The organism is Paenibacillus favisporus, from assembly GCF_040545415.1.
Classification (GTDB): Bacteria; Bacillota; Bacilli; order Paenibacillales; family Paenibacillaceae; genus Paenibacillus_AQ; species Paenibacillus_AQ favisporus.
On sequence record NZ_JBEPLV010000004.1, the window covers coordinates 173,014 to 230,684 of the forward strand.

At 55.7% G+C, this 57,671-nt stretch carries 45 protein-coding genes (2 of these 45 only partly in view); 28 read left to right on the forward strand and 17 right to left on the reverse strand.

Annotation, left to right across the window (positions count from 1 at the left end; all coding sequences use genetic code 11):
• Both ABID47_RS18755 and ABID47_RS18760 read left to right on the forward strand, forming a co-directional pair.
• A protein-coding gene (locus tag ABID47_RS18755) for an ATP-binding protein (RefSeq protein WP_354499017.1) crosses the window boundary here: on the forward strand, positions 1 to 713 show its end. 886 nt of this gene lie to the left of the window's left edge; 713 of the gene's 1,599 nt are visible here — the last part of the coding sequence; its start codon lies beyond the left edge, outside the window; it ends in the stop codon at positions 711 to 713.
• Between the two features lie 48 nt (positions 714 to 761).
• On the forward strand, positions 762 to 1,046 hold the full coding sequence (locus ABID47_RS18760; protein ID WP_354499019.1) for a hypothetical protein: 285 nt from the start codon (positions 762 to 764) through the stop codon (positions 1,044 to 1,046).
• Positions 1,047 to 1,049: 3 nt separating this feature from the next.
• Here the strand turns inward: ABID47_RS18760 and ABID47_RS18765 are convergent, their stop codons facing one another.
• Together ABID47_RS18765 and ABID47_RS18770 are read right to left on the reverse strand one after the other, a co-directional pair.
• Positions 1,050 to 1,601, reverse strand: a complete 552-nt coding sequence (locus tag ABID47_RS18765; protein WP_354499021.1) for a GNAT family N-acetyltransferase — start codon at positions 1,599 to 1,601, stop codon at positions 1,050 to 1,052.
• Positions 1,602 to 1,754: 153 nt separating this feature from the next.
• Positions 1,755 to 2,189 (reverse strand): Lrp/AsnC family transcriptional regulator, encoded by a 435-nt coding sequence (locus ABID47_RS18770; RefSeq protein ID WP_354499023.1) that lies wholly within the window; start codon positions 2,187 to 2,189, stop codon positions 1,755 to 1,757.
• Positions 2,190 to 2,352: 163 nt separating this feature from the next.
• On the opposite strand from ABID47_RS18770, the gene ABID47_RS18775 reads away from it, so the two are divergent.
• The 8 genes from ABID47_RS18775 to ABID47_RS18810 all read left to right on the forward strand — a co-directional run bounded on the left by ABID47_RS18775 (position 2,353) and on the right by ABID47_RS18810 (position 11,605).
• A complete protein-coding gene (locus ABID47_RS18775; protein ID WP_354499025.1) occupies positions 2,353 to 2,805 on the forward strand; it encodes a VOC family protein in 453 nt (150 codons plus the stop codon).
• 175 nt (positions 2,806 to 2,980) lie between these two features.
• Complete coding sequence (locus tag ABID47_RS18780; RefSeq protein ID WP_354499026.1) at positions 2,981 to 5,311, forward strand: helix-turn-helix domain-containing protein; 2,331 nt, start codon at positions 2,981 to 2,983, stop codon at positions 5,309 to 5,311.
• A gap of 229 nt (positions 5,312 to 5,540) precedes the next feature.
• Entirely contained in the window at positions 5,541 to 6,497 is a 957-nt protein-coding gene (locus ABID47_RS18785; protein ID WP_105445261.1) for an ABC transporter permease, read from the forward strand.
• Positions 6,498 to 6,509: 12 nt separating this feature from the next.
• Positions 6,510 to 7,409 carry a carbohydrate ABC transporter permease gene (locus ABID47_RS18790; protein ID WP_089549307.1) on the forward strand — a complete coding sequence of 300 codons (900 nt, stop codon included), beginning with the start codon at positions 6,510 to 6,512 and terminating at the stop codon, positions 7,407 to 7,409.
• Between the two features lie 13 nt (positions 7,410 to 7,422).
• Positions 7,423 to 9,096: an ABC transporter substrate-binding protein gene (locus tag ABID47_RS18795; RefSeq protein WP_354499028.1), complete on the forward strand. Its 1,674-nt coding sequence runs from the start codon at positions 7,423 to 7,425 to the stop codon at positions 9,094 to 9,096.
• A 16-nt stretch (positions 9,097 to 9,112) separates the two neighbouring features.
• Positions 9,113 to 10,486, forward strand: a complete 1,374-nt coding sequence (locus ABID47_RS18800; protein ID WP_354499030.1) for an alpha-L-fucosidase — start codon at positions 9,113 to 9,115, stop codon at positions 10,484 to 10,486.
• A 206-nt stretch (positions 10,487 to 10,692) separates the two neighbouring features.
• Complete coding sequence (locus ABID47_RS18805; protein ID WP_089549304.1) at positions 10,693 to 11,007, forward strand: ArsR/SmtB family transcription factor; 315 nt, start codon at positions 10,693 to 10,695, stop codon at positions 11,005 to 11,007.
• A 103-nt stretch (positions 11,008 to 11,110) separates the two neighbouring features.
• Entirely contained in the window at positions 11,111 to 11,605 is a 495-nt protein-coding gene (locus ABID47_RS18810) for an SRPBCC family protein (RefSeq protein ID WP_354499033.1), read from the forward strand.
• Positions 11,606 to 11,705: 100 nt separating this feature from the next.
• Here ABID47_RS18810 and ABID47_RS18815 read toward each other — a convergent pair whose 3' ends face one another.
• Positions 11,706 to 12,551 carry an AraC family transcriptional regulator gene (locus tag ABID47_RS18815; protein ID WP_354499034.1) on the reverse strand — a complete coding sequence of 282 codons (846 nt, stop codon included), beginning with the start codon at positions 12,549 to 12,551 and terminating at the stop codon, positions 11,706 to 11,708.
• 485 nt (positions 12,552 to 13,036) lie between these two features.
• Between ABID47_RS18815 and melA the strand changes: the two genes are divergently transcribed.
• Entirely contained in the window at positions 13,037 to 14,335 is a 1,299-nt protein-coding gene (gene melA, locus ABID47_RS18820) for an alpha-glucosidase/alpha-galactosidase (protein WP_076173052.1), read from the forward strand.
• 144 nt (positions 14,336 to 14,479) lie between these two features.
• On the opposite strand, the gene ABID47_RS18825 is transcribed toward melA, so the two are convergent.
• Positions 14,480 to 14,647 carry a hypothetical protein gene (locus ABID47_RS18825; protein WP_181909166.1) on the reverse strand — a complete coding sequence of 56 codons (168 nt, stop codon included), beginning with the start codon at positions 14,645 to 14,647 and terminating at the stop codon, positions 14,480 to 14,482.
• A gap of 368 nt (positions 14,648 to 15,015) precedes the next feature.
• Between ABID47_RS18825 and ABID47_RS18830 the strand changes: the two genes are divergently transcribed.
• The gene (locus ABID47_RS18830) at positions 15,016 to 15,867 is read left to right on the forward strand and encodes an SGNH/GDSL hydrolase family protein (RefSeq protein ID WP_354499036.1); all 852 of its coding nucleotides are present in this window, start codon (positions 15,016 to 15,018) and stop codon (positions 15,865 to 15,867) included.
• Positions 15,868 to 16,401: 534 nt separating this feature from the next.
• The gene (locus tag ABID47_RS18835) at positions 16,402 to 20,247 is read left to right on the forward strand and encodes a discoidin domain-containing protein (protein WP_354499038.1); all 3,846 of its coding nucleotides are present in this window, start codon (positions 16,402 to 16,404) and stop codon (positions 20,245 to 20,247) included.
• Positions 20,248 to 20,523: 276 nt separating this feature from the next.
• On the opposite strand, the gene ABID47_RS18840 is transcribed toward ABID47_RS18835, so the two are convergent.
• Positions 20,524 to 21,774 carry an MFS transporter gene (locus tag ABID47_RS18840; RefSeq protein ID WP_354499039.1) on the reverse strand — a complete coding sequence of 417 codons (1,251 nt, stop codon included), beginning with the start codon at positions 21,772 to 21,774 and terminating at the stop codon, positions 20,524 to 20,526.
• Between the two features lie 117 nt (positions 21,775 to 21,891).
• Between ABID47_RS18840 and ABID47_RS18845 the strand changes: the two genes are divergently transcribed.
• The 5 genes from ABID47_RS18845 (at position 21,892) to ABID47_RS18865 (ending at position 26,977) form a co-directional block, all read left to right on the forward strand.
• Entirely contained in the window at positions 21,892 to 22,701 is an 810-nt protein-coding gene (locus ABID47_RS18845; RefSeq protein ID WP_354499041.1) for an AraC family transcriptional regulator, read from the forward strand.
• A 166-nt stretch (positions 22,702 to 22,867) separates the two neighbouring features.
• Positions 22,868 to 23,650 carry a TrmB family transcriptional regulator gene (locus ABID47_RS18850; RefSeq protein ID WP_354499043.1) on the forward strand — a complete coding sequence of 261 codons (783 nt, stop codon included), beginning with the start codon at positions 22,868 to 22,870 and terminating at the stop codon, positions 23,648 to 23,650.
• Between the two features lie 92 nt (positions 23,651 to 23,742).
• Entirely contained in the window at positions 23,743 to 24,543 is an 801-nt protein-coding gene (locus ABID47_RS18855) for an inositol monophosphatase family protein (RefSeq protein WP_354499045.1), read from the forward strand.
• A 93-nt stretch (positions 24,544 to 24,636) separates the two neighbouring features.
• Complete coding sequence (locus ABID47_RS18860) at positions 24,637 to 25,545, forward strand: phosphotransferase family protein (protein ID WP_354499047.1); 909 nt, start codon at positions 24,637 to 24,639, stop codon at positions 25,543 to 25,545.
• A gap of 202 nt (positions 25,546 to 25,747) precedes the next feature.
• Entirely contained in the window at positions 25,748 to 26,977 is a 1,230-nt protein-coding gene (locus ABID47_RS18865) for a glycosyl hydrolase family 8 (RefSeq protein ID WP_192716101.1), read from the forward strand.
• Between the two features lie 107 nt (positions 26,978 to 27,084).
• Here the strand turns inward: ABID47_RS18865 and ABID47_RS18870 are convergent, their stop codons facing one another.
• Entirely contained in the window at positions 27,085 to 27,477 is a 393-nt protein-coding gene (locus tag ABID47_RS18870; RefSeq protein WP_354499049.1) for a MerR family transcriptional regulator, read from the reverse strand.
• Positions 27,478 to 27,574: 97 nt separating this feature from the next.
• Here ABID47_RS18870 and ABID47_RS18875 point away from each other — a divergent pair, with 97 nt between their 5' ends.
• The gene (locus tag ABID47_RS18875) at positions 27,575 to 28,576 is read left to right on the forward strand and encodes an NADP-dependent oxidoreductase (protein ID WP_354499051.1); all 1,002 of its coding nucleotides are present in this window, start codon (positions 27,575 to 27,577) and stop codon (positions 28,574 to 28,576) included.
• A 152-nt stretch (positions 28,577 to 28,728) separates the two neighbouring features.
• On the opposite strand, the gene ABID47_RS18880 is transcribed toward ABID47_RS18875, so the two are convergent.
• The gene (locus ABID47_RS18880; protein WP_354499053.1) at positions 28,729 to 30,534 is read right to left on the reverse strand and encodes an ABC transporter ATP-binding protein; all 1,806 of its coding nucleotides are present in this window, start codon (positions 30,532 to 30,534) and stop codon (positions 28,729 to 28,731) included.
• Positions 30,531 to 32,276: an ABC transporter ATP-binding protein gene (locus ABID47_RS18885; protein ID WP_354499055.1), complete on the reverse strand. Its 1,746-nt coding sequence runs from the start codon at positions 32,274 to 32,276 to the stop codon at positions 30,531 to 30,533. The genes ABID47_RS18880 and ABID47_RS18885 overlap by 4 nt, the downstream gene beginning before the upstream one ends.
• Before the next feature lie 507 nt (positions 32,277 to 32,783).
• On the opposite strand from ABID47_RS18885, the gene ABID47_RS18890 reads away from it, so the two are divergent.
• The 4 genes from ABID47_RS18890 to ABID47_RS18905 all read left to right on the forward strand — a co-directional run bounded on the left by ABID47_RS18890 (position 32,784) and on the right by ABID47_RS18905 (position 36,681).
• Entirely contained in the window at positions 32,784 to 33,752 is a 969-nt protein-coding gene (locus ABID47_RS18890) for an ABC transporter ATP-binding protein (protein WP_145161773.1), read from the forward strand.
• On the forward strand, positions 33,753 to 34,550 hold the full coding sequence (locus ABID47_RS18895) for an ABC transporter permease (RefSeq protein ID WP_354499057.1): 798 nt from the start codon (positions 33,753 to 33,755) through the stop codon (positions 34,548 to 34,550).
• Positions 34,551 to 34,660: 110 nt separating this feature from the next.
• The gene (locus tag ABID47_RS18900; protein ID WP_076173037.1) at positions 34,661 to 35,335 is read left to right on the forward strand and encodes a response regulator transcription factor; all 675 of its coding nucleotides are present in this window, start codon (positions 34,661 to 34,663) and stop codon (positions 35,333 to 35,335) included.
• Positions 35,332 to 36,681 carry a sensor histidine kinase gene (locus ABID47_RS18905; protein ID WP_354499059.1) on the forward strand — a complete coding sequence of 450 codons (1,350 nt, stop codon included), beginning with the start codon at positions 35,332 to 35,334 and terminating at the stop codon, positions 36,679 to 36,681. The genes ABID47_RS18900 and ABID47_RS18905 overlap by 4 nt, the downstream gene beginning before the upstream one ends.
• Here ABID47_RS18905 and ABID47_RS18910 read toward each other — a convergent pair.
• The 4 genes from ABID47_RS18910 to ABID47_RS18925 form a co-directional block, all read right to left on the reverse strand.
• A complete protein-coding gene (locus ABID47_RS18910) occupies positions 36,650 to 39,289 on the reverse strand; it encodes a LuxR C-terminal-related transcriptional regulator (RefSeq protein WP_354499061.1) in 2,640 nt (879 codons plus the stop codon). The genes ABID47_RS18905 and ABID47_RS18910 overlap by 32 nt on opposite strands.
• Positions 39,290 to 39,634: 345 nt before the next feature.
• The gene (locus ABID47_RS18915) at positions 39,635 to 40,297 is read right to left on the reverse strand and encodes a DUF2642 domain-containing protein (protein WP_354499063.1); all 663 of its coding nucleotides are present in this window, start codon (positions 40,295 to 40,297) and stop codon (positions 39,635 to 39,637) included.
• A gap of 13 nt (positions 40,298 to 40,310) precedes the next feature.
• A complete protein-coding gene (locus ABID47_RS18920) occupies positions 40,311 to 41,654 on the reverse strand; it encodes an arsenic transporter (protein ID WP_145027179.1) in 1,344 nt (447 codons plus the stop codon).
• A gap of 205 nt (positions 41,655 to 41,859) precedes the next feature.
• Complete coding sequence (locus ABID47_RS18925; protein WP_354499065.1) at positions 41,860 to 42,627, reverse strand: hypothetical protein; 768 nt, start codon at positions 42,625 to 42,627, stop codon at positions 41,860 to 41,862.
• Between the two features lie 348 nt (positions 42,628 to 42,975).
• On the opposite strand from ABID47_RS18925, the gene ABID47_RS18930 reads away from it, so the two are divergent.
• On the forward strand, positions 42,976 to 44,025 hold the full coding sequence (locus ABID47_RS18930; RefSeq protein ID WP_354499067.1) for a CotH kinase family protein: 1,050 nt from the start codon (positions 42,976 to 42,978) through the stop codon (positions 44,023 to 44,025).
• A gap of 86 nt (positions 44,026 to 44,111) precedes the next feature.
• Here ABID47_RS18930 and ABID47_RS18935 read toward each other — a convergent pair whose 3' ends face one another.
• From ABID47_RS18935 to ABID47_RS18955, 5 genes are all read right to left on the reverse strand, one after another.
• A complete protein-coding gene (locus ABID47_RS18935; protein WP_354499069.1) occupies positions 44,112 to 46,046 on the reverse strand; it encodes an ABC transporter permease in 1,935 nt (644 codons plus the stop codon).
• Entirely contained in the window at positions 46,021 to 46,794 is a 774-nt protein-coding gene (locus ABID47_RS18940; protein WP_076173030.1) for an ABC transporter ATP-binding protein, read from the reverse strand. The genes ABID47_RS18935 and ABID47_RS18940 overlap by 26 nt, the downstream gene beginning before the upstream one ends.
• Before the next feature lie 268 nt (positions 46,795 to 47,062).
• Positions 47,063 to 48,067 carry a sensor histidine kinase gene (locus ABID47_RS18945; RefSeq protein ID WP_181909182.1) on the reverse strand — a complete coding sequence of 335 codons (1,005 nt, stop codon included), beginning with the start codon at positions 48,065 to 48,067 and terminating at the stop codon, positions 47,063 to 47,065.
• A 2-nt stretch (positions 48,068 to 48,069) separates the two neighbouring features.
• Positions 48,070 to 48,765: a response regulator transcription factor gene (locus tag ABID47_RS18950; protein WP_105445220.1), complete on the reverse strand. Its 696-nt coding sequence runs from the start codon at positions 48,763 to 48,765 to the stop codon at positions 48,070 to 48,072.
• A gap of 184 nt (positions 48,766 to 48,949) precedes the next feature.
• Positions 48,950 to 50,059, reverse strand: a complete 1,110-nt coding sequence (locus ABID47_RS18955; RefSeq protein WP_354499071.1) for a tetratricopeptide repeat-containing glycosyltransferase family 2 protein — start codon at positions 50,057 to 50,059, stop codon at positions 48,950 to 48,952.
• Positions 50,060 to 50,287: 228 nt separating this feature from the next.
• Between ABID47_RS18955 and ABID47_RS18960 the strand changes: the two genes are divergently transcribed.
• The 4 genes from ABID47_RS18960 to ABID47_RS18975 form a co-directional block, all read left to right on the forward strand.
• Positions 50,288 to 53,908, forward strand: a complete 3,621-nt coding sequence (locus tag ABID47_RS18960) for a collagen-like repeat preface domain-containing protein (protein ID WP_354499073.1) — start codon at positions 50,288 to 50,290, stop codon at positions 53,906 to 53,908.
• A 58-nt stretch (positions 53,909 to 53,966) separates the two neighbouring features.
• Entirely contained in the window at positions 53,967 to 54,665 is a 699-nt protein-coding gene (locus ABID47_RS18965; protein WP_354499075.1) for a class I SAM-dependent methyltransferase, read from the forward strand.
• 42 nt (positions 54,666 to 54,707) lie between these two features.
• Positions 54,708 to 55,613, forward strand: a complete 906-nt coding sequence (locus ABID47_RS18970) for a glycosyltransferase family 2 protein (RefSeq protein WP_354499077.1) — start codon at positions 54,708 to 54,710, stop codon at positions 55,611 to 55,613.
• A 77-nt stretch (positions 55,614 to 55,690) separates the two neighbouring features.
• Positions 55,691 to 57,671, forward strand: the 5' portion of a protein-coding gene (locus ABID47_RS18975; protein WP_354499079.1) for a copper amine oxidase N-terminal domain-containing protein. Its footprint extends 1,628 nt past the window's final position; 1,981 of the gene's 3,609 nt are visible here — the first part of the coding sequence; its start codon is at positions 55,691 to 55,693; its stop codon lies beyond the right edge, outside the window.

A 57,671-nucleotide genomic window follows, 5' to 3' on the forward strand; every position in this document is an offset into this window, starting at 1 on the left:
GCCTCTGCCGCATTATCGGCACCCTGCGGGATATTACGGAAATGAAGAGGACCGAGGAGGTGCTGCGGAATACGGAGAAGCTGGTATTCGCCGGCCAGCTTGCGGTCGGCATTGCGCACGAAATCCGCAATCCCCTGACCACCGTCAAGGGCCTTATTCAGCTGGCGGGACCGACCTCTGGACTGCGGCATTATGACCTGATTATGTCGGAGCTGGACCGGATGAACCTGATCGTCGGCGAGTTCCTCATTTTAGGCAAACCGCAGGAAATCCGCTTCCGGGAAGATTGGTGCATGACGATACTGCAGGAGGTGCTGAGCCTGATCGAAATCGAGGCGGCGAAGAACAACGTCCGCATCCGGTGCACCTGCATCCGGGAGGAGAAAATTTCCTGCGACCGTAATCAGATCAAGCAGGTGTTTCTGAACATCTTGAAAAATGCCATTCAAGCGCTGCCCGGCGGGGGCCGGATCGACATCGTGCTCGAGGCAGACGGCGGTTACCAGCGGATCCGGTTTATGGACAACGGAATCGGCATGCCCGAAGAGGTGCTGGAGCGGATCGGGGAGCCTTTCCATACGACCAAGCTGGAAGGCTACGGTCTGGGCATGATGATCGTGAAGAAAATTATCGCTTCCCACCGCGGCATCCTGAACATTACAAGCGAGCCCGGCAAGGGAACGACGGTGGAAATGGGACTGCCGATCGGTTGATCGACAGTCCCCGGTGGATGAAAATGGGATTAAGCGAGGTGTCGCGGGATGAAGATCATCTGGAGTTTTGTGGAAATCGTCAGAAATGTCGTGTATTTATTCCTTGGTTTATGCGTGTGCGGGTTTGCAGAAAAAAACCTGACGGCGAGAATAGACGGCAGAATGGATCTGATCCTGCTGGTGCTGCTTGCAGATCTGATGCTGCTGTTCGTCTTCCACCGTCAGGTCATCGGCCCGAAAGCCAATAAACTTCCCGTTAGAACGAGGAATTATTTAATCATGGCTGCGGTGCTGCTTCTCACCGCCGTCTCGATGCTGGCTGAAGCCAAGTGATGGTTAGAACGGCAGGTACCAGAAAACGGCCGTTTCCTGCGCATGCTCTTTAAAGCCCCGGTATAGGTAAGAATCAAAGCCTCCGATCACAAATCCGCAGCTTTCATAAAATTGGCACGCCCGCACGTTGTTGCTCTGCGTCTCCAGCATGAGGCCGGGCGTGTGGCCGGCCTTGGCCCAGAGCACCGCCTGCTCGATCAATTTCCGGCCGATGCCGTGTCCCCGGGCGTTCCGATCCACCCGAAGATCCTCGATATAAGCGTACCGATTCCAATTTTTCGCCAGCATGATCCGGCCGACGGCCCGATCTCCCGCTAAGGCCAGGTAGACCGCACGGTCCGGACGGCCGATGTACTCCGACAAATTTCCGCTGTCGCCCTGGTCCGCCTCGTCGGGGTAGCTTTTTTGATAACTGGGCACGACGGGTTTAACCGTATAACCGATCCCTTGGTCCGTAACGGACAAAACGAGCTCGGAATCTACCGTAAAGCTGCCGTCGATCTGAATGTGCTCCGGGTGGTCCCGGTCTGTCATTTCCCTGATCTGAATATCCATTTATCGTATCCTCCTGATTCGCGGTTGGATTTTGAACATGGTTCAAAATGCTACCTTGCAATCCGGAGGCGGGGCTCTGACTTAACGAAATACAAGCTTTGCCGTCATTACGGTTCTCCTCCTATTGGGCAGAATAAGGACACACCGGCTCTATCACAGCAAAATCCGGTGATCCAATATATTTTTCAGGCTGATATGTGATTTCGACGGGCCGAACCTTGCCAGGGCGTCCTGGAAGTCGGCTACCTCGTCGACGGACCCCGTCTGGACGTGAATGAGATAGTTGTACTCCCCGCTAATGCGGAACAAGCCCGTCACTTGCTTGGACTGCGTGCAAAACTCCACCAGCTCGCTGCAGTGCTCGGTCTTCATCAGAATAAAAGAGGTTGTTCCCCGCTGCAGCTCCCGCAAATTCAGATCCGTGCTGTACCCCGAGATGACGCCTCTTTCCTCGAGCTTGACGATGCGCTCCTTCACGGAAGGCTGGGACATGACGATCCGCTTGCTGATCTGGGCGATCGGCATTCGCGCCTCATGCTGCAAAAGCTTCAATATTTTCAGGTCAATATCGTCAACTGCCGTGCTCAATTCATCATCTCTCCTGTATTCGCTATAAAGATAAGGTAATCATACGAAAATAACTTATTTTATGCAAGGCGGAAGGGTTCGATTCCTTATTCCATGCATGTCGATTGCGGAAATGAACCTATACAATGAAAACGATACGAGAAGCGCAAAGGGAGAGATGGGAATGAGCGTGAAAGGACTGGCCCATGCGGCCATTCAGGCGGAGGATTATGAAGGAACGCTGGATTTTTATACCCGGGTTCTCGGGTTTACGGTCGGCCACTCATGGAGTCTGCCTGCGTTTAAAATCAAGACGGCCTCAATGCTGGTATCGCCTGACGGACGAACCTGCGTCGAGGTGTTCGACCGCGGCGCCGAGGTTCCGGCCGAGGGGGATAAGGCGTCCTCGCGCGAGGAAGTGAAGCATGGCGCTCTGCTGCATCTGGCATTCTACGTGGACAATGTGGACGAGATGGTGGACAAGGCACTGGCCCATGGGGCGCGAATCTATGTGGAGCCGGGGAATCTGGAGCTGGGTGAGCCGCCGCTTAGGGTCCGCAATGCGGTCCTGAACAGCCCGAACGGCGAAATTATCGAATTGATCGAGGAAGTGGATTTTAACGTGGGAACCCGCTGAGGTTCTGTGTAAGATGGAGGCAGCCGAAGGTTTCGGCTGCTTTTTTGTATGTCATATAACCTTACAAACTCGTTGATAAAAAATATGGAAGCACTTACAATATTGTTATTTAGACATGTTTCGCGTTGTGTTTTGTCGAATCGGCATCCCAGAATGAAGAGAGGAGAAGTGATCCATGCGATGGGCCAATGGATGGAAAATCCAGTACATTTTCGTTCGATTCATGATCCCTTATTTCTTGTTCATGCTGTTTACCCTGCTTGCAGGGGCCTTGTTTTACAGGCAAACCTATGACGTGGTGAAAAAGGAAGTCACGCACAGCAACCTGCAGATGCTGGATCAGGTGAAAGAAACGGTCGACAGCCGCTTCAACGAGATTAACCGGATCTCCCTGCAGCTGCAAAGTGATGCGGCCGTTCAAAGCTTTCAGCAGGTGAAGGAACCGTTCCGGGACACAACGGCGTACAAGGTGTACCGGACGCAAAAAAGCCTCTACAGCTACAATGCAGCCAATGGTTTTATTCTTAACTACTATCTGATCTTCAAAAATAGCGATTTGGCGCTATCCCCCGATTCCACTTATGAACTTCCCTCGTTCTATCGTTACATGTTCTCTGACCCCAGCAAGGATTTCGCAACCTGGAGGAGCGATCTTCTCGGCCATTTCCGTAACCGGGAAATCATGTCGTCTGGATCCACGGTGTATCAAGGCAAAACGACGGATCTGCTGACCTACGTCCAGTCTCTCGGATACCCCGGCCATATTCAGGGGGCGCTGATGATTCTGGTGGACAACCAGCGCCTGCAGTCGCTTCTTCGTGGAATCGACATATCCGACGGGGGCTGGGTATCCATCGTGGATGAGAAGGGACGCCTGGTTACATCGCTGTCAAGCGGCGGCATAGTGACCCGGCAGAGCCTGCCGCCGGGAACGAAGTCCGGAGTGATCGAAGCTTCAGCGGCTACCGGCGGCATGATGATGACCTATACCACCTCGTCCTATAACGGATGGTCCTATGTCGTCGCCCAGCCGCCCCATGTCGTCCTGAGCAAAGTGCTGGCCATCAAGCATACAACCGTAACCATTCTTCTGGCGTTCCTGATTTTTGGTCTCATCCTTGCCTATCTGTTCGCTACCCGGAGCGGCAGGCCGATCGTGAACATCACGACTGCCCTGACATCCCGGCTGAACGGCGGGGAGTTGAAGCGGCCAAAGGATATGTACGGCTATATCCAGCACTCGCTCGCGCGCCTGATCGACAACAACGACGAACTGCAGCAGGAAATCGAGCGGCAGGCTCCGCTGTTGCGGGAGTCGTTCTTCGGGCGGCTTCTTCAGGGCGAATACCTGATGGCCGAACACGTCGAATCCCTGCTGAAGCATCAGAACGCCGATATTCAGGGCAGCGGCTGCGCCGTCGGAATCGTTCAGTTTCACCGCGGCGGGCACCGGTTTCAGGAGGAGGAGCTGCGCGAGCTCGATATCGAGCGCGTGCTCATCCAGGATATGCTGGGCCGGACGCTGAAGGGCTGCCCTTTCACCTACCCGGTCGCCGAGGATAAGATTGCCGTCCTGTTCGTCAACGGGCAGGGAGATCCTGGCGCCTTCCGCAAGATGGTGGAACGGGAGCTGCAGCAGCTGACGCTGGAAATCAGCCGCCACGGGCTTCAGGCGGGATTTGCGGTGGGAGGCTACCGAACCTCGCTCCTTGAAGTGCCGGAGTCCTTTGAAGAAGCGAGGCAGGCGCTCTCCCGGCTGTATGAAGCCGGGACCAGCCAGTCCGTCTGGTTCGAGGATCTGGCCCATGATCACCGCGGTTTTTATTTTCCGGCGGAATCGGAAAACCGCCTTATGAATTACATCAAAGCTGGCGAGACGGAGGAGGTCCGGAAGCTGCTCGCCTCCCTGTACCGGGAAAATTTCGAGGAGCGGCACCTTCCCTTGGCGATGCAGCAGCTGTTCGTTCTTGACCTGGTGGGCTGCCTGGTCAAAGTGCAGGATCAGCTGATGGTGAAGGAGCAGGCGGACATGAGGCATCTGCTGCAGCAGCTCGGCACGGCCAATCATCCGAAGCAGGCGTTTGATAACGCTACGGAGAGATTTGCGGAAATTTCGGACGACATCGATCGGCGCAAGAAGAGCCGCAACGTCCAATTGATCCGCGATACGGTGGACTACATTCATCAGCAGTACGGACAGGCTGATCTCAGCCTGGATGCCGCGGCGGATCATCTGAATATATCCAAGGGGTATCTGTCGCAATTTTTTAAAGAGCAGACAGGGGTCAATTTTTCCGAATACGTTGAGAACCTCCGGATGGACAAAGCCAAGCAGCTGCTGTCCGAGACCAGGCTGCCGATCCGGGATATTGCGCAGCAGGTCGGGTACCACGCGTCCAGCACCTTCTGCCGGGCCTTCAAGCGCGGCAGCGGCATCAGCGCAACGGCGTACCGTGATATCGCACATAAGAAACCGGCTTCCCCTCTTCACCGTCAGGATGCATAAGTGTTTTTGGGCCAGGGATTTCCTGGCCTTTTCGCTTTAACGGGAATACCCCGCCAGCGGCCGGCTGCCTAAGGCAAATAAGCCCGAATCTAAAGAAATGTATACAAGGCGGACAAAGGTCAACGGCCTTTCTGAACGAGGGTAAACCCGCCGGGGAACAGGCAATTTACACCTTGGGCGGTCCCGGTCTATGCTGGGTCCAATCAAGGGGGGTGAAAGTGAATTGAGCATGTCGGTGACCGAGCGAAAGACAAGGGCAGCGCGCAGGACAGGAAGGAGACCCGCCGTAAAGAAGCTGATCCACAGCTGGCAGTTATACGTGCTGATGGCGCTGCCGCTCCTGTATTTGATCATTTTCAAGTACGTACCTATGTATGGCGCACAAATCGCTTTCAAGAACTTTATTGTGACCAAAGGCATTTGGGGAAGCGAGTGGGTCGGGCTGAAGCATTTTGAGCGCTTTGTTCACTCATACGACTTCTGGAGGATTTTGAAAAACACCCTGATCCTCAGTTTTTACAACCTGGCTGCGAGCTTTCCGTTTCCCATTCTGCTGGCGCTCGGCCTCAACTATTTGCGGGGGCGGGTATTCAAGCGGGCGGTGCAGATGGTCACGTATGCCCCGCATTTCATCTCGATTGTCGTCATCGTCGGGATTATCCGGGAGCTGCTCGACCCGAGAACGGGCATCGTCAACAAGCTGCTCGGCTTTATCGGTGTGGGACCGGTCAATTTTATGGGCGAGATTTCGATGTTCTCTTCCATTTATGTCTGGTCGGATGTCTGGCAGCATGCGGGCTTTAACTGCATCATTTTCATTGCGGCGCTTGCCGCGATCGACCCTGCCCTGCATGAAGCGGCCGTGGTCGACGGGGCCAGCAAGCTGCGCCGGATGTGGCATATCGACCTGCCCGGCATCATGCCCATGGCGATCATCCTTCTGATCCTGAGCACCGGGCATGTGCTCGACGTTGGCTTTGAGAAGGTGCTCCTTCTCCAGAACCCCATAAACCTGAAGGCATCCGAAATTATCGACACGTACGTGTACAAGGTCGGTCTGACCTCGCAGGTGGCAAATTACTCGTACTCAACTGCCATCGGCTTGTTCAAGTCGGTCATTAACCTGGTGCTGCTCATCGTAGTCAACAAGATCGCTCAGCAGTCGAAGCAGGCAAGTCTGTGGTAAGGAGGGAAGCCCATGAACGGCACTTTGCGCAATGACTCCCGGGGGGACAAGGTGTTCTCGCTCGTGAACGGCGCCATCGTCACCCTGTTTTTTATCAGCGTGCTCTATCCGATCGTGTACATCGTCAGCGCGTCTTTCAGCGACTCTAATGCCGTCGTGTCCGGCAAGGTATGGTTGTGGCCGGTTCGTCCGACGCTGGAAGGTTACGCCGCCGTATTCGACTACAAGATGGTATGGACCGGATTTAAAAACTCCGTCGTCTACACCGTGACAGGCACCGCCCTCAACGTCTTCTTGACGGTGCTGGCCGCTTATCCGCTGTCCCGTAAAGACCTGTACGGCAAAAACGTATTCATGATTCTGTTCATGTTCACGACGATGTTTACGGGGGGACTGATCCCCAGCTATCTGCTGGTGCGGGAGCTCGGTATGCTCGATACGATCTGGTCCATGATCATTCCGGGAGCGCTGACCGTATGGAATGTCATCATCGCCCGGACGTATTTTCAGATGTCCATACCGGACGAGCTGCTCGAGGCGGCACGGCTGGACGGATGCAATGACTTCCAGTTTTTGTGGAAGGTGGTCATCCGGCTGTCGGGACCCATTCTCGCCGTGATTACGCTGTATTATGCGTCGGCCAACTGGAACCAGTATTTTAACGCGATGATTTATTTGAAATCCCAGGACCACTACCCGCTGCAGCTCGTGCTTCGCGATATTCTGATCCAGAACGATGTCGACACGGCGATGCTGGCGGCCGATCCGCAGGATGCGGCCCGCAGGGAGGCACTCAAAATTTTACTGAAGTATTCCTTGATTGTGATTTCCATCTTTCCGCTTCTGGTCGTGTATCCTTTCGTTCAGAAATTTCTGGTAAAAGGCGTCATGATCGGCTCATTAAAGGGATAAGGAGATGATCGGTGTGAAAAGAAAGTTCCTGTCTTTGCTACTCATATCCGCGGTCATGATCGGCCTGCTCGGCGCATGCGGCAGCGGGGATTCGGGGGGCGCGCCGGCGGCGGAGCCAAGTGCCGGTGAAGCGGTGAGCGATGCGGGCGTGTTCCCGATCGTGAACGACAAACTGACGCTCAAGGTCATGATCGGCGCCAATCCGGCCGTCGAAGATTTCAACACGAACGAATTCACCAAATACTTCGAGGAGAAAACGAATATTCATGTGGAGTGGGAAATCGCCACTGCCGAGAAGCTCAACCTGGCGCTGGCGAGCGGCGACCTGCCGGACGTCATCATGAGCATGAACGTCACGCCGGAGCAGCAGGCGCTGTACGGAGAACAGGGGGTCATTCTTCCTCTGAACGATTACATTGAGAAATACGGCCTGAATACGAAAAAAATGTTTGAGGAAAGTCCGCTGGTCAAACCGACGATCACCTCGGCCGACGGGAACATTTACGCACTGCCGGCTCCGAACGAATGCTACCACTGCTCCATGCGACAGAAGCTGTGGATCTACGAGCCGTGGCTGAAGGCGCTCAATCTGGAGATGCCGACCACGATCGATGAATTTTATAAGGTGCTGAAGGCGTTCAAGACCCAAGACCCGAATAAAAACGGGAAGGCCGACGAAATCCCGTTCTCGGGAGCGCCGCAAACGACACAAAATTCGACCCTGACGACGAGCGTGGAAAACTTCCTGATGAACTCTTTCACGTATGCACCTTATACTCGGATGTATGTGAATGATGAGGGCAAAGTCGACGTTCCGTTCGTCAAGGACGGTTGGAAGGAAGGGCTGGCCTTCCTGCACAAGCTGTACGACGAAGGCTTGATGGATCCGCAATCGCTGACCCGGGATCCCGCGCAGCTCGTTCAGCTGGGGGAAAATCCGGACGTGCCGATTCTGGGCGCCGCCTCCGGCCCCAATATGAGTGTGCTCACCCAACTGAGCGGTGCTAGCGGCCGGTGGAAGGATTATGTCGCCGTACCTCCGCTGAAAGGCCCGGAAGGGCTTCAGGTGACGCAGTACGATCCTTATCAGGTGGCTCCGGGGCAGTTCGTGATCACGAACAAGGCGAAAAATCCGGCGGCGGCCTTCCGCTTCGCGGACGCCCTGTACGACCGGGAAATGACGCTGCGCTCAACGATCGGAGAGCCGGATAAGGACTGGAGATGGGCCAAAGACGGCGAAATCGGATTAAACGGCAAGCAGGCGGTCTATAAAGACATGTCCCAATTCGGGGTGACGCAGAACAAGCACTGGGCCCAGACCGGCATCGCCTACCGTCCGAATTCGCTGCGCCTCGGCGCGGTGGAGGACAAGGAGAACCCGCTGGAATCGATCCTGTACAACGAGACGAAGACCAAATACGAGCCTTATCGTGTCAAGGTGGAGACGGTGCTGCCGCCGCTCAATTTTACGGTGGATCAATCGCAGGAGCTGGCTGACCTGTCCAAGACGATTTTCGATTACACGAACGAAATGATGGCGCGGTTCATTATCGGCGACGCCGACCTCAACGCCCAGTGGAACGAGTACCAGTCGACGCTGAAGAGCATGGGGCTGGACCGATACCTGGAGATCTACCAGGAAGCGTACGATGCGCGCAAATCCGTGACATCCGAGACCCAATCGTAAGGAGGAAACTTCGATCATGACCGCTATTCAATCGCACGCCTTTACCGTTCCGGACAAGTGGAAGTGGTTTACCGAGAGCCGTTACGGGATGTTTATCCATTGGGGGCCTTACGCGCAGTACGGGCGCGGGGAACAGGTGCTGTTCCGTGAGCATTTGGACCACAAGGAGTATGCGGAGCAGGCCTGCGCATGGAACCCGAAGCATTACGATCCCGAATTGTGGGCCTATACGGCGAGAAAAGCCGGGTTTAAATATGCCTGCTTTACGACCCGGCACCACGACGGCTACTGCATGTGGGACAGCGCTTATACGGACTACTCCAGCGCCAAGCAGGCTCCGCAAAGGGATTTTGTCCGTGAATACACTGAGGCCTTCCGCAAAGAGGGGCTGCGGATCGGACTGTACTATTCGTGGATCGATTGGCGGCTGCCGGCGTATTTCCACGGCCCGGCCAAGGATCCGGAGGGGTGGGAGAAGGTCCGCGCCTATCTTCACGCCCAAGTCAAAGAGCTGCTGACGAACTACGGAAAGATCGACCACTTCTTCTTCGACGGAGTATGGCCGCGGAATGCGGATGATCTGCAGAGCGTGAAGCTGGTGGAGGAGATGCGGGCGCTGCAGCCGGATATTCTTATCAACAACCGGCTCGGTTATTCCGCCGCTCATGACGGGTATCGGGCCGACGGGGGCGTGGGTGCCGGCGATTCCGATACGCTCGGCGACTTCGGTACCCCGGAGCATGTGATCCATGCCGAGCAGAAACGGCTGTGGGAGTCGTGCCAGGTGACGACATGGCGGCTCTGGAGCCATGTAATCGGCGAGCGGTGGCGTCCGGCGGATGTGCTGCTTGATATGCTCTGCGAAAGCGCCGAGAAAGGCGGCGCCCACGGGGGCAACCTGCTGCTCAACGTCGGCCCGACGGCGGACGGTCAGCTCCCGCCTGAATTCGTGGAGCGTGGGCTGGAGATCGGGCGCTGGCTGGAGGTGCACGGCGAGGCGGTGTACGGCACGGACGGAGGCTCCGTCACCGAGTTTATCACCCGCGGACGGCAGACGACCCGCGGCAATAACTTGTATTTGATCATCCGGTTCTGGGACGGCCGCCCGGACATGAGGCTGGCCGACTTGAACACCCGGGTGAAGGGCGTCACGCTCCTGACCACAGGGCAGGAGCTCGCATTCGAACAGAACGGCGATGAGCTGTGGATTCACGGGCTGCCGCGGGAGGCGCCGACGCGGCTCTTCCCGGTGATCCGCGTGGAATGCGAAGGCAAGCCCGAGGCGAATCAGTGGGGGAGGGAGCGGCTGTGGGAAGGCGATCCCGCCCGGGTAGCTGACTGGGCGCGCCTGCGGGGCACATCGGTATTCGCCGATGGTGCCGAGCGGTAACTCAGCCGGATTTAACTAAAATGCAAACCCTGACCCTGTAACCTTAGGGCCATCTCATACTAGGCAGCCGTATGCTTTTTCCTTGGAGCCTTTCTTCCGAGGAAGCATGCGCTGAGCCTTGGAGGGATGGCCCTTTTGTTGTGAAGAACGATTCGGCGTTATTATATTCCTTTACATTTATATAACCAAAAGGTAATATAATTGTCATGAACACAGACAAACTGTTTGAAGCGTTATCCGAACCGAACCGGCGGAGCATTCTGGAATATTTGCGAGTGCGGGACCGTTCTGTGGGCGAGCTTGTGGAGCTGTCGTCCCTAAGCCAGCCGGGGGTGTCCAAGCATTTGCGGATCCTGCGGGAAGCGGGGCTTGTGACCGTCCGCAGCGATGCCCAGAAGCGGATGTACAGCCTGAACGCGAAGCCGCTGGAGCAGCTTGACGATTGGCTTGGGCCCTACCGCAGGTTTTGGTCCGGCAAGCTGGACGACCTGGAGCGCTTCCTCGATGAAGAAGAGCCTTGAGCAGGAAATACCTGCTTGCAGGGATTTGGCAGAATTTAAGTTGGATTGGGTATCCTGACGGAATGACAAACTTTAAGGAGCATGCGAAAAAGGAGGATCAACCGTGAATTCCAATGAATTGGCCGTGGTTGAGCAGGACGAGCAGGGAACCCGTGTGCGGTTCGTGCGGCATTTGAAGCACCCGGTGGAAAAGGTATGGGCGGCGCTGACCGAGAATGACCAGCTGAAGCAGTGGTTTGCGGAGCTTCGCGTCGAAGATTTGCGTGAAGGCGGAGTCATCTCATTCGATATGCAGGACGGTACTTATGAAAAGTTCGAAATTTTGGAGCTGAAGCCCCTGTCGGTACTTGAGTATACCTGGGCGGAGGACCGCGTCCGGTTTGAGCTGTATCCGGTGCCGCAGGGCTGCCGCCTCGTCCTGATCGAGACGATCGTCCGAGTCACCGATCATACGCCTAAGGACGTTGCCGGATGGGATGTCTGCCTGGACGTTATCGAGGCGCTGCTCGACGGCCGGACCATTGCTTCCCGGAAGGACATCTGGGAAGGGAAATACGAGCAATACCGCCATCGGTTTGCGGAGCTGCGTCAGGGATAAGCCATGAGCGGCCGGCAGCCGAGATGTACAGCCAAGGAGCCCCCAGTCTAATAGGACTGGAGGGCTTTTTTTGGCGTGGCGTTGGCGTTGGGAACGATCTTCAGCTGCCAGAAGAAATCTGCTGCTCCCGGTAGGATCGGGGTGAGCAGCCAATCGTTTTTTTGAACATTTTGGAGAACAGGAACGGGTCTGTGTAGCCGACCGAGCGGGACACGTCGCTTACCGACAGCTCCAGGTTGTGCAGCAGCACAGCGGCGCGCTTCATCCGGTACTCCAGCAGGAACGCCTGCAGCGACACGCCGAACTGGTCCTTGAACAGGCCGGACAGATATGTCCGGTCCAGCCCGACGGAACGGGCGATGTCCTGGATGCTGATCTTCTGGCTGTAGCTGCTCTCGATATAGCCGACGGCCTTGCGGACGTAGGCTTCTTTCGAGGTGGTTGGCCGCGGGGCTTCGCCGTTGTCACGGCAGTCCCGAATCAGCTCGCCCAGCAGCCCGTACAGGATGCCCTGGCTGAGCACGTCGCCGCCGGGTCCTTCCATCGCGGCGCGCAGCTGTTCGTAAAACCGCGGAAAACCGCCGTCCGGACCTGCCTCGTAGACTGGATGGGACGCATTCAGGTGGGCGCGCTGCAGGAGCGTTTTGGCCAGCACACCTTGAAAGCCGAACCATGTATACGTCCACGGATCCGACTCGTCGGCCGTGTATTGCACCAGCATATCCGGCACGATCAGGAATCCCTGTCCCGCGCCGAGCCGGTAGGTGGTGCCGCCGGTGGTGAAAGTCCCCGTGCCGCTGTGCACATAGTGCAGGATGTAGGCATCCCGCAGTCCGGGTCCCCACGAATGGTTCGGCAGGCATTCCTCCATGCCGAAAAAGTGCAGGCGGAGATCCGTTTGGCCCTGCAGGGCGGGCATATAGTAGTCAACATTGATCCGGGTCATTTGAGCTATGAGTCCCTCCTGTCTGTCTCGCAAGAAAAACTTCCGCTAAACGCGGTCTGTCTTCTATGAAGGTACATCGATAGACGTTTTTTTTATAATATCAGAAAGTATAAACTCCAGAGCCATGGCTTCCTGATATTGCAAGAAAAACTTCCGCTAAACGCGGTCTGTCTTCTGTGAAGGTACGTCGATAGATGTTTTTTTATAATATCAGAAAGTATAAACTCCAGAGCCATGGCTTCCTGATATTGCAAGAAAAATTACCTTTAAACGCGGTCTGTCTTCTGTGAAGGTACATCGATAGACGTTTTTTTACATTATAACAGGTAAAACGGCTGTAAAACGAGATGAAAGCGAATTCTAAAATGGGATTATGACAGGTATTGCAGGGGTTGCTCCATGTTATTTACAGGGCCGGGCCTATATATTTAGGTCATGCGACGGGCTTGAAGAAAGCCAACATTTACGGGAGGGATTGAATCAATATGGCCAAAATTACGTTTATCGGTGCAGGCAGTACGGTATTTGTAAAAAACGTGCTTGGAGACGTCATGTCAACTCCGGCGCTGCAGGGGTTTGAGCTGGCCCTTTTCGATATCGACATGGAGCGGCTGAACGATTCGGAACGGCTCCTGAACAGCATCAAGGAGACGCTGGGCAGCACGTGCCAGATCAAGGCGTACACGGACCGCAAAGAGGCGCTGCGCGGCGCCAAATACGTCATTAACGCGATCCAGGTGGGCGGGTACGATCCTTGTACGATCACCGATTTTGAGGTGCCGAAGAAATACGGCCTGCGCCAGACGATTGCCGACTCGCTGGGCATCGGCGGGATCTTCCGCAACCTGCGCACGATTCCGGTCATGCTGGACTTTGCGAAGGACATTCAGGAAGTCTGTCCGGACGCCTGGTTCCTCAATTACACGAATCCGATGGCAGTGCTGACCAACGTCATGAACACCGTGGGCGGTGTGAAAACGGTCGGTCTGTGCCACAGCGTGCAGCACTGCGTATCCGACCTGTTCAGAACGCTCGAAATGGATCCGACCGGCGTGGAATCCAAAATCGCGGGCATCAACCATATGGCCTGGCTGCTTGAGGTCAAGAAAGACGGGGTGGACCTGTACCCCGAAATCAAGCGCCGTGCCGCCGAAAAGCAGAAGGAGAAGCATCATGACATGGTGCGCTTCGAGCTGATGCTGCGTTTCGGCTACTATGTCACGGAATCGTCCGAGCATAATGCCGAATACCATCCGTATTTCATCAAACGCAATTATCCCGAACTCATTGAAAGATACAACATTCCGCTCGACGAATACCTGCGTCGCTGCGTTAACCAGATCAACGGATGGAAGGAAATGCGAGAGAAGCTGTTTGCGAGCGAAAGCATCGGGCACAGCCGTTCCAAGGAGTATGCATCCTACATCATGGAGGCGATGGAGACGAACCAGCCGTTCAAAATCGGCGGCAACGTTATGAACACCGGCCTGATCACGAACCTGCCGAAGGAAGCCTGCGTCGAAGTGCCATGCCTGGTGGATGCCTCCGGCGTGACTCCGACGTACGTGGGCGATCTGCCGCCGCAGCTGGCCGCGCTGAACCGCACGAACATCAATACGCAGCTGCTTACCGTGGAAGCGGCCGTCACCGGGAAAAAGGAGCACATCTACCATGCGGCCATGCTCGATCCGCACACATCTGCCGAGCTGTCCATCGACGATATCGTGGCGCTGTGCGACGATCTCATCGAGGCGCACGGCAGCTGGCTGCCTGAATTCAAATAAAGGCGTCGCTGTGATGTAAAAAATGAACGGGCTTACCTCTCTCTGCTGCTTCGAGGCAGAGACGGGGTAAGCCCGTTTTTACATTCCTTCCGGTAGTCCGGTTGGCGGACAGGTCCGGCGTTTTCCACCGATTAGTTCTGTACATCAAAACAGCCATACCAGCAGGATGATCACGGCCACAATGGCTAGACCTATCAGCAGATTGACCAGGTTCCAGAGAAATCCGCGGCCGGCACCTTGATTTACCTTTTCATCGTGGCGCTTCTTGTGAATGTCGGGGTCATACTGTCCGGGAGGGTTGCGAAAATCCATAGCCATTCTCCTTTCGGTTGAAATGATCCGGCCCTTGTTAGTGCCTGGCTCAGGCGACGGGAGGGGATATCCGGCACTTTTTCAATCGGTTGTTATTTATTATAACGTTTCCGGATACCTTTTTGTTGGAAGATTTTCTAGCGCTTGGAAATATCACATTCTGCTTCTTGCCTACGTTGCCCTCTGGCTATTACTGATTGAGTCCGGCAAGTTACAGGATCTGCAAGGAGCTTTTCTATTATTGCTATTTCATATGAATAATTAGTGGCTTATCTATCATAAAGTATCCTACTTCGAAAGTTTTGGGCTGCCTTCGATGTTCCTATCAATATATCGAAGAAGTACCGTTTCATAGAGGAGGATTCAGATTGAAAAGAAACCGATTGTTTTTTGCTGAAAAAGGAACTACTCACTCCATCGTACTAAGCGCTCTCATTCCCGTGATTTTGATCATGGCCGCTTGCGGTTACTACGCCTTGAACAAGACTGAGCCAACCGCACAAGTCGTCGTCGAAGCGGAAAGAACAACGACTCAACCGGTGCAGCGTACATATGAGCCCGACGAAGAAAAGACGAATGTGAAAATGAATGAAAAGGTGAAAGAAAAGAAGGATGACAAGACCGACAGCGAGGCGATCGCACCGAACAACAGAGCGGACAAGCCGGTTCAGGCCACGGAAGCAAAAGAGCCAAACGGGCGGCCGGCTGCAGCCGCAGCCAAGACCACTGATCCGCTGCCGCGTTCCGGCAAAGGCATCACCGCCATCGGCGATTCCGTCATGCTGGACGCCGCGCCTTTCCTGGAAAAGATGCTTCCCGGCATCGTCGTGGACGGCAAGGTCGGCCGGCAAATGCGTCAGGCAGGGGAGGCGGTCGACCGGTTGAAAGCCCAGGGCCGGCTCGGCGACCGGATTATCATCGAGCTCGGCACCAACGGGCCTTTTAACAAAAGGCAATTAAAATCTCTGCTGCAGTCGCTGGGCGGGGACAAGCGGGTCCTGCTGGTGAATACGCGTGTTCCGAGGCAATGGGAGGCTGCCGTTAACAGGGATATCGCAGAAGTTGCCAATGAATTCAGCAATGCTGCGGTAGTGGACTGGTATTCGGCCAGCAAAGGCAAAAACGGCTTCTTTTCCCGGGATGGCGTGCATTTGAACCGCAGTGGTTCGGAATTTTACGCTACCCTGCTTGTAAAGACTCTTATGGCATTCAACGAATAATTTATGTGCTCTCTGTGGTTTATCATTCCGACCGAGGTGATTTCAGACGCTTGGGTAAGCCGAAAGTATATCAAGTCATGCGAAGACCGGTAAGGGGGACACCTTTTGCCGGTCTTTATGTTTTCCGTATGGTTGAATTCACCAAAATCATAGGAACAGACACAAAATGCTTACAAACACGCATCGTCATACGTAAGATTTTTCCAGTATAGTGAATGCGTAACTTGACATCTCCTTCCCAGAAACACAAATCCGGCACCAAGGCCCGGCCACAGACCCAACCATTTGTAGTGGTGGACTCTGCAGCAAACCAAAACCCCTTCGCATTCCAACAATTCGTCCAGCCTGTCTGCCCATACCATCCCATCCCGAGAAGGGCGTCCGAACAAACGCCAATATCCGTCCACGCTGCTAAGGAGGTGAGCTCCAGAAATTACCGGGTTCCCAGAAAAATGAAAGCGGTTTATTTTTAAAGACGGGGCAGTTCCTGTCGCAGGTAGTCCAGGTCCAAGTATCTCATTCAGGAGGATGATTATGACGGCTCACCATTTTCAGGCTTTACGGAAAACGGCGGCTCTGTATGCGCTGATCTTCGTACTTCTCATTTCGCAGTTTTTTTATTCCCCGTCTTGGAGTTATGCAGAACCCGCGGGGGCTGTACCTGCCTCCGGGAGCCAGCAGCCAGGCGGCAATGACACTCCGGATCCGGCCGGCGGTAAGGCCCCGGCTGATTCTCCGGGCGAGGCTGCAGGCTCCGCAGACGCGGGCAACCCGGCCAATGGAGCTGCGGATACGGCGGCTGAAAGCTCCGCCAGCGGGCTGAATTCCGCTGAGCCGGCAGCAACGGCAGAGGACGCCGCTGCGGCCGCCGAGCCGGGCAATTTGGCGGCGGGCAAGAACATGAGCGCGAGCTCATATACCCAGACCTACGCGCCGGCGAATGCAGGCGACTCCAATCAGGCTACATACTGGGAGAGTGATAATAACGCTTTTCTGCAGTGGCTTCAGGTTGACCTTGGCGGGTCCTACAATGTTAACAAAGTGGTCCTGAAGCTTCCTGTCAGCGGCTGGGAGAAAAGAGCTCAGACGCTGTCGGTCCAGGGCAGCGCGGACGGGGCAACCTTTACGAATTTGGCCGCCTCGCAGAGCTACACCTTCGATCCGGCCGGTAACAATACGGTGACGGTCAGCTTTACCGCGGCTGCTGCCCGATACGTCAAGCTGGTCTTTACGGCCAACACGGGCTGGCCTGCTGGGCAGATTTCCGAGTTTGAGGTGTACGGCTCCGCCGCTGGCGGCGACACGCAGGCCCCTTCCGCCCCGGGAAACCTGGCCTTTACCGAGCCGGCTTCCGGACAGATCAAGCTGACGTGGACCGCTTCCACGGACAATGTGGGCGTAACCGGATATGATATCTACGCGAATAACGCCTTGCGTGCGAGCGTTGCCGGCAGTGCTCTGACGTATACCGACAACCTGCCGGCATCGGCCACCGTCTCCTATTACGTCAAAGCCAAGGATGCTGCGGGCAACGTATCCGCGGCCAGCAATACCGTGACCCGAACCGGCACGGGTGGGGGCACTGGTACGAATCTGGCGCTGAACAAGCCGATCACCGCTTCCTCGAATGAATATATCTACGTGCCAGCCAATGCCAATGACGGCAGCCTGACCACCTATTGGGAAGGGGCCGCGAATGCATACCCGAACACGCTGACGCTCAGCCTGGGCGCGAATGCGAATATTTCGTCCATCGTGCTGAAGCTGAATCCGGACAGCGCTTGGGGACCACGCACCCAAACGATTCAGGTGCTGGGCCATGACCAGAATTCGACCAGCTTCACGAATTTGGTCTCCTCTGCGCAGTACAGCTTCAGCCCGGCGTCCGGCAACACCGTGACGATTCCGGTGACGGCTACAGCCAGCGACATCCAGCTGAAATTCACCGCCAACTCGGGTTCGACCGGCGGCCAAGTGGCGGAGCTGCAGGTCATCGGAACGCCTGCTCCGAATCCGGACCTGACGATCACGGGCATGTCCTGGACGCCGGCATCTCCGGTAGAGACCGATGCGGTCACGCTGACGTCCACGGTCAAAAACGTGGGGACGGCTTCCTCCGGAGCAACGACGGTGAACTTTTACCTCGGCACAACCAAAGTCGGTTCCGCACCGGTGGGCGCTTTGGCGGCAGGAGCTTCCACGAACGTAACCCTGTCCATTGGCGCCAAAGACGCCGGGAGCTACCAATTGACCTCCAAGGTGGATGAAGAAAAGTCAGTCATCGAGCAAAACGAAGACAATAACGCCTTCACCAATCCATCCCCACTGGTGATTGCACCGGTATCGAGCTCCGATCTGGTAGCTTCTTCGGTGACCTGGACGCCGGGCAACCCTTCGGCCGGCAACACGGTGAACTTTACGGTGACAGTCAAAAATCAAGGAACGGCCGCCTCAGCGGGAGGCGCTCATCATATCAAGCTGACGTTAACCGATGCGACGACCGGTGCGGTGATCAAGACCTTGACCGGCTCGGTCAGCGGTGTCATCGCCAGCGGGGCTTCGGCTGCACCAGTCAGCTTAGGCAGCTGGACAGCGGCGAACGGCAAGTATAACGTCAAGACGGAAATCGCCGTTGACGGCAACGAACTGCCGGTGAAGCAGGGCAATAACGTCACAACGCAGTCCTTCTTCGTCGGCCGCGGAGCGAACATGCCGTACGATATGTACGAGGCAGAAGATGGCATCGTTGGAGGCGGCGCGGCAATCGTCGGTCCGAACCGGAACATCGGCGACCTCGCCGGCGAGGCTTCGGGACGTAAAGCCGTGACGTTAAACAGCACGGGCAGCTACGTGGAGTTCACGACCAAAGCCAATACGAACACGCTGGTGACCCGGTTCTCCATCCCGGATGCACCCGGGGGCGGCGGTATCGATGCGACGCTGAATGTGTACGTTAACGGCACTTTCGCCAAGACGATCAATCTGACGTCGCGCTACGCCTGGCTGTATGGCGACGAAGCGAACCCGAGCAACAGCCCAGGAGCCGGTGCGCCAAGACATATTTATGACGAGGCCAATATCATGTTCGACAGCACCATCCCGAAAGGCAGCACGATCCGGCTCCAAAAGGATGCGGCCAATACGACGAACTACGCGATCGATTTCATCAGCCTGGAGCAGGTTGCGCCGATTCCGAATCCGGATCCGGCCAAATACGCGGTGCCGGCCGGCTTCACGCATCAGGACGTGCAGAATGCGCTGGATAAAGTGCGAATGGATACGACAGGCAATCTGGTCGGAGTATATCTGCCGCCGGGAACGTATCAGACCTCGAACAAATTCCAGGTCTACGGCAAGCCAATTAAAATCGTCGGCGCCGGCCCATGGTACACCCGCTTCGTGGCCCCGGCGAACCAATCCAACACGGATGTCGGATTTACGGCCAACTCCACGGCCAATGGCTCCACGTTCGCGAACTTTGCCTACTTCGGCAACTATACCTCCCGCATCGACGGTCCGGGCAAGGTGTTCGACTTCTCGAACGTGGCGAACATGACGATCGACAACATCTGGACCGAGCATCAGGTGTGCATGTACTGGGGAGCCAACACCGATTACATGACGATTACCAATTCGCGCATCCGCAACACGTTTGCCGACGGCATCAACATGACCAACGGCAGCACAAACAATCTGGTGCGCAACGTCGAAGCGCGGGCTACCGGCGACGACAGCTTCGCACTGTTCTCGGCGATCGATGCAGGCGGGGCGGACGAAAAGGACAACGTTTATGAAAACCTGACGTCGCTCTTGACCTGGCGTGCCGCCGGTCTCGCCGTCTACGGCGGATACGGCAACACTTTCCGCAACATTTACATTGCCGATACGCTGTGCTACTCGGGCGTGACGATCAGCTCGCTGGACTTCGGCTACCCGATGAACGGATTCGGCGCATCACCAACGACCAATTTCGAGAATATATCGATCGTCCGGGCCGGCGGGCACTTCTGGGGCCAGCAGACCTTCCCGGCGATGTGGCTGTTCTCGGCATCGAAAGTGTTCCAGGGTATTCGGGTAAGCGACTTGGATATCGTGGACCCGACCTATCACGGCATTATGTTCCAGACCGGCTATTTTAACGGACAGCCGCAAAACCCGATCAAGGACACCATTTTCACGAACGTTACGATTTCCGGCGCACAAAAGAGCGGCGACGCATTTGACGCCAAGTCGGGCTTTGGGATCTGGGCCAACGAAATGCCTGAGCCCAATCAGGGGCCGGCGGTCGGATCGGTGACCTTCAACAATCTGAAAATTGTGAACACGGCCACGCCGATCAAAAACAATACGTCGACCTTTACCATTAACGTGAATCCTTGATATCAACGCTATATAAGTTGAAAAGTTGAATTGGATGATGGGGCAAGTACGTAAAATGTCCCTATGATCATTCTTGTTTTCGGATTTCCTTATATAGCCAGTAAAAAGGACGTACGGCCCCATACCGTTTCTTAGGGTATGGGGCCGTACGTCCTTTGCTGATTTTGTTAAGTAATAAAGAGCATGTCAGTATCAGTGACTTTGCTTCCTTATATCGCAAGAACTTCCGCTAAGTGCGGTCTGTCTTATTGGAATTTGCTTCGATAAAAGTTTTTGTTATAGCGCTTCAGCCGAAGATGAGCTGCTGCCAGCCTTACCGGCTGCGCCCATAATCACGGAGTCTTTAGGCAGTAGCAGCGCGAACAGGCCGAGCAGCGGGAGAAAAGCGCATACCTGCGTCATCAGCGCAACCCCGTGAGAGTCCATCAGCCAGCCCATGATGACCGAACCCAGGCCGCCCATGCCGAAGGCCAGTCCGAAGAACAACCCGGCAACGGTTCCCACGTGTCCCGGCAGCATCTCCTGTGCGTACACGATAATGACCGAGAAGCCGGACATCAGGATCAGGCCGATGGCCGCACAGAGGATCACCGACCCGACCGGCCCTGCATAGGGCAGCAGGAGGGAGAACGGGGACGTGCCGAGGATGGAGAACCAGATAATCTTTTGACGCCCGAACCGGTCCGCCAGCGGACCGCCCAGGAACGTACCGGCCATGCCGGCGAACTGCAGGGCAAAAATACTCAGCTGCGCGCTGGTTAGCGGAAGGTGGTATTGATCCATGTAATAGAAGGCGTAATAACCGGTCATGCTGGCGAGATATACGAACTTGGAAAACAGCATGAGGATCAAGATCGCGAGCACATACACAATAAACCGCTTGCTGAACCTGCTGGGCTCCTGGTGATGGGTATGGTTTGCGGTCAGAGCGGGACGGGTCTGCCGGCTGTACCAGCGGCTGACGCCGAGCTGCAGCGCGATGCCGAGTCCGGCCAGCACGATAAACCATAGAAAACCGAGCTGACCCTGCGGGCTGATGATGAACGCGGCCATCAGCGGAGCAAACGCCTGGCCGGTGTTGCCCCCGACCTGGAATACGGACTGCGCCAGTCCTTTCCGCCGGTTCATGGCCAGATGGGCGACCCGGGACGACTCGGGATGGAGCACCGAGGAACCGATTCCGATCAGGGCCGCCGACAGCAGCAGGTACCAAAACGATGGTGCCAGGGCTAAACCTGCCATACCGAGCAGGGTGAACAACATGCCAAGCGGAAGGAGCAGCGGCAGCGGGCGGCGGTCGGTATAGTACCCAATGGCCGGCTGCAGAATGGAAGCCGTAATATTGAGCGTGAAGGCAACCCAGCCGATCTCGGTATAGCTCAAGTGCATTTGCTGTTGAAAGAGCGGAAACACCGCGGGAACAACCGACTGCATCGCATCGTTCAGCAGGTGGGCGCAGCTGACGCCGAGCAGAACGGCCAAAGCCGTATTTTTTGCCGTATCCACAGTCATTTCAGATTGTGACATTTCTCCACATCCTCTTTTTTTTCTACCCATCATAGCGGATCGAACACGCAGCTGTCGCAGCGAAAATTGCCTTTTGGACAGAGCACGATATGCTATACTGGAGCGGGGTGAGGGTACATGAGAATGCAGATCGTAATGCCGCAGCTGGAGGTTCACCGTTTCTCCAGCCCGTTCGAAAATACACCGCATACGCACGACGATCAATACCAGATCACGATTCCGCTTCAGGGGACCTGCCATTTTACGCATGAGCATAAACAGCTGGCGCTCCCTCCCGGCGAAGGAATCGTGCTGCAGCCCAGTGACCGGCATTCGTTCTACATTGGCGACGGCACGGGCGTGGTGGTGATCCGGATCCGGCCCGAGAGCCTGTACCCGGGTGATTCCTCGGTTTACAGTGAACCCCGGCACAGAAAGCAGTTTGACGTGGGCCGGGTATCGAGGGTGTTTCGGCAATGGACAGCGGATATGATGGCTCTCGACATGGCTGATCCGCTCGTGGAGGAGGAACTGGAAGCCCGGATGATCTGCGATCTGCGGGAGCTGGTTTGGGAGGGGACCGTTCCGGCCAGTCCCAAGATGGCCCATGCTGCCGCCGACCGGCATCTGGCACAGGTGCTCGAATACGTGCATGCGCATTTCACGGAACAGCTGAGCGTCAGCAGCCTCGCAGCGATGGCGATGCAGAGCCGGTACCATTTTATCCGGTCGTTCAAGTCCATGACGGGCGTGCCCCCGTATCAGTATGTGCTGCAGCTCCGGGTGAGGGAAGCGATGGAACAGCTGAAGAAGTCCGCGGACACTGTCACCGATATCAGCTTCAACCTCGGGTTCTCGAGCACGAGCCAATTTTTCCGGGCCTTTGCCAAAATGACCGGCATGACGCCGGAGCAGTACCGGAAATCGGAAGGACGCCGCTTGATCTAAAAACTTAAATTGGAGCTGTGAAATCGAACCGTATCCGGGAGGGATGCGGTTTTTTGACCTTATCATCGAGACAGATTCTCCGTAACATGTGGATACACGCTTGACAAGATATCTAAGTAGTATTATAAAATAACACTACAAACTTTAACGAAAGTAGGAGCTAAAAATGATCGAACAACTGCGAAGCCTCGGTCTGTCGGATCTGGAAGCGCGCATCTACCTCGTGCTGCACGAAGAGCCGCATTTGTCCGGTTATGAAGTGGCGAAAAGGGTATCGGTATCGCGGACCAACGTCTATGCGGCGCTTCGGGTGCTGACCGACAAGGGCTTCTGCCGCTCCATCGAAGCGGATCCGGTGCTGTACGATGCCGTCCCGATCGGGCAGCTCATCCGCATGCTCAAGTCGCAGTTTGAGCAGACGGCGAAGGCGCTTGTGGAGGAGCTGGATGCTCCGCCGAAGACGGCACCTGCCTTTTATACCTGGAAAGGGGAACAAGCGCTGCAGACCGCCATCCGCCGGCTGATTGCCAATGCGGACAGGAGCATTGTCGTTGACATTTGGTCGGAGGATGTCCACTGGGTGGAGGAAGCACTGATGGAAGCCCAGCAGCGCGGGATTAACGTCATTCTGATCACGATCGGCGAGGCGGGCACCGGGCTTTCGAACGTCATCGTGCATCAGCGGAGCGAGGAATGGGCGCAGGTGATCTCGCGCAAATTTTCCGTTCTGTGCGACGGCCGGGCAGCCCTGATCGGCAGCTTCGGCAAATCACTGAAGCTGTCTGCGCTGGAGACGGACCACCCGTCGGTGATCGAGCTGCTGAACAATGCGTTCTTCCACGATGTCATTGCCGACCGGATTGAGGAGGACTTCGGCCGGGAGCTGGAAGAGAAATATGGACGTCACTACGAGCGGATTATCGATCCGTATCGCGGGATGCTGGAATAGGAGGCGTCCCCCCCTTTTTTTGCAGGCTCATTAGTAGTATTATGCAATACCATTAAAGAGTGATTCACATATCAAAAGGAGATGGATGAAAGATGAAAACGAATCTGAATGTTGAAGAAATTCGCACTGTTCTTGAAGGGACCGGCGGACAGCTGCTGGTCAAATACGGCCAGGGGCCCGCTCCGGCGGACCGGGAGGCGATGATCGCCCGGTTTGTGGAGGCGAACTCGTGGGCAGAGAAGAACATCAGGAGCATACTCGAATCCCGTTACCCGGATATTCCATGGTCGGAGGCCGAATTGGATGCGGATCAGCAGCGTGAGCCGGAATTTGGCGGGACTTATTGGGTGCTAGATCCGGTGGATGGCGCGGTGCACCTGCATCAGGGTTTTGCCTTCTGGTCTACCTCGCTGTGCCTGATCGAGGAGGGGCAGCCGGTTTTTGCGGCAGTGTATGATGCGAACCGGCGTGAATTTTTTTATGCGATTCGGGGACAGGGTGCTTATCTGAACGGGGAACGGATTGCCGTGGCACGGAAAACCCAACTTGCCGACGCCCTGCTGGTCACTGCGCCGCCGAACAAGGTTGAGAAGGAGCCCGAGAACGTGCGGCTGACCGCCTGGAGTACCGGGAAGCTCCTGCCGGAGACGACTGCCATCCGTATGCTCGGTTCGGTTGCGCTCCAGATGGCTTATGTGGCCTGCGGGCGGATGGATGCTTACTGGGAGCACGGGCAGGAAGTTTACGACTGGATGGCCGGGGCTCTTCTGATTGAGGAGGCAGGCGGAATCGCAACCGATATGGACGGCGGGCCGTTTACATGGGGGGCATCCGGCGTTATTGCGGGGAGCCGGGAACTATGCAGTGGCATTACGGGGGTGCTGGGCTATTGATGCTATGAGGCTATGCATACCTATTTAGTACTTGAAGCGGGGGAACATGGCTGGTAGACTGCTTGTAATCTGGTAATTAGAGGAGGAAGCCTCATGACTATTGATCTTCTTGGTGCAGTCCGGTTTCTAAACAGCCGTTTCGGCAGCCGGGCAAAGGATATTGCTCCGGTGGGTGCCGGAGACTGGTCAACAGCTTATGGATTCACGCTGGACGGCCAGGAAATGGTGATCCGTTTTGGCGCTCATGTGGAAGATTTTCAAAAAGATCAGGTCATGGGTTCACTCGCCCCGCCAATGGTACCCGTTCCTGAGGTTACCTTGATCGGAGAGACATCCGAAGGTTTCTATGCCGTATCGAGGCGGGTCCGTGGCGGACATCTGGATGAGCTTGAGGCTGGGGAAATGCGGCTGATCCTTCCGGTGCTGATTGATGCGCTCTCGGGACTTCAGCAGGTAAATACAGGAAGTATAAGCCATGGTGGAGAGTGGCGTCTTGGGGGCCGTCGCGCAAGCTGGAGTGAGGAGCTGCTGTCCGTGACCGGACCGAGGGACCGGCTTCCCGGCTGGCGGGAGCGGCTGGATTTATTCCCCGCGGAGTCCAAAATATTTGATAGCGGCGTCTCGGCTTTGCAGCGTCTCGCCCCCCGTCTTCCAGAGTACAGAGGTATCGCTCACTGCGACCTTTTGAACCGGAATGTATTGGTGGACCGCGGCGGGTTGACCGGCATCATCGATTGGGGAAATGCCATTTACGGCGATCCCTTGTATGACATGGCCTGGCTTTTATACTGGTGGCCTTGGTATCCGCAGTGGCAGGAGATCGATCTGCAGCAGGTTCTGAATGAGGTTTGGGAACGGCAGGGAGGCTTTCCTTCGCAGATGGAGGAGCGTCTCCGCTGCTGTTTGCTCCACATTGGCTTGGACCATATCGCCTACTGCGCTTTTAGGCAGCGGACGGAGGATATGCGGCGTAATGCCGTGCAGCTGTTGGATTACATATAAAAATATATTTTACAAATAATTGGAAATCAGGTAGACTAATAGAGAAACAAATATTAAAGCGCTTTAACTTTCGGAGGGGGTGGGACTGCGTTAATTCTGTGATCTGCTGCCCGCGCTGACGGCGTCCCGGGCGGTTACAGCTGAGATGAACCGAGGCATAACCTGTTTCCTAATCTATGAAATTAAAGGAGCGTAATGGGTGATGAAAAGAAATAAGAGATTTTCATTAAGCGGCAAAGCCGTTCTGATCTGTTGTCTCGCTTTTCTGATGGTTCCCGCCGGATTTGCGCTGGCGGCGCCGAACAAGCCTTTTCCTCAGCATACGACTTACACCAGCGGCTCGATCAAGCCGAGTCATGTAACCCAGACCACGATGGACGATGCAGTCAAATCCAAATGGGACAGCTGGAAATCAGCTTACCTGAAGCCGGCCGGGACCGGCAAATATTATGTGAAGTACGATGCAAGCGGCGCGACGGTGTCCGAAGCGCATGGCTACGGCATGCTGCTGACCGTGCTGATGGCCGGATACGACAGCAGCGCGCAGACCTATTTTAACGGACTGTATAAGTACTACACCGAGCATCCCAGCGACAATAATCCGTACTTGATGGCATGGAAACAGAACAGCAGCTTTCAGAATGTTGAAGGGGCCGATTCCGCCACCGACGGCGATATGGACATCGCTTATTCGCTCCTGTTGGCGGACAAGCAGTGGGGCAGCAGCGGCACAGTGAACTACTTGCAGGCAGCCAAAAATATCATCAACGCCATTATGCAAAACGACGTGAACCAGACGCAATGGACCCTCCGGCTTGGCGATTGGGCTACCGACGGTTCCTACGCTACGGCGACCCGTCCTTCAGACTTCATGCTGAACCATCTGAAGGCGTTCCAGCAGGCTACCGGTGATACCCGGTGGACCAAGGTCATTGATAAAACCTACTCCATTATCAATTCGATTTATACAAATTACAGTGCATCGACGGGATTGCTACCCGACTTTGTCGTCTACTCGGGAGGCGCGTACAAGCCGGCGCCGGCCGACTTCCTGGAAGATACGACCGACGGCTCCTACGCCTATAATTCCTGCCGTACGCCTTGGCGGATTACGACCGATTACCTGATGACCGGCGACAACCGGGCCCTGAATCAGCTGAACCAGATGAACAGCTGGATCAAAGGCAAGGTGAACAGCAACCCGGGCGCCGTCAAGGACGGATACAAGCTGAACGGAAGCGTCATCGGTTCGTATAACAGCGGCGCCTTTTTCGCCCCGTTCGGTGTCAGCGCCATGACTTCCTCGTCGAACCAAACCTGGCTGAATTCCGTGTGGACGTATACGGCCGGAAGCTCAAGCGAAGGATACTACGAAGACAGCATCAAGCTGTTCTCGCTCCTCGTGATGTCCGGCAATTGGTGGACGTATTGATTGTTGGGGGTATTCAAATTTTGTAGTGGTAAAATAATCGCAACCAACTCCCTGTGCCCATTCGAGGCACACCGGTACGACAAAATGGCCTTTTCTAGATTTTGTCGTCAAACATTGTTTCCGTTCTTAAGTTGTTTCATCAATGAAATTTTGGCTTCCAACATGTCATTAAGAGTTCTGTGAATCTGCTCAAATTCGATCTGTTTCTGCTCGATCTCACGTATCTTTTCACGAAAGAGGTCAATGAGTTCAATTCCTTTTGATATCGTAAGCTTATCCACAGTATATTCTTGAAAGAGTTCTGTCATTTCGTCTAGAGAAAAGCCAACGCTCTGCAGCCTCTTAATGATCTTCAAATGTTCGATTGTCTTCTCTGAATAGTCACGATAGTTATTTTTCCCCCTAAGAACATAACGACTGTCTAACAAACCTACCTTCTCATAAAATCGAATGGTAGGGGCTGTCAAGCCTGTTTTTATTGCTAACTCATGGATTTTCAATGTAAATCCCCTCTAAATGATTTGCCTTCAAGTTAACTTCATAGTTTATGATTCCATTGTAACACAGACTACCAAGACAAAATGGAGGGAAATCGAAATGAAGAGTTTTGATTCGTCGAGTAGTGATATGAACAATTCAACATCAACCCCTGCAACAATGCGCGCGGTCCGTTTACATCAATACGGTGAACCGGCAGAAGTACTGAGCTTGGAACAGGCTGCGATCCCTAGCCCCGGTCTCGGGCGTATTCGTGTGAAAGTGCACGCTTGCGGGCTAAATCCAGCCGACTGGGGAATATGCAAAGGCCTGTTTCCCGGTGATCTGCCTCGCGGCATTGGTCTGGATGTGTCTGGGATTGTGGATGCGGTCGGTGAGGGTGTCCATGATGTCGCGATCGGCGACGCCGTCCTAGGCATCGCCGACTACGCCGGTGCCTTGAGCGGCGGCGCGGCTGAACAAGCAATTCTGGACCATTGGGCACGTATCCCAGAAGGACTCGACTTCGTGCGGGCTGCGGCACTGCCGCTCGCAGTCGCAACATCCTATCGACACATTGAAGTGCTAGGGGTGAAGTCGGATCATACCCTCCTTGTGCACGGAGCCGGAACCATGCTAGGCATTGCCGCCGTCCAAGTCGCCCTGATGCGAGGTGCCCGAGTGATCGCTACCGCCGGTGATAGCTACGCCGATCAGCTCCGCGCGATGGGAGCGGAGGTGACCTCGTACGGCGACGGAATGGTTGAGCGCGTAGCCGAGTTGGCCGGACAGCCGGTGGATATGGTTCTGGATACAGCACCGCCGAGTGGAGCACTGCCTGCTCTTATCCAAATCGTTGAAGGTGATCCTCGTCGTGTCTTAACCATTAGCGACTTCACCGCAGCCGCCGAGCTCGGTGTCCGCACCACCTTCACAGAGCTCTCAATGGATGAGGCTCAGAACTACGATGTTCTCGGCGAGTTCGCCCAGTACACAGCGGACGGCAAGTTCACTGTCCCTGTTGCTCGGACTTTCGCGCTCGACGAATGGCGCACAGCACTCGACATCAGCCTGAGTGGGCGCGCCCGCGGCAAGCTGGTCCTGCTGCCTACCGGTAACTAATGTAGTTCGAAATCCGATATGGAAAATTATTCAATCCGCCACAAAATCCGAATAGTCTTCTTGGGGGAAACCCGTCTATGGGTAAATAACATGAACAGCCCCGGCCGCAATTTGGCCGGGGCTGTTTGGCTATCCCCAAGTGATGAAGTGGTTCAGACCTTCACCGTCTCGTTTTTGCTGTCAGTTTGTTCGCCCGCCTCCGGTGAATCCGTCAGTTCCCCCTGCCACAGCAGCTGCATTTCCGTGCTGGACTCCAGCAGTTCGGCAAGGCTGCCTTCCGCTTCGATGCGGCCTTCCTTCATCACGATGATATGGTCGGCCTGCGCCAACGCTGCCCGGCGATGGGATACGGCGATGCAGGTGACGTCGCGTTCCTGAAACAGGCGCTCCCACAGCTTCTTCTCCGTTTCGACGTCGAGCGAGCTCGACAGATCGTCGAAGATAAACAGTTCCGACTCGGTCATCATCATGCGCGCTGTGGCGGCGCGCTGGATCTGGCCGCCGGACAGCATGACGCCTCTCGGGCCGACGAAGGTATCGAGACCTTTCTCCAGGTCCTCGATATCTTTCTCCATGACGGCCAGCCGGATCGCCCGGGCGAGCGCATCCGCCTCGGGCGGGCTGCCCTGGACGATGTTCTCCTGCAGCGTATCGCTGAACAGCCGCGGAACCTGCGGCGTATAAGCGGAGCGCGGCGGAACCAGGAACGCCGCCGGATCGATGTCGCGGCCGTTCCAGCGCACATCACCGCCCGATTTGGGCAGCAGGCCGAGCAGCGTGCGGACGAGGGTCGATTTGCCGGAACCGATCCGTCCGGTAATTACGACGAACTGACCTCTTGTCACCGCAAAGTTCACATCAGTAATCCCGTTCTCCGAGCCCGGATAGGTGTAGGAAAGGTTCCGGATTTCCAGCGTTTGCAGCCGGTCATCCGAGCTGCGCTCGACCACCGGCAGCTCTGGCGGCTCGCCGTAAAGGTACGTTTCGCTGAAATCCATGATCCGCTCCTGCTCCCCTGGCCGGAAGAGAACACTCATACGGTCGAGGGACACCTTAAGTCTTTTATGCTGAAAAACCATATATCCGAACAGGGAAATACTGAACGCAATATTGGTCATGTATGAGGTAAACAGGGCGAAATCGCCGACGGTAAACTGCCCGGCCTTCATCGCCGAGGCGCACATGAGCAAGATAATGCCGGTACAAATACTGAGCACATGCTGATTGAGCGAGCGCATCCACTGCTTGAACAGGTTATCCTTCAGCGCCGCCTGCCGCCGCGATTCATTCAGCTCCACAAAGCGCCGGTGGACATGATCCTCGGCCTGACCCAGCTTCAGCGCCTGCACCGCGCCGAAAGACTCGGCAATGAAACTCGTAATGCGCCCGGTGGCTTCACGGTTCTGCTGGCCGTAGCGTCTCGCCCGGTTGCCGGACAGATTGTTCAGCAGCGTTACCGCAACCAGCGGCAGGATCGCGACCAGGGTGATCTGCCAGTTGATGCGGGCCATGATGACCAAGGAGATGATCGTAAACGCAAACCGTCCCCAGAAGTCGACCCAGGACTCCACATATTCGACCACTTCGTCCACGTCTTCGCGGAACCGGCTCACGGCTTCGCCCGGCGATGCAGGGAGGTTGCGTCCGGGCCAGCGCATGATGCCTTTCAGCATATTCGTGCGGAGAATGGCCTGGATGTCGTAAATATAGGTGACCCATTTAAAAAAGGCCCAGAAGAAGACGCCGGTCCGGGAAATGCGGACGATCGCGATAAAGATGAGCGGGGCGACAAGCCACAAATAGTTATGCGACTGGCCGGTCGCTCTGTCGAAAAACCACTGCATGCCAAGGCCCAGCAGCAGCGGCATGGAATGGAACAGCCCCCACAAGAGGCCGTTCACAATAAACAGCGAGATGTTATACGTAAACAGGCGCTGGATAAACCGGGTTACGGTCATGCCAAGTCCTCCTCTCGTCCGGTAATCAGCAGCTGGGCGTAGTGTGAGGTTGGGTCTTTCGCCAATACCTCCCGTTCCCCGAATTCAAGAATCCGGCCGTCGCCCAGCACCATAATGTGGTCGACCTGCTCCAGCGTGGAGAGCCGGTGTGCGATCACGATGCCCGTGCAGTTCTGCATGAGCTGATCCACGGCAGACTGCAGCATCGCTTCGGTAGCGGCATCCAGCCGGGACGACGGCTCATCCAGAATCACCAGGCTCGGCTGGGTCAGAAAGACCCGTGTCAGGGCGAAAAGCTGCGCTTCCCCGGCGGACAGCGAGGCTCCGCCGGCCTTCAGGTGCGTATCCAGACCTTCCGGCTGCGAGTCGATCCATTGCTTGAGTCCGAGCCTTTCGGTCGTGCCCAGAATATAGTCGTCCGATATGCTGCCGTCAAACAGCGTCAGATTGTCCCGGAGCGTGCCGTCAAACAGCTGCACGTCCTGCGTGACCATGCCGACCCGGCGGTACAGCGCCTCGAGCTTCAGGTCGCGGATGTCTACGCCCCCCACCCGGACGGTGCCGCTGTTGATATTGTACAGGCGCAGCAGGACCCGGCTGAGGCTCGACTTGCCGCTTCCGGTACGTCCGATGATGCCCAGACGCTCGCCGGGCCGGATGGTGAACGTAATATCGTGGAGTACCGGCTTATCCGGGTTATAGCTGAAATGGACATGGTCGAATTCCAGACCAAGCGCTCCGTCAGGCAGCGCCGTTTGCGTTCCTTCCATGATTTCGGTGCGGCTCGCCAGCAGCTCTTGGGAGCGCAGCATGCCGGATTTGGCCTTTTGGAATTCCTGAACCTGATCCCCGAGCTGCTCGATCGGATCGTTCAGCATTTGGGTGTATTGATAGATCAGGAATAGCGTTCCGAGCGATATTTGGTCGGTCAGAAAATAATGAACACCGAGCATCAGCACCGCCGTCACGGCGATAGCAAACAGCACGACCGTCGTATTCCAGGGAATGACGCGCAGCATCCAGGCTTTGCGACCTTTGAGGAACACATTTCGCATGGAACGGTAGAAGCGGTTCATGACGTACGGCACGTTGCCGTTTGCCTGAACGTCCTCGATGCCGGCGATCCGTTCCTCGATCAGGCCGAACAGTGCCGCGCTGGCACCGCGTTCATCTTTGGAGGAGGTGACGCCCAGATTGCGGATGAACACCATGGCCCCAATAGATGCCAAAGTGAACAGGGTCATGACCGAAGCAATCGGCCAATTGATCGTAAACATATAGCCGAGAATGCCGGCAAGAAGCACGAAGCTGCCGATGACTTTAATGATAAACATGGCGAAAAAGTTCGACATGTTGGTGACGTCCCCGTCGATCCGCTCAATCATTTCGCCTGGCGTTTTCAAGTTGTGAAACCGCATGTCGAGCCGCAGGCAGTGCTTCAGCAGGTCGCCGCGCAGCTGGTTGGTGGCGCGCCAGGACACGTCGTTGCCGAGATAGCTGATCGCCACGGTCAGGACCTGGTTCAGCACGGCAAAAACCAGGTAAATCCCCGCCAGCACGAGCAGGCTGGAGACGATGCCGTTCGCGGCGGCCGTGTCGATAAAACGCTGCACGATCTGCGGATTGACCAGCTGCGCCCCGGTCGAGGCGAGCAGCAGAATAAGCAGCAGGAGCAGCCGCCCCCGGACCGGCTTCAAATACTTCAGCAGCCAGGACATTGACGGCTTTGCGGATTGTTGCATGGTAAAACCCCCCAATTCTAAACGAAACCTTATGTATGGTGACTTGCTTTCGCCCGGCTTTCATAATTGACCGGATGCAAATAATATCCATCATACAATAATTTGGAAGTGTTTCAAGATAAAGTTTGACTAAATCCAAACTTTATCGGTCCAGTCCGCAGCCTAATCGTCACTGCGCATGCGGATCATGCTTCCGATCCCTGTTATTCCCGGATTTCCATGGAACGGGTAGAAGGTTGAAATCCGGGAATAAAGGGGACCACTTCGTTTCTCCAGCACGATTCCGCCTGCTCCGTTGAAGCCATTCCACAAACCAGACGAGGGAATAAAAGCTGGCTTAATCAAAAGAGGCGAGGGTAAGGGGATATTTCGGGGCATGATCCGCATGCGGAGCCCTCCAGTTCATATTGAGTTCACATTACAGGTTTAATCTTAGTACCGTTCACAAGCTCGGCACTGCTTGATGCAGGCTCCGGCTGGTGACCCAGAATCAAGGGAGGTATGAAGATGGAACCCATCATTCGCGTAGAACAATTGCGAAAACAATATAAAAGCAGCAAACGTCCGGCCGTGGACGGGATCAGTTTCGAGGTGGGGCGGGGCGAATTTTTCGCCTTCCTGGGCCCGAACGGGGCGGGGAAAACGACCACGATTTCGATCCTGACCACCACGCTGTCCAAAACCGAAGGCACGGTCATGATCGCCGGCTATGACGTGGAGAAGGAAGCGGCGAAGGTGCGCCGGAATGTCGGCATTATTTTTCAGAACCCGAGCCTGGACCTGGATTTGACGGCGGAAGAGAACATCCGCCTCCATGTCAGCATCTATGGCGTTTATGCCTACCGGCCGTTCTACAGCATGATGCCGAAGGAATACAAGCAGCGGATCGAGGAGCTGGCCGCCATCGTCGGCATTCACGACAATCTGTTCAAGAAGGTCAAAGGCTTCTCCGGCGGGATGAAACGCAAGCTGGAAATCATGCGCAGCTTGATGCACAAGCCGCAAATTTTATTTTTGGATGAGCCGACGCAGGGGCTGGACGCCTCTGCCCGCCAATCGCTGTGGGCTTATCTGCAGAAGATCCGCAAGGAGGAGAACATTACGATTTTCCTGACGACACACTATTTGGAAGAGGCGGAGGAAGCCGACCGGGTATGCATGATCACGCACGGCAAAGTGGCAGTGCTCGGAACGCCGGAAGAGATCAAGCACAAGCTGCTAGGTGACAAAAGCATGCTGATCGATGCAGGCGACCGGAAGGCGCTGCGGGCGGAGCTGGAGGAGCTTCAGGTTTCCTTTACCGAAGAGGAGCAGTGCTTCCGGGTCCGTTTTCAGGATAAAACGCCGCAGTCCCTCGTAGCCCGTCTGCAAACGCCATTAAGCCGGATGGAAGTGCACCAGCAGACGCTGGAGGAAGCCTATCTGAGCCTAGTGCAGCAGAGTCAGAACGACGAATCGAGAAAGGGGGCGGTCTAAATGCTCATGACCAAAGCGCAAAAGGAAAGCAATGCGGTTGTGGCGATCGCCGCACGGGAAATTACGAAAGGGATCAAAAATCCGGTGCTGATGATCGTGAGCATCGTCTTTCCGATCATTTTCATCGGCATCTTCGGTGGAAGCCTGTCGCAGAACATGGCCGGCAATCTCGGCTACAATTATTTGCAGTTCATGATGATCGGCATGATCGTGAACAGCGTGTTCACGGGCCTCATCACGGGGATGAGCTCCCTGATCGAGGAAAGGAACCAGAATTTGACGCAGGAGCTGTATGTGTCTCCGATCTCCAGGTATTCCATTATCCTCGGTAAAATGATCGGTTCCAGCTTCACCAGCATCGTGGGACTGATTGGCATTTTGATCGTCGCGCTCCTGATGCAAATTCCATTAGGCGGCATGCATATTGTATGGCTGTTTCTCATTACGCCGCTGTTCTGCCTGATCGGCGGATCGCTGGGTATTTTCTTCATCGGGTTTGTCCAAGACAGTAAGACAGCGGATATCGGTTCGATGCTGCTCGTCATGCCGCAGATGTTCCTGTCGGGAGCGATGATTCCGATCCAGCATTCCACCGGCATTCTCGGCTTTCTAGCCCATATTATGCCGATGACGTACTGCATTGATTTGGCCCGGGTAGTATTTTATTCCGGGACGCCGGTTTACTCGCAGGTCGTGTTGTACAATCCGGTGACGGATCTGCTCGTGATGGCCGGATTCTTCCTAGTCTTCACAATCGTCGGCACATTGATGTTTACGAGATCGGAACGGAATCGGTAAAATGCAGGTAGGACGAAAATGGCCCCTCGGTTGGGGCATGGATGCACGGAACGCATAAACGCGAACGTTCGCGTTCATTTCATATTTATTATAGAAAGGAGTGGGGCGACTTGGCTCATATACTGGTTGTCGACGACGATCCTCATATCCGGGAGCTCGTCAGCCATCTGCTGAAGAATGAGGGCTATACGATAGCGGAGGCGGCGAACGGAAATGAAGCCTTGGAGGCAATGGAGTCGTTCAAGGCCGATCTGGTCATCCTCGATATTATGATGCCGGGCATGGACGGCTGGGAGCTGTGCCGTGAGCTGGATGCGGCCTATGACATTCCGCTGCTGATGCTGACGGCCAAAGGTGAGACTTCGCAAAAGGTCAAAGGGTTTGAGCTAGGGACCGACGACTATCTCGTCAAACCGTTTGACCCGCTTGAGCTGACTGTCCGGGTGAAGGCGCTGCTCAAACGTTATAAAATATCGGCCTCGCAGGAAATCCAGTTTGGCGACGTGCGTCTGAACCGCAAGACGTACGAATGCTACGCAGGATCGGCTGCGCTGACGCTCCCGCTGAAGGAATTTGAGCTGCTGTTTTTGCTCGGAAGCTACCCGGGCAAGACGTTTTCCCGGGATCAAATCATTGAACATATTTGGGGCTATGACTATGAAGGTGACGAACGGACCGTCGATGTGCATATCAAGCGGCTGCGGGAACGGTTTGCCGACCAGCAGGACCGCTTTCAGATCCGCACGATCCGCGGCCTCGGCTACCGGCTCGAGGTGCTGTCATGAAGGATCGGGAACAGGGGCCGGGTGATGCGTTCCAGGGTAATGGTACCGAAGCCCGTTCCAGGAACCTGGAGCGAAGCGGGCCGGATCGTTTCAGCACGCAGCGGGAACGGATTCAGCGCCGCCGTCTGGATCGGGAGCAGAACGAAACGTGGCAGCGCATGAATCACGCGAGGGGAACGAAGCCGGAGGATCGGCAGGAAGCTCGCCAGCTCAAGAAGGAAGAGCGGAGAAGAAAGCGGGAGGAAATTGCCAAGCGCAGAGAGGATGAGATTCGGGGCATGGACGGCGAGCCGCCGAACTTTTGGCTGCGCGTCCGGATCATCTTTTTCATGATCCTTGTGCTGTCAGCGCTCATCGTTTGCTGGACCGCCGCGTTCTATTTAACTCACGGCCTTCGCTGGCACATCTCCCCCCTCGTGAGGCAGCTGCTGAATTCCGTGCTTGGATTCGTCATTTTCGGTGTTTCCATCTCGATTATTTCGCGTTTTGCGAAGCGGAGACAGTCGGAGTTTTACCAATTGGTCATCGATGCGCTGAAGCGAATCTCCAAAGGTGATTTCAAGGTGGAAATTCCGGTGTTCGGTGAAAACGGCCACTGGGGCGGGATTGTGAAGGGGATCAACAACATGGCCGCCGACCTGAACAACCTGGAGCATATGCGCCAGGAGTTTATATCGAACGTGTCCCACGAGATTCAATCCCCGCTGACTTCGATCAGCGGCTTTGCCCGTGTCCTGCGCGAGGAGAACCTGAGCGCCGGCCAACGGGACCATTACTTGAACATTATTGAGGAGGAGAGCGTACGGCTCTCCCGGCTGTCGGAGAACATGCTGCGCCTGGCGTCGCTGGATTCCGACAAACATCCGTTTCACGCTGAACCCGTCCGGCTGGACAAACAGCTCCAGATGCTCGTTCTCGCCTGTGAGCCCCAGTGGCAGGGCAAGGACCTGGACATGTCCGTAGAGTTTGAGCCCGTGACGATCGAGGCGGATCGGGATTTGCTCAGCCAGGTCTGGGTGAATCTGCTCCACAATGCGATTAAGTTTACACCGGAGGGCGGAACGGTCCAGGTTTTTCTCGAGGAAAGCGGGCACGAGGCCGTCGTTCGCGTCAGGGACTCGGGCATTGGCATTTCAGCCGAAGACCTCGAGCATATTTTTGAAAGATTCTTTAAAGCGGATAAATCAAGAACCCGCTCCGGCGGGGGGAGCGGGCTGGGACTGTCGATTATTCAGAAAATCGTGCAGATGCACGGCGGCAGCGTCTCGGTCCAAAGCGCTCCGGGAGAAGGCACGGAGATGACGGTCCGGCTGCCTAAGACAGCAGACCGAGCTGCCGGGCCGTAACGAGCGCCTGGGTTCTCGAGGATACGCCAAGCTTTTCATACAGGCGGGATAAGTAGACTTTAATGGTCCCTTCCGACAACGCCAGCTCGGCGGCCATCTCCTTATTGCTCGCCCCTTGGCCGATCAGCCGGAGCAGCTCGGATTCGCTACGGCTCAGCGGCTCGGCCGAAGCCGCCGGAGCGGCAGCCGCAGCTGCCGTCTCCTGCATGGCCATGGGGAATAGCCTCAGAAGCGTGAGGACATAATCTCCGGATACTTCCCCCGGGAGCCCGGCCCCAAAGTCCTCATGGCTTCCAACGGACTCTCCGCGAATGACGACCGCCTCATACCGGCCAAGCAGCGACATCATCGGCTTGCCCTCATCCACGAAACTCCGGATATACCCGTTCTGTTCTCCCAGGAACAGGGCGGTATGGAGGTGGCGGAGGGCGGCCGTTTTTTGCCCCAGCTGTTCCTTCAGCAGCGCCTGCAGGATATGGTTCTCCACGATGCCGGAAACGAGCTGCTCGCGCTCCGATTGGGGCAGCAGATGCTCCAGAATCCGCAGCGCCTCGTTCTCCTTCCGCTGCTTGCCAAGCAGGCGCACAAGCGTCATCATTTCATACTCCCGCTGAAATGTCGGCTTGTCCTTGGCGGACAGCCCCAGCCGGGCCATCAGCTTCTTGGCGGCCGGCATCTGCCCGTCCGAAAGATGCATGCGGATTTTGAAAGCCGTCAGCAGATGGACCCAGGGCGCACCCCAGCCGGCAGAAGAGGAGAGCGGAGCATCCAGCACTTCGTCGATGACGTCATGCGCCAGAGCGGTCCGCCCGTCCGCAATGAGCAGGCGGGCCTTCATGAGCAGCATGGGGACGAGCAGTCCCGGTACGTTTAATTTTTCGGTCAGAACTGTCATCTCCTGGAGCATTTGGCGGCAATCGCCGAGACGGTTCCATTCATAATATCCTTCAACGAGCGACTGCTTCACATAGAGATGAATGAGCGACCCCTGCCAGCCATGGGCGGCGAGCACACCCATAAACAGCGTGCCGATTTTTTCCGTGTCCGCCGACAGAACTCCTTTTAACCCCAGTGCGGTCCGTCTCACAAGAGGCTCCGTTTTGTTGTAGTTAAACATATAATAAGTCGGGTTAGCCGGGAGGATATCGTCCAGCATGGTACCGATGAAGGCAAACCAATTCGTGAAGTCTCCGCTGGCGAACATCAGATTGGAACGGACGAACAGGATGCCGCTCTGCAGCTGCTTCAGCCGCTCCGATTCCTTCAGCATCCGGGTCGACGCCTCCAGTGATCCGAGTCTGGTTTCCGCCTGGTCGAAGTGCCCGGTGAGCACCAATACGAACGCGTACAAGAGTGACAGCTCCATAGACAGCTCATAGGCTGGCGGGAACCCCTCGAACCAGCGCAGCAGGACGGAAACTTCCCCGCGCTCCAGCACGGCTGGAATATGCTGCTCGAGCAGGCGGCCCACCTCGGCGTAATCTCCGGCAGCCATGGCGTGGTCTACGGCTTCGTCCAGCAATCCGCGGGACGCAAAGCCCCGGCTTGCCAGCCGGTTCAGCTGCAACCATTCATCGGGCTGATGCCGCTTGAGGTGTTCCCGGACAAATCCGGCGAATAAATGGTGGTAGCGGAACCATTCATGCTTCAGGTCCAGCGGGATGAGAAATAAATTGAACCGGCGGGCCGCGTCAAGCTTGTCCCTACTGGCAGGGTCACCCGTGAGCAGGCTGCATATGTCTGCATCCATCCGGTCGAGAACGGCCGTCGTCAGCACGAACGATCTCAAGTCGGCAGGAAGCTGCGCAAGTACCTCCTGAAAAAGGTAATCGGCCACATCCCGGTGGTCCCCATAGAACCCTTCGATCCATCGGTCCACGTCTTCCGCCGCTCTTAAAGAGAGCGAGGCCAGCTGCAGACCGGCCGCCCATCCCTCGGTCCGTTCCGCAATCCGGTCGATCTGCCGCGGGGTCAGCCGCATGATGCCGGACTTGTGGTAAAACTGCTCGGACTCGTCCCGGGTAAACTGGAGCCTGTCGGCGTCAATGACGATGCATTCCCGCTTGGAGAGCCATTTGGATGCAGGAAAAGGTACTTCCTTGCGGCTCGCGATCGTCACATGGAGGGTGGGAGGCATATAGTCGATCAGGTAAGACAAGCTGTTATGGATGCGGTCATCCTCTATCCAATGATAATCGTCCAATACGAGCTTTACAGGCTCGGACAGTCCATAAAGCTCATTCATTAACGCATCCAGGAAGGCGTCTGCCGACAGGGAAGGCAGGGCATTGGCCAGTTCCAGCATTCGCAGGGCTGCCGGGACCGGCAGGATTTCCGCCAATGCAAACGCCGCATAGCGCCAGAACCGGACCGGATCGTTGTCACGGCCGTCCAGCGCCAGCCAGGCGCAGTTGACTCCTCCGCTTCGGGCCCACTGCGTCAACAGGGTGGTTTTGCCTGAGCCGGCAGGGGCGTAAATCAAGGTGAGTCTGCCATGAACTCCACCCGACAGAGATTGAAGCAGGCGTTCCCTCTCGACCAGGCCATCCTTCGGAAAGGGCAGGGTGATTTTTGTTTTTAAGATGATTGCATCGGTCCGCGTGATCATTGTATCCTCCAAGTTTCCGACAAAATGGATGCCTTTTCCGTACTTTTTCTCTCATTATATAAAAAAACGGCCGATCCGTTAACTTTCGTTAATCGCCAAAGGCCTGTTCTTCGGTTAAAATATGCGCAGATCGGAAAGTAAGACGATGAGCCGGTCACCCCAGTTAACCAAACAACGCCATTCTCCCCACGCAGGGTCCCTGCTCCTGGGTCCTAGTTCCCCCTCCCCCACAACTCTGCCGCGAAGCTCCCCGGAAACCGGAAATGGCCCCCCTGCCAGATCCCGGCGTTATGCATAAATGCAAAAACAGCCAATCAGAGCATGCTCTGCATTGGCTGTTTTTGGTTAGGGAAGATGAATGGATTTGATATGATCCGTGTGAAGAAGGACGGTTTGGCCTCCCGCCTCGATCAGTTCTATAATATGACTGTCTACTTTTTTGAGGAGCCCGGCTTTGAGGGGAGATTCACCCAAATCGAACACGACCAGACCATTCTGGAATTTTTCAAGCTGCTGTTCCAAGTTCCGCGATAGGGCCGGTGTTCCCGGCTGCACGGGAAAATGCGAATCGCTCAAATCATAGGGGGTCATATTCGGAGGGTACGGGGACAAATATTTCACGTGGTGCAGCGGGATATAGACGGTATGGTGAACAGGGGAGTAGAAAAGGAAATAATCATTCATAATGCTGGTTACATACCCATGAATCGAGCTGGCACCGCCAAGATGGATTTCCGTAAATATGCCTCTTGCATTCATCAGCATCTTGCGAAAAGAAATATGGGTATGGTCAAGAACGGGCTCTTTGTTGGCTTGAGACGAATCCTCGGCCTCCTCCATGACCTTCATGTGCTGAAGATGGTGTACCGGAGTGTAAATATATTTGCTTTCCGAGTAGAGGACCAAAATATCACTGCCGACATCAATGAGTTCACCGATGATCGGGATTTTATAGCCCGAGATCTTTAATTCTATTGTTTTTCCAAGTAGAGAACGGATGGACTCCATAGCTTGCCTCCTTTCATATGACATATTGGGTCCAGAGATAAAGGCTGGCGAGGCTGACGATTAGACCGACAGGTATCACAATGAACGTAACGCGCATATACTGCTTCCATGTGATATGAATTTTGCTGCTTCTTAACATGAACATCCATATCAAGGTAGCGAGGGTTCCGACGGGCGTCAACAATGAACCGATGTCGCTTCCGATAATCGTTGCCATATAAGCGAGATGGACATGCTGCGGATCAAGTCCCATGCCGAGCACCGCTAAGGTTCCGATCATGACGGACGGCAGGTTATTCACGATATTGGACAACAGGGTCAGCAAAAGTCCGAATGCGGCGATCAGACTGGCTTCACCCATGCCGGCAAAAGGTTGTAATCCGTTGATTAAAGCGGCGGTTAACCCGGCGTTATCCAGGCTTTTGACGATAATATAGATGCTGAAGGCGAACAGCAGGATATGCCAAGGCGTCTTCGTGACGATGTCCTTGATCCCTGTTTTGGTCCGAAACCAGCGGACGAAGACGATGAGGGCAGCCCCGGTGATTGCGACATACTCGAGCGGTATACCCAAGCTTGCTGCTAGAAAAAAACCTGCCCGGAAGAGGACTACGATGCAGATGCTGACACGAAACAGCCACCAGTCGATTTGGGTTCTGGATTCGGTTGGCTGTTGAAGCGGGTGTATGTTAACCAATGAATAATCACGGGCGGGGTAACGGGAGATGGTAACGGGAATCTGTTTGCGGAAATAAAGGTAGAGCAGCATGGCGATCGTTGCGATCCCGATCATGGAGGGGACGAACATTATTAGGGTATAGCTGTTCAGGTCCAGGCCTACGATATTAAGCGCAATGAGATTCGCGAGGTTGCTCACGCCGATCGGTGCGCTGGATGCCGTTGCGATGAGTGCGCCGGAAAGGAGATACGGTATTTTTTGATGCGGCTTTAATTTCAGCATCGAGCAGATTTGAATAATGATAGGCGTTGTGATCAGGATACTGCCATCGTTATTAAAGAAAATCGTCATTAGGAAGCAGAGCAGGATCACGTACCAGAACAGTTTTCGGCCGGAACCGTTTACCCGTTCAATCAGGTTGAGAGCAACCCAGCGAAAAACACCGACGCTGTCCAGCACCAGGGACATCACGATCGTAGACAGAATCGTCACAGCGGCTCCGGAAACGATGTTGAAAATAGTGATCAGGTCCGTTAAAGGGACGACCCCGGCGGCGAGCAGAATAAATGCTCCGGCGGTGGTTGAAATGGATTCGTTGATTCCGCGGGGGCGCCACATTAAGAAAATGACGGTGATGGCAAATACGCCGACTGTTAACCACATTTGGTAGTCAGACATTTACTTTGACTCACCTCCCAGGGGGAGAACACTGGATACTGGCTGAATGACTGGATCTGCGGTCCGTGTAGCTTTTCCTGGACGAATCATCCAGTATAACGGGATTCCGGCAATTAAAACTGCAATAAATACATACATGGTTTATTCCCCCCTTTGTGGATTGGATTCAACGCGAAGGGTCTATTTTGTTGAATGCAGTCATGGCTTATTTACCGATTTTGCGCTTGCGTACCGTACGTTTAATCGTTTTGGTCTTTCTCCAGGATCTGTTAGCCCATTCCATGGCCCCTCTTGTCAGATTACCTTTGGTATGGTTGCCGCGGGTTTGGTTACCTCTGGTTTTGTTGCCTCTGGTTTGGTTGCCGCGGGTTTGGTTGCCTTTGGTTTGGTTGCCGCGAGTTTTGTTACCTCTAGTTTGATTACCTCGAGTTTGATTGCCACGAGTTTGATTACCCCGGGTTTGGTTACCTTTGGTTTGGTTACCTTTGCTTTGGTTGCCTTTGCTTTGGTTGCCTCCAGACTGATTGCCTTTAGATTGGTTTTTATTACCGCCGCTTTTGTTCTTGTTTCCTCCACTGGTGTTCGAGCCGATTACCATAACGGATTTCACATGGAATATCGGAATACTGATGACTTCATCTTTTTTGGCTACCACCGTCAATGTGGATTGGTTCACATCCGCAACCACACCTTCGACTTTTTCGGGTCCGCCGCGGTTAATCTGTACGCGTTGGTAGCGGAGCGCGTGCAGCAATCCAGCGAAGTTTCCTGCCATAATCGGGTCCACCGTCATGGCTTTTGCCCCTCCGGATTTGCCTGTGCTGCTGATGCTTTTGATATGGGTGCTGTTGACATAGACGATGCCTTCTTTCGTCGCAACGGCCAAGTAACCGTTTTGTATCCCCACCAGAACACCTACGATCGAGTCCGGCCCGCCGCGATTGATTTTCACCTCGCTCCCGATGGAGTTCATTGTGTTAAGACCTGCTAACGACATACCAATTACCCCTTCCAAGATAGTTTGGATAGTCTCATGAAGGGCTTTATTTGTCCTTCGAGTCTATCTGTAATCTATTTATATGTGTCTTGGAAAAAAGGGGACTAGCCGAAAATACTAGATTATCCAAAATCAAACCGGAGTCTATCTTTCTATGTCTGCCGAATAGATTTTACACTAGAAAGGCGTCAGCCCTTGCGTGAACTGCCGGCGCCGCATAGGTTGAACAAAGCCTAAATAGGGCAAATGATCACGCCGTGTTCAGCCCCAGTGGGCCGGGCAGGCCGTAGATCAGGCGATTCAATCTAGAAGGGCGGTTACGGCATGGGTCTGCCTGTATACCGGATCGAGTTAAAGGATTCGGCGATGAAAAAGCTGGAGGGCAACATATGGTCCGACTCGTTTGTCAGTGGAACGATGAGTATGAATGGCCGGAGGACTCCGATTCGCATTCGTTACCGCGGGGGCCATACCCGTGAATATCCGAAAAAATCTTATGAGATTCGGACGGCCAAGGCGACGTACCACTTTAACGCGGAACACGATGATCCGTCCCTCATGAGAAACGCCCTTTCATTTCATTACTTTAATGTGCTTGGCGTCCCCAGCCCCTCGACGAAACACTGCGTGCTTTATATGAATGGAAATAAGGAAGGGGTGTATTTAAGAATCGAGGCGGTGAAGTCTGCGTTTTTCCGCAAAAGGGGGCTCCATGCACGAAGCATCATCTATGCGGTCAATGATAATGCCGACTTTGCAATGCCGGAAAAAAATGCGAAGTCGAGCAAATTGCTGTCAGGATACGCTTTTATTAAAGGCAACGAAACGGACAGGAACCGCCTCAGTGACTTCATCCGCAGCATTAACCGGAAAAAAGGGACTGAGCTAAGCGATTATCTTCGGCAGCGACTGGATATGGACAATTACTTGCGCTGGTTATGCGGGGCTGTGCTGACCGGAAATTACGACGGGTTCCTCCAGAACTATACGATATTCGAATATGGCAAACGCAGTAAGTATGGAATGATCCCTTGGGATTATGAGGGCACATGGGGCAGAAACTGCTATGGTAAAGCTGTAAAATCCGACCTGGTCAGGATTAAGGGATACAATGTGCTGACTGGAAAAGTGCTGGCTTACAAGGCGAACAGACAGAAGTATAAGCGAATCCTTGAGCGGGCACTGGAATCTACCTTTACCGTATCCCGCCTGATGCCTGTGGTCAGGAAAATGCACAGCGCCATTGCTCAGGATATCTATGATGACCCTAAATATAAGTGGGATGTCGGTATCTTTGATACGGAACCGGATGTCATCAGGGAATATATTGAAGACCGGCGCCGGGATATCAAGAATGAAATGGAGCAGCTTTGAGCGAGCCGTGGCTCCCCCGGCTACATAACACAAGCCCTGGCACGCTTGCACGTACCAGGGCTTGCTTCCTAGGGATTGACCCCGCTTCAGATCATTTTCTGATGTAAATGATTTAAATAGCGCCAGCGCGTGATCCAATAATAAACGACCTGGATCGCCAGGAACGTGGCGAAGATGGCCAGCGTATGCGAAGCGACGGAGAAGTCGACCAGCTGCTGCAGGGCCAGAAAGGCGACGCTGCTGTGGATGACCGCCACCAGCATCGGCAGGAAGAACATCAGCAGCAGCTGTCTCGAGACGGTTCGCCCCAATTCCCTCCGGCTTAATCCCACCTTGGAGATCATCCGGTACTGCTCTTCGTCCCGGGCCAGGTCGGCATAGAGCCGGAAGTAGATGAAGCTCGCAGCAAAGGTGAAGAACACGATCCCGACGAGCCCGCTGACGATCAGCAGCAGGCCGTTTAACTGCCGGGACTCGACCCAGTCGATGACGAGCGCCTGGAAGTTGTAATTCATATTTCCCGACTCATCGACATCATTATTAATGGTGTCGCGAAGCTCCTGTGCGATGCGCAGCGTGTGGTGCCAGTCCGGGACGACAAACTGCACAGAGACGATTTTGAGCAGATTGCCGGCGTTCACCTTCGCATAGTCTGCATCGGACACGACATACACGTTGGTGGTATTGGGTACGACGATATGCGGCAGCGCTTTGAGCAGATGCAGGGTCATTTCCGAGCCTTCCTTTGTCAGGGTCAGACTGTCCTGGGTTAATCCGTCCAGCTTGAACTCGCCGGTTTGCGTGACCGTCGAGGGCGTTGCGAGTGCTTCCCCTTCACGAAGCGTCTCCTGCTCGTAACCGAGGGCCGCAGCCAGATGGTTATAATCGTCCAGCTTGATCAGCATGAACCCGTTATCCGAATAAGTCGGGATATAAGATACTTTGCGGTAGTCAAAACCCTCTCTCCGCAGCGTGTCTTCAATGAGGCGGACATGCTTCTGCTCCAACGAATTTTTATGGTCCGAATCATTGTATGAATCGTACGTGAACGCATACGGATTCTTCATCGCGGCGAGCCCGGGGTCGCCAATGGCCAGCGCGGTTCCGATCCCGGTAAAAGCGGTAGCGGAAATGACCGCAACCATGAAGAACATGACCGCATTGTCCCGCAACCGGTAGATCAGCTCGGAAATCGTCAGCAGGTTCGTCCGCTTGAGGAAGATACGGGGACGCTTCTTCATCGCTCTCATTACGTACACGCTGAGCTGGGTGAACAGAAAGTACGTGCCGACGATGACCAGGGCCACGCCGCCAAGCAGCAGAGGGAATGAGAACATCCGGCGCAGCGCGAACAGAAACACGCAGGCGTAGCCGATCAGAATGAGCAGGGCGGATAGGACGGACAGCAGGACCGATGCCTTCGGTTCGGGCTTGGGTTTATCCTCCGCTTTGATCAGCTCGATGAGCGTGCCTTTCCGGGTCATCACCGAGGTGAAGGAAGCGACCAGCAGAAACAGAATCAAGTAAGCCCCGGCAGTCAGCAGGATCGCTTTTCCCGGCAGGTAAAAGGGCAGCCCGTCGACGATCGCCAGCATTGAAGCGGAGATGAGCAGGATCAGCTTCGAGAACACGGCACCGACGATGATCCCAGCGATAATGGCGGCGGCGCCGATCGCGATATTTTCAATAAAAAGCATCCGGTTCAGCTGTTTGCGGGACATGCCGAGCAGGAGCAGAATGCCGAATTCCTTTTTGCGCAGCTTGATAAACGAAGACGCTGAGTACAGCAGGAAAAAGAACGAGAAAATGAACACGATACATTGAGACACCCGCAGCCCCATCGTGCCGAGCATGCTCAGCGTTCCGCTGGAGGACACGATGTTTCCCTTCAGGTCGGGATGAAAGAGCAGCAGGGCATAAATGAAGAAAATCATGACCGAAAAGGCGCTGCTCAGAAAATGGGCGACGTACGCCCGCTTGTTCCGGAAGACGTTATTAAAGGCGAACTGGCGAAAATTCATGTCCGTTCCCTCCCAGCAGCGACAGCACGTTGATGATCTTTTGGTAGAACGCTGCACGGTTATCCCCGTCATGGATTTCGTTGTACAGCTGGCCGTCTTTGATAAAAATGACGCGGTGACAGTAGCTCGCCGCCACCGGATCGTGGGTGACGAGCAGCATCGTGGCCCCGTCCTCCTGATTGCGCTTCTCCAAAATTTCCATCACGTCGCGCGCCGCCTTGGAGTCCAGGTTGCCTGTCGGCTCGTCGGCCAGCAGCAGCTTGGGCCGGTGGATCAGCGCCCGCGCGATCGCGGTTCGCTGCGCCTGCCCTCCGGATATCTCGTAGGTTCGCTTATCCAGGATCGGGGTAATGCCAAGTTTCTCAGCCAGAGCGGCAACCCGTTCGTTCATTTCCTGCACGCCGACGCCATCCAGCGTTAACGGCAGTATAATGTTCTCCTTCACCGTCAGCGTATGAAGCAGATTGAACGACTGAAAGACGAAGCCCAGCTCCCGGCGGCGGAACAGTGCCAGCTGATCCTGGGACAGGCGGTACGGGTCTTCCCCGCCGATGCGGATTTCGCCCGAGGTCGGGCGGTCGATGGTCGACACGATGTTCAGCAGGGTCGTTTTTCCGCTGCCGGACGGCCCCATGATGCCGACAAACTCGCCTTCCTGAATCGTTAAATCGATATTGGACAGAGCCTCGTAGGAAACCATGCCTTTATAAATTTTGCCTATGTTTTTGGCGGATAAAATGTCCGTCATCCGAAGCACTCCTTCTCTTCAACCCGGACACCTGCCCGCGCGCGGGAGAGCGGCGGAACCGGCGGTCCGTTCAATTTTAGGGCCCCACAAGATCAGTGATGGCGCATCGATGTAAAGAGATGCTTTGCGGGGTTCATCTAGGTCCAGTGTAAGCGATGGAGCCCAAATCTCCTATGGATGGACCTTTCAGCAATCTTACACGGATGTAAGCTTGCGTCACCGCCTGCAGGCTTGTCTTGTCCGGACGCGCGGCAAAAAGGCGCCGAAATCAACGATTCCGCACCTGTACCTGCGAGCGCTCAAAATGGAGACGGACCGCCGTCCCTTCCCCGGGCACCGATTCAATGCGAATGCCGTGGCCCAGCTTGTCCGCGACCTCTTTTACGAGATACAGCCCCATACCCGTCGATTCCTTGAACCTGCGGCCGTTCTCGCCCGTGTAGAAGGGACGGAAGACTCGTCCGAGGTCCGCCTTCGGGATGCCGACGCCCCGGTCCCGGATTTCTAGGGTCAACGAACGGTCGTCTTCAGTCCTGGCGGAAACCGTAATTTTGCTGCCAGTGCCGGCGGCATATTTGATGGCGTTGGACAGCAGCTGCTCGAGCATGAACCGCATCCATTTGGCATCGGTTTGCACCATAACCCCGTCGTCCACCTGAACTTCCGGATACACATGACTGCGGATAAAATACCGCTTGAGCTCGTGCACCGTCTCGTTTACGGCCTGCCGGAGCCCGACGGGCTCCACGCTGAAGTCCTGCTCGAAGGTTTCGAGACGGGACACGTACAGCACCATCTCCAGACCGCGCCGGATGCGGTCGGTTTCTTCCGATATGCTGAGCAGACGCTCATCGTCTTCACCCTGCGTAATCATTTCGATGACGGATACCGGCGTCTTCATCTGATGCACCCACTGGTTCATAAAGGTCAGGTGCTCCTGCTGCTTGCGTTCCCAGGTCTGAAGCAGGTTCTGGTAATGCCGATACTGCGTCTCCAGCAGGTGGTTGAAGGCTTGGGACACCGGTGCGGTACCGCCTGCGGCGATCGACTCGTTTAAGGCTTCAAATGGACGGGATAAGCGCATGTACAGCAGCCGCTGGCTGAAGAAACGAAAGATGAGATATCCGGCCAAAATAAATAGGCCGAGAAAAATGCCATAGAGCGCCGTGAGCGGATGGTCGTATCCGTCAAACCAGAACACAGCCACAACGGCCAGCAGTTCCAGCATCGTGAAGATCAGCAGCGGAATATGATCGCGAATGAAGAGCTTCAACGTCATGCCTCATCCTTCCATGCCATATTGAGACGGTAGCCCGAGCCGCGCACCGTTTCCAGCGCCTCCCCGATGCCCAGCTCCGCCAGCCTTTTGCGGACACGGGTAATATTCACGCTCAAGGTGTTGTCGTCCACGAACGTGTCGTCCCACAGCTTCTCGAGGATCGTCTCCCGGGAGACCAGCCGCGGGCTGCGTTCCAGCAGGGTTTCGATCAGAATCGTTTCCTTCCGGGTCAGGGAGATCCGCTTGTCCCCCAGCTTCAGCTCCATCCGTTCGGGATACAGGACAAGCCCGGCTTGTTCGACCGTCCGCTCGCCGCCGGCAGCGTAATCCCCGTAGACCCGGCGGAGCTGGCTGCGGACTTTGGCCATCACGATTTCATAGTGAAACGGCTTGGTGATATAGTCGTCGCCGCCGTTCTCCAGGGCCATGACCTGGTCCATCTTTTCGTTGCGGGCCGAAATAAAGATGATCGGGCAGGTCGATACCTGACGAATCTGCCGGCACCAGTAGTAGCCGTCGAAGCTCGGCAGGTTGACATCCAGCAGCACGATATGGGGGGCGGCCGCCGTAAACTCATCCAGCACACGGTCGAAATCGTGAATCACGATGGCCTCGTCTCCATATTTTTGGATATGGGACTGAAGCAGACCGGCGATCTTCGGATCGTCCTCGACGATCAATATTTTATACATATCCGAATTCTCCTTATGAATGCAGTACTCGTGTTCCTATAATCGTTAACTCAGTATCATTATACACGTAAACCGCCGCGGGATTCAGGCGGCCAGGGTTCTGGACGGGAAACGGATCCCTGGGATCGTTTAAACAATGAAAAAGGTACCCTCGCCTGAGGGCAGCTTTTTGAGCTGCACTGGGTTAGTCGTCGCTTATTGACTCTCTCGGAGGGATGTCATTCCTTTTTAAACGGGACTCCAAATACGTCTTGTTACCAAGGACGGAGGGATGTTCCGGCTGATAATGCCTGGCGGCTTCGTTATGTTCATAAGCCGTTTCATACTGGCTGAGCTTGTCGTAACAGACGCACAGCTGCAGATGCGGGAGCCATGTGGCATAGGATTGGTTGGATATCCCCCAATGGCTCTTCGGCGCCGTCCATTCCAGAGCCTGCCGGTACCAGAAAATGGCCGTTTCCCAATCCGCTTGTTCCATATATCGGAAGCCGAGCCTGCAGCAAAACTCGGGGCGGGGTTTGCCGTATTCCAGCGATTTCAAGGTGTAGAGCAGCTCCTTGGATCGATTCCCAAGCGCATGGTAACAATCGGCCAATTTGCCGCATGCCGCAATATTATCCTCCACCCACCCGCAGCCTTCGTTCAGAAATTTCTCATAGTAGAACACAGCCATTTCATATAAATGGTGGTCCATCAGCTCATTTGCAAAATAATACGTATCCCTGGGAGTAAATTCCACCTTTTGGGACAATTTGCGCAGGTAGATGTTGAGGTTGCGGTCGCGGTTTCGATCGTCACCTCGGTGAGTAACGGCAATATCGCTGTCCACAATCCGTCCGCTAACCTCCAGATATTCATGAACCGCACCGATCCAGCGAAATCCCCGCGAACGCTTGACCAAACGGTTGCGGCGCAGCTGGACGGTAACGTTCCCGTACGGGTCGGAACCGAGATGGTACAGCATCGTGACCGAATCGGTCCTTGGATCGAGAGACTCCTTGAGCCGGATCAGTTTCATCTGATCTTCCTCTTGGAGAATATCGTCGGCGTCCAACCACAGAACGTACTCGCAGGTGGCGAGACTGAAAGAAAAATTCCGGGCCGCGCTGAAATCGTCAATCCAGTCGAAGAAGTGAATGTCGTCAGTGAATTTCCGTGCGGTCTCCCTTGTTCCGTCCGTCGATCCGGTATCCACGATAATGATCTGATCCACAGCGCGGGATACCGAGGACAGGCACCGTTCCAGCGTGTGTTCTTCATTTTTTACGATCATGCACAGGCTGATGGTTATCACAAACAGGGTTCCTCCTAGACTCCACACGGATTGCTGCTCGGAGAAGTGATGAGCTGCCGCCATGCGTAATAAATATGTATCAATACCGTGTGTCGTGCGGCGGGCTTCCACTGAAATCTGGCCGCTTATTCAAAGGTTATGTGCATCGGTAGGCGGACATACCAACCGGACCATTCCGAACGGCGAGTTCGGCGGGTCCCGGCAGCCGGATTTTCAGGGGGGGTCATCATGGGCAAAGATGAGAACATGGATTGCGGTGACGGAAAAAGGAACAGGGACAGGGACATTTCCGGCATCATCTTGATCACGGTACATGAGTCTGAGGAGCTGCATGTTCTGCTGAAGCGGATGCTGCTGAAAATCCCCCCGGTTGTTTATTCGGGATCTCCGGCCTCGGCTGCGGGACTGAACGGCGTGCTGAAGGAACTGCTCTGCTTCATCAACAATCTTAGCGGGCTGAAACCCAGGGAAAAGGCCCAGCTTCAGGCCATCCTTGAGCTGACGATTATGATGTCGGAGGCCGATCCTTTATCGGTCATGGGTCTGGTCATCAAACTCCAACAGCTGCTCGGGGAAATGCTGTCGTTTGTACTTTTGCTTCGGGTCAGAGCCTCTGTCAAGGATTTGCTGGTCGATGCGATCAGAAGGATTGAGCGTTCAATTGCTGCTCTGCTGCCGCGGATCGCAGCTGGTGGGCCAGCGGGACCGACGGGGCCGCCGGGAATGCCGGGCCCCCCTGGAGTTCAAGGGATACAGGGTCCAGCAGGTCCTGCCGGTGTGCCGGGTGACCCGGGAGCAACAGGCGAAGGAGCCACGGGAGCCACGGGCGATACGGGAGCGACGGGAGCTACGGGTGCAACAGGAGCCACGGGAGCAACTGGCGCTACAGGTGCCACGGGTGCGACAGGTGCCACGGGAGCGACGGGCGATACCGGTGCTACGGGTGCCACAGGAACGACAGGAGAAACCGGTGCCACGGGAGCCACCGGAGCAACGGGCGACGCGGGTGCAACGGGAGCGACAGGTGCAACAGGAGCGACGGGTGCAACAGGTGCGACAGGCGCTACGGGCGCCACGGGTGCGACAGGTGCCACGGGAGCGACGGGTGCAACGGGCGACACGGGTGCGACAGGCGCTACGGGTGCCACGGGTGCGACAGGTGCCACGGGAGCGACGGGTGCAACGGGCGACACGGGTGCGACAGGCGCTACGGGCGACACGGGTGCGACAGGTGCTACAGGGCCAACGGGAGCCACGGGAGCGACGGGTGCAACAGGCGACATGGGTACGACAGGAGCCACAGGAGCAACAGGAGCCACGGGCGACGCGGGTGCTACAGGAGCAACAGGCGCCACAGGAGCAACGGGTGCAACGGGCGACACGGGTGCGACAGGCTCTATTGGTGCGACGGGTGCAACAGGTGCGACAGGAGCAACGGGCGACACGGGAGCAACTGGCGCTACGGGAGCAACTGGTGCAACAGGGGCGACAGGCGCTACGGGCGCCACGGGTGCGACAGGTGCCACGGGAGCGACAGGCGCTACGGGCGATACAGGAGCCACGGGAGCAACGGGCGACACGGGAGCAACAGGAGCGACGGGAGCAACAGGAGCGACGGGAGCTACGGGTGCAACAGGAGCCACGGGAGCAACTGGCGCTACAGGTGCCACGGGTGCGACAGGTGCCACGGGAGCAACAGGAGCCACGGGGGACGCGGGTGCAACAGGAGCAACAGGAGCGACGGGTGCAAGGGGGGAGACAGGCGATACGGGAGCTACAGGTGCCACGGGAGCGACAGGCGCTACGGGCGATACAGGCGCAACAGGCGCAACAGGAGCCACAGGTGCCACAGGCGCAACAGGAGCTACAGGTGCCACAGGCGCAACAGGAGCCACGGGAGCAACTGGCGCTACAGGTGCCACGGGTGCGACAGGTGCCACGGGTGCGACAGGTGCCACGGGAGCGACAGGCGCTACGGGCGATACAGGAGCTACGGGAGCAACTGGCGCAACAGGAGCCACGGGTGCGACAGGTGCCACGGGAGCGACAGGCGCTACGGGCGATACAGGAGCTACGGGAGCAACTGGCGCTACAGGTGCCACGGGAGCGACAGGTGCCACGGGTGCGACAGGTGCCACGGGAGCAACAGGAGCCACGGGGGACGCGGGTGCTACAGGAGCAACAGGAGCGACGGGTGCAACGGGGGAGACAGGCGATACGGGAGCTACAGGAGCCACGGGAGCGACAGGCGCTACGGGAGCGACAGGCGCTACGGGCGATACAGGCGCAACAGGAGCTACAGGTGCCACAGGCGCAACAGGAGCGACAGGTGCTACAGGGGGCACGGGAGCAACGGGTGCAACGGGTGCGACAGGAGCTACGGGAGCGACGGGAGCGACGGGAGCCACGGGAGCAACGGGAGCCACGGGAGCAACAGGAGCAACGGGAGCCACGGGTGCAACGGGCGACAGGGGTACGACAGGAGCAACGGGAGCCACGGGCGCTACTGGAGCGACAGGGGCCACGGGAGCAACAGGAGCAACGGGTGCCACAGGAGCAACAGGGGCGACAGGCGATACGGGAGTCACGGGAGCAACAGGTGCAACGGGAGCTACAGGTGCTACAGGGGCGACAGGCGATACGGGAGCCACAGGAGCCACGGGGGCGACAGGCGCTACGGGCGATACAGGAGCAACGGGAGCAACGGGCGCCACGGGAGCGACAGGTGCTACGGGCGACACGGGAGCAACAGGAGCAACGGGAGCAACAGGTGCTACAGGGGCGACAGGCGATACGGGAGCCACGGGTGCGACAGGAGCTACGGGAGCGACGGGAGCTACGGGAGCTACGGGAGCCACAGGCGCTACCGGAGCCACGGGAGCCACGGGTGCCACAGGAGATACAGGAGCGACAGGAGCCACGGGAGCAACTGGCGCTACAGGTGCCACGGGAGCTACGGGGGTCACAGGCGCTACGGGAGCGACAGGCGCTACGGGCGATACAGGAGCTACGGGAGCAACGGGCGCCACGGGCGCCACGGGAGCGACAGGTGCTACGGGCGACACGGGAGCAACAGGAGCAACGGGAGCAACAGGTGCTACAGGCGATACGGGAGCTACAGGAGCCACGGGAGCGACAGGCGCTACGGGCGATACAGGAGCTACGGGAGCCACAGGAGCTACGGGAGCCACGGGTGCAACAGGGGCGACAGGCGCTACAGGAGCAACAGGAGCCACAGGTGCCACAGGCACAACAGGAGCGACAGGTGCTACAGGGGGCACGGGAGCAACGGGAGCAACGGGCGCCACAGGAGCGACGGGTGCAACAGGAGCAGGTGGAGTGGTTCCTTTTGCCTCGGGGCTGCCACTTAGCTTAACGACAATCGCAGGCGGGCTGGCAGGAAACGTAGGGCTCGTTGGGTTTGGCAACTCCGGAACGACGACTCTTGTAGGGGGAACCTCAATCGATTTGACGGGGGCCGCCGGAACGCTGTTAAACTTTGCCTTTTCTATGCCAAGGTCAGGGACGATTACGTCCATCTCCGCTTATTTCAGCACGACGGCCGCCTTGAACTTGCTGGGAACAACATTGACCATTACAGCTACTTTGTTCAGTTCGCCTACCCCGAACAATACATTTACGGCGATACCGGGCGCTACGGTTACCTTGGCCCCTTCATTGACCGGAACTCTGGCGCTTGGAACCATTTCATCGGGGAACCTTAGCGGGCTGTCTATTCCCTTGACATCGCAAACACGCCTGCTCATGGTCTTTTCGGTCACGGCTACCGGACTCAGTCTGATCAACACCGTTGCCGGATACTGCAGCGCCGGGGTCAGCATTGGGTAATTCATCCTTTGTTTTACAGGGTCAGAGACTCATTTTGAACAAGTAAGGAGCAAACGTCATGCACCGTTTTTGGGAAAAGGTCATCAAACCGCTGATCATCGCCACTCGTCCCCGCACCATTGTAGAGATCGGATCTCTAAGGGGGCAGGTCACGTATAAACTGCTCGACTACTGCAAGCATGTAGGTGCCCGCTGTATCGCCATCGATCCCGTGCCCCAGATGGATACGGAGCTGTTAGCGGAATATTACGGCTCGTCCTTCCAAATGATCCGGAAGCTCAGTTTGGAGGCTATCCCGGCGATCAATCAGTACGATATGATTCTGATTGACGGTGACCATAACTGGTACACGGTTTTCCACGAGTTGAAGCTGGTTGAACAGATGGCTGCCCGTACGGGTCAATTTCCTGTCGTCATTCTGCACGATACGGAATGGCCATACGGCCGCCGCGACATGTACTATTTTCCCGAATCCATTCCGCAGAAATTCCGCAAACCGTTCGCCACACGTGGGATAGAACCGGGACGGTCCGAACTGCTTCCTCTAGGCGGGTTCAACCATATGGTCAGTAATGCCCTTTATGAGCATGGGGAACGCAATGGAGTGCTGACCGCCGTGGAGGACTTTATCGAGGGAACTTCCTATGATCTGCGCCTGTATCGGCTGCACTCCAGTAATGGGCTGGGGATTATTCTGGAGGCGGATTCGCCGGCAGCCGATGTACTGCCTTATATTTTGAATACGTCCGGCTTGTAATCAAGCAGGGCAGACCTTTTGATTCGGAAAAGAGGGAGATATATGCCGTTAACGAGCCTGGTCATGCTAACCCTGAACGGACTGGAGATGACCCGACGCTGTGTCGAAAGCGTCAGCCGCCATACCGAACCGCTGGAGTGGATCGCAGTGGATAACGGATCGACCGATGGGACGGTGAATTTCTGGGCTGGAATTCCTGGCGTGAAACTCATCGCGAATACGGAAAACCAGGGCTTTGCTGCAGGAGCAAACCAAGGGATGGCTGCGGCTTCCGGCGATCATATCCTGCTGCTGAACAACGATACGGTCGTTGGACCACATTGGCTGACACGGCTGCACGAGGCGTTGAGCCGCGACCCCGATATCGGGATCGTCGGGCCGGTATCCAACCATGTCGCCCCCATCCAAAGAGCGGCAGGTGCGTGGCCTTCGCTTGAAGAACTGGACGCCTACGCGTTGAATCGGCAAACAAACCTTGCAGGACAAGGCTTTTACGCACACAGGCTGATCGGCTTCTGCATGCTGTTTCACCGTGGGCTGCTGGAGAGAATCGGCGGATTTGACGAGCGTTTTTATCCTGGAAATTACGAAGATGACGATTTTTCGATCCGGGCCCGCATCAGCGGCAAGCGGTTGTGGGTCGCCGAGGACGTCTATATCCATCATGAGGGCCAGGGCACGTTCGGACGCAGTCCGATCGGCCACCGCATCGCGATGCTGGACAATGCCGAGCGGTTCCGAGACAAGTGGAACGTTGGCATCTCCGCATGCGAGATCGCCAGTTTGGGGTACAATCCTTCAGACATCGTAGGCCGGGAGCCCTTTTTCATACCGGAAAGGCATTTCGTTAAGCTAAAGACCACTGTTGAGACAACGGCTTATGATCAGAAGCGCCCGCAAATTCCGGAACTCAGCCCTGCCGAAAAAATATTTTTTCGGAGCAGATAACTTTTTGCTGTCTTCCTCCGTCAGATATTACACAGTCAATAATTTCTATATTAGGAAAAGCAAAAGGAGGCGCGTTTGTGAAAAAAATTTGGTTAACGCTTATGGCCGCCGTGATGATCTTCTCGGTCGCCCTCGGCGCCAATCAGGGGCAGGCAGCGGCCGCAGCCAGTCAAATCTCGATTTATATTGACGGCCAGAAGCTGTACTCGCCCCAGGCTCCCATTATGGTGAAAGGCAGGGCCATGCTCCCGATGAGAGCCATTTTTGAGGCGCTGGACGCCACGATCGACTGGAACGCGAAGACGAAAACCGTCACCGCGAAACGGGATCAAACGACGATTGTACTGAAGATCGGCTCTAAGTCTGCGATCGTCAACAACCGGACATTGTCCCTGGATGTACCCGGCCAGATCTACAAGGGAAGCACGATGGTGCCTGTCCGGTTCGTCAGCGAGGCACTGGGTGAAAAGGTAGACTGGAATGCTTCTAACAAGACGGTAACGATCACGACATCCGGCGGACCGGTTAATTCCGTGGCCTATGTTTCGGCCCGGGTCATTTCCAAAAACGGCGATGGACGCGATGTGGAGGTCAGCTTCCCGAAAGTTTCGCCGGAGTCCGGCGTAAGCGAATACCGGGTGCTGATGGTCAAATCGGGCAATGCTTACAATTTCAATCTTGCTCAGGCGCTTTCGACCAGCAGCTACACCTCGATCCGCCCGGACGGGGATGACGTGTCGATTACCTTGTCGTCCCAAACCCGGGATGTGAACGGCGATTTGCTCCGGTCGGGGCAGTCGTATGCGGCATTTGTTCTGACCGTGGGCAAACGCGGGAACAGCGCTCTGTCCGGCGTATCCCAGACAATCACGCTGTCTCAGGCTCCGACCCTTCCATCCGTTGGAGCGGTTTCCAACCTCAAAGTATCCGATGCGAGCGACTACGGGGACGGCCGGGACCTGTCCGTCAGCTTTACCAAGGCCCAAACCGAGAACAATATTACGAATTACCGCATCTATGTGGTCAAAACCAAGGATAAGAACAGCTTTGACCTGGCGGCTGCGAACAAGGTGTCATCCTCAAACTTCACAGTGGTGAACAAGGCTGGAACGACCTTGTCCGGCAATCTTTCTTCTTCGGCAAGGGATACCTCCGGCGAACTGATCCGGAATGGGGTTCCTTACACGGTGTTTGTGATGTCCGTCAGCAATACCGGCAGCTACACTTCGCAGCTGTCCGCGGCTTCATCGTCCATTACGCTGGCTGCCAATGCGGTATCTGCACCGGTCATTACCCGCGTGGATGACATCAGCAATTATGGCGACGGCCGGGATTTGCGCGTGAACTTCAATAGGGTGTCCGACGAATCCCGCATCGGTTCTTACCGGATTTTCGTCGTGAAGGACAGCAAGGCAGGCAGCTTTAGCCTCTCGGCAGCGAACAATGTTCCGAGCGCTTATTACACGCAGGTGGGCAAAACCGGTTATAACATCAGCCAGGCGCTGTCTTCCGGAGCGCGTGACGTCGACGGATCGTTGATCGCGAACGGCGTTGTATACCGCGTGTTCGTCATGGCCGTGGGAACGGGAAGCTATTCCGGCAGCAATGCGCTGTCCTCGGCGTCTTCTTCCATCGTGCTTTATGGCAACGGTAATGTCGATGCGGCAAGCAATGTGAATGTCAGCGACATTAGCGATTACGGCGATGGCCGCGATCTGCGGGTTACTTTTAACCGGGCATCCGACGAGAGCCGCATTTCCGGCTACCGGATCATGGTCGTGAAGTCGAACCAGGCAGGAAGCTTTAATCTGTCCTGGGCGAACTCGGTGTCCAGCTCGAATTACACGACAGTAGACAAAACCGGATATAACATTACGAAGGTGCTGTCTTCCGGAGCAAGGGACGTGGACGGCGACTATATCCGCAATGGCACCAGCTACCGGGTGTTCGTTCTGTCGATCGGTTCCGGCGGCTACTACGGCAGCAACGCGCTGTCTTCCTATTCCCCGGCGATTACGCTGGGCACCAACGGCTACGTAGGACCGGCAAGCAACGTGA

Coding starts and splice junctions, on each gene's coding strand:
- ABID47_RS18760 (WP_354499019.1), top strand. CDS start 762: ATGAAGATCATCTGGAGTTTTGTGGAAATCGTCAGAAATGTCGTGTAT.
- ABID47_RS18765 (WP_354499021.1), bottom strand. CDS start 1,601: ATGGATATTCAGATCAGGGAAATGACAGACCGGGACCACCCGGAGCAC.
- ABID47_RS18775 (WP_354499025.1), top strand. CDS start 2,353: ATGAGCGTGAAAGGACTGGCCCATGCGGCCATTCAGGCGGAGGATTAT.
- ABID47_RS18780 (WP_354499026.1), top strand. CDS start 2,981: ATGCGATGGGCCAATGGATGGAAAATCCAGTACATTTTCGTTCGATTC.
- ABID47_RS18785 (WP_105445261.1), top strand. CDS start 5,541: ATGTCGGTGACCGAGCGAAAGACAAGGGCAGCGCGCAGGACAGGAAGG.
- ABID47_RS18790 (WP_089549307.1), top strand. CDS start 6,510: ATGAACGGCACTTTGCGCAATGACTCCCGGGGGGACAAGGTGTTCTCG.
- ABID47_RS18800 (WP_354499030.1), top strand. CDS start 9,113: ATGACCGCTATTCAATCGCACGCCTTTACCGTTCCGGACAAGTGGAAG.
- ABID47_RS18805 (WP_089549304.1), top strand. CDS start 10,693: ATGAACACAGACAAACTGTTTGAAGCGTTATCCGAACCGAACCGGCGG.
- ABID47_RS18815 (WP_354499034.1), bottom strand. CDS start 12,551: ATGACCCGGATCAATGTTGACTACTATATGCCCGCCCTGCAGGGCCAA.
- melA (WP_076173052.1), top strand. CDS start 13,037: ATGGCCAAAATTACGTTTATCGGTGCAGGCAGTACGGTATTTGTAAAA.
- ABID47_RS18825 (WP_181909166.1), bottom strand. CDS start 14,647: ATGGATTTTCGCAACCCTCCCGGACAGTATGACCCCGACATTCACAAG.
- ABID47_RS18835 (WP_354499038.1), top strand. CDS start 16,402: ATGACGGCTCACCATTTTCAGGCTTTACGGAAAACGGCGGCTCTGTAT.
- ABID47_RS18840 (WP_354499039.1), bottom strand. CDS start 21,774: ATGTCACAATCTGAAATGACTGTGGATACGGCAAAAAATACGGCTTTG.
- ABID47_RS18845 (WP_354499041.1), top strand. CDS start 21,892: ATGAGAATGCAGATCGTAATGCCGCAGCTGGAGGTTCACCGTTTCTCC.
- ABID47_RS18850 (WP_354499043.1), top strand. CDS start 22,868: ATGATCGAACAACTGCGAAGCCTCGGTCTGTCGGATCTGGAAGCGCGC.
- ABID47_RS18855 (WP_354499045.1), top strand. CDS start 23,743: ATGAAAACGAATCTGAATGTTGAAGAAATTCGCACTGTTCTTGAAGGG.
- ABID47_RS18860 (WP_354499047.1), top strand. CDS start 24,637: ATGACTATTGATCTTCTTGGTGCAGTCCGGTTTCTAAACAGCCGTTTC.
- ABID47_RS18865 (WP_192716101.1), top strand. CDS start 25,748: ATGAAAAGAAATAAGAGATTTTCATTAAGCGGCAAAGCCGTTCTGATC.
- ABID47_RS18875 (WP_354499051.1), top strand. CDS start 27,575: ATGAAGAGTTTTGATTCGTCGAGTAGTGATATGAACAATTCAACATCA.
- ABID47_RS18880 (WP_354499053.1), bottom strand. CDS start 30,534: ATGACCGTAACCCGGTTTATCCAGCGCCTGTTTACGTATAACATCTCG.
- ABID47_RS18885 (WP_354499055.1), bottom strand. CDS start 32,276: ATGCAACAATCCGCAAAGCCGTCAATGTCCTGGCTGCTGAAGTATTTG.
- ABID47_RS18890 (WP_145161773.1), top strand. CDS start 32,784: ATGGAACCCATCATTCGCGTAGAACAATTGCGAAAACAATATAAAAGC.
- ABID47_RS18895 (WP_354499057.1), top strand. CDS start 33,753: ATGCTCATGACCAAAGCGCAAAAGGAAAGCAATGCGGTTGTGGCGATC.
- ABID47_RS18905 (WP_354499059.1), top strand. CDS start 35,332: ATGAAGGATCGGGAACAGGGGCCGGGTGATGCGTTCCAGGGTAATGGT.
- ABID47_RS18910 (WP_354499061.1), bottom strand. CDS start 39,289: ATGATCACGCGGACCGATGCAATCATCTTAAAAACAAAAATCACCCTG.
- ABID47_RS18915 (WP_354499063.1), bottom strand. CDS start 40,297: ATGGAGTCCATCCGTTCTCTACTTGGAAAAACAATAGAATTAAAGATC.
- ABID47_RS18920 (WP_145027179.1), bottom strand. CDS start 41,654: ATGTCTGACTACCAAATGTGGTTAACAGTCGGCGTATTTGCCATCACC.
- ABID47_RS18925 (WP_354499065.1), bottom strand. CDS start 42,627: ATGAACTCCATCGGGAGCGAGGTGAAAATCAATCGCGGCGGGCCGGAC.
- ABID47_RS18930 (WP_354499067.1), top strand. CDS start 42,976: ATGGGTCTGCCTGTATACCGGATCGAGTTAAAGGATTCGGCGATGAAA.
- ABID47_RS18935 (WP_354499069.1), bottom strand. CDS start 46,046: ATGAATTTTCGCCAGTTCGCCTTTAATAACGTCTTCCGGAACAAGCGG.
- ABID47_RS18940 (WP_076173030.1), bottom strand. CDS start 46,794: ATGACGGACATTTTATCCGCCAAAAACATAGGCAAAATTTATAAAGGC.
- ABID47_RS18950 (WP_105445220.1), bottom strand. CDS start 48,765: ATGTATAAAATATTGATCGTCGAGGACGATCCGAAGATCGCCGGTCTG.
- ABID47_RS18960 (WP_354499073.1), top strand. CDS start 50,288: ATGGGCAAAGATGAGAACATGGATTGCGGTGACGGAAAAAGGAACAGG.
- ABID47_RS18965 (WP_354499075.1), top strand. CDS start 53,967: ATGCACCGTTTTTGGGAAAAGGTCATCAAACCGCTGATCATCGCCACT.
- ABID47_RS18970 (WP_354499077.1), top strand. CDS start 54,708: ATGCCGTTAACGAGCCTGGTCATGCTAACCCTGAACGGACTGGAGATG.